The sequence below is a fragment of the Kitasatospora sp. NPDC127111 genome, assembly GCF_042677465.1.
Taxonomy (GTDB): domain Bacteria; phylum Actinomycetota; class Actinomycetes; order Streptomycetales; family Streptomycetaceae; genus Kitasatospora.
This window is the reverse complement of the sequence record NZ_JBHXTG010000062.1, coordinates 1-57,671: the sequence shown is the minus strand read 5'-3', so window position 1 is coordinate 57,671 and position 57,671 is coordinate 1. Positions and strand designations below refer to the sequence as shown.

The following is a 57,671-nucleotide window of genomic DNA, read 5'->3' as shown; positions in this document are numbered from 1 at the left end:
CTGATCGCGGGCGCGGCCTTCGTGGGGACGACGTACACCATGTCGTAGCGGGACACGTCGGTGTACGGCGCGGCGGCCTCGACGGCCTGGCGCACGTAGAGCTCGTGCTGCTCGAAGGTGATGCCGCGCTGGAATCCGTAGGAGGCGGAGTCCTGCGGCAGGTGGAGCCACCGGTTCAGCGGGGTGAGGCCGAGCCGCGTCCGGCCGTTCGAGGCCTGCCGCAACAGGTCGGCGGCCGGGGCGAGTTGGTGGTAGTAGTCGGCGAGGTCGCCGGTACCGGGGGCGTCGGGGAAGTCGACGAAGAGCATCAACACGTGCTTGGTGCCCAGTGGTTGCTGGAACTGCGCGCGGTCGGTGTCGTGGCCCTCGTCGGTCCAGCCGGTACGGCCGGGCAGCGCGCACGCGGCGGCGGGCGCTGCGGCGACGGTAGCGGGGACCGCGGGAGCGGCGGGGGCGGCCGCGGCGGGGGTGGCGGCGAGCAGGGCGGCGAAGGCCGGTGCCAGGGCGCCGGCGAGCATGCGTGGTCTCAACTCTCTCCTTCGATGGGGTGGTCAGGCCCGGCCGGAGGCCAGGTCCATCAGACGGGCCAGGACGCGGTCGCCGGAGGCGGTGACCCCGTCGTGCTCCCACTCGTCGGTGACCCAGGTGCGCAGCGAGCCGACCGCGCGGGCGGTGTGCAGGGAGAGGCCGGCGTCCACGTACATGTCGTCGTGGTAGATCGCGGCGGCCACCGGCACCGGGTTGGCGGCGAGCCGGGCGGGGTCGTAGAGGCGCGGCCAGTCGGTGCGTTCGGCGAGCAGGTCGACGGCCTCGGCGAACGGACGCAGTGCGGCGATCTCGCGGAACATCCAGGGGTAGATCATCTCGCCGGTCAGCAGCAGCGGGTCCGCGTCCTCGGCGAACCCGGCGTGGTCGGCCAGGGCGCGGGCGGCGGCCCAGCCGGTGGGGGTGCCGCCCTGGCCGTAGATGGACTCCTGGAGGACGGCGAAGAGCGGGTTGTCGGTGAAGGAGGTCAGCTGGGCCACCTGGTGCAGGAAGCCGGCCGACGGCTCGCCGTGCGCGTCGAGGGCCTCGTCCAGCAGCCAGTGCAGGCGCGCGGAGCCGTCGCCCATGCCGAGCAGCAGGCCGAGGGTGCGCAGCCGGCGGACGGTGAGCCGGTCGCCGTCGGGGAGGTGGACCGGCCGTCGGCCGAGGAGGTCGGCGATGCGGCGCAGCAGTGCGCGGTCGCCGGGGTGACGGGCGTAGTGGGCGGTGACCTTGTCGCGCACCCGGGGGTAGGTGGCGGCGTACACGTCGTCGGCGGTCGCGTCGAGGCCGGGCAGGCCGCCGGTGACGTAGCAGGCGCGCAGGCCGTCGGGGGCGGTGGAGAGGTAGCTGAGGGTGAGGAAGCCGCCGTAGCTCTGGCCGAGGGTCTCCCAGGGTTCGTCGCCGCAGAGCCGGCGTCTGATCAGTTCGGCGTCGGCGACGATGGCGTCGGCGCGGTGCAGGGCGAGGTGGTCGGCGAGCTGCCCCGGCGAGCCGAAGCGGGCCGCGGTGCGGGCCGTGACGGGGGTGGAGCGGCCGGTGCCGCGCTGGTCGAGCAGCAGGACCCGGTGGGTCCTGAGGGCGTGGCCGAGCCAGCCGCCGCCGGCGTTGAGCGGGCGCGGGGACTTCCCGCCGGGACCGCCCTGGAGGTAGAGCAGCCAGGGCAGGCCGTCCGTGGCGCGGGCGGGGTCGGCCAGTTCGCGGGCGAAGACCTCGATCGTCGGACCGCCGGGGTCGGCGTGGTCGAGCGGGACGGTGAAGGTGTGGTCGGTCACCGCGAGGCCGGGCAGTCGGTAACGGGAGCTGATCACGGGGTGGCCTCCGGGCGCTGTCGGTCGGTCCGCTCGCTCCGCTCGGGGCGGTGCCGGTCGGTCCGCTCGCTCCGCTCGGCGAAGTGGCAGGCGACCTCGTGGCCGGGGGCGAGGGTCCGCAGGGCGGGGCGCTCGGCGGCGCAGCGGTCGTCCGCCCGGGGGCAGCGGGTGCGGAAGCGGCAGCCGGTGGGCGGGTGGAGCGGGCTGGGCAGGTCGCCGCGGAGGACGATGCGCTCGCGTCCGCGTTCGGCGTCCGGGTCGGGCAACGGGACGGCCGAGAGCAGGGCGCGGGTGTAGGGGTGGGCGGGGGTGGCGAAGAGGGTGTCCCGGTCGGCGGTCTCGACGACGGCGCCGAGGTACATCACGGCGATGCGGGTGCTGATCTGCCGGACGGCGCCGAGGTCGTGCGCGATGAACAGGTAGCCGAGGCCGTACTCGTCCTGGAGGTCCTTGAGCAGGTTGAGGATCTGGGCCTGCACCGAGACGTCGAGGGCGGAGACCGGTTCGTCGCACACCACCAGCTTCGGGCGCAGGGCCAGCGCCCGGGCGATGCCGATGCGTTGGGCCTGGCCGCCGGAGAACTCGTGCGGGTACCGGTCGGCGTGCTCGGGGCGCAGGCCGACCCGCCGCAGGAGGTCCTCCACCGGCTCGTCGGGGGTCAGCCCCTGGTAGGCGAACGGCGCGGTGAGGATCCGGCGGACGGTCTGCCGGGGGTTGAGGGAGGAGAACGGGTCCTGGAAGACCATCTGGAGCTCGCGCCGGACGGGGCGCAGCGCGGTCTCGTCCAGGCCGGCGAGCTCCCGTCCGGCGAACCGGACGGTGCCGGAGGTGGGCCGCTCCAGCCGGGTGAGCAGACGGGCGACGGTGGACTTGCCGCAGCCGGATTCGCCGACCAGGCCCAGGGTCTCCCCCGGGTCGACCCGCAGCGAGACGCCGTCGACGGCGGTGACGTGGCCGGCGAGCCGCCGGGTGAGGCCGTGGCGGACGGGGAAGCGTTTGACGAGGTCGCGGGTTTCGAGCAGCGCGGTCGTGGCGTGGCCCTTGCCCGTGGCGTCGTGGCCCGCGCCGGTGCCGGGGCCGGCGCTCGTGCCGGGGCCCGCGGACGTGTCGCGGCCCTCGCCCGTGCCGGAGCCCGCGTGCGTGGCGCGGCCCGCGTGCGTGTCGTGGCGCGGTGCGCTCATGTGGTGGCCTCCAGGGTGGGGAGCCGGTGCGGAAGCGGGCCGTCGATGCGCGGGACGCAGGCGAGCAGGCCGCGGGTGTAGGGCTGTCGGGGGCGCTGGAAGACGTCGTGGACGGTGCCCCGCTCGACCGCGCGACCCCGGTGCATCACCACGACCTGGTCGGCGAGCCCGGCGACCACGCCCATGTCGTGGGTGATCAGGACGATCGCGGTGCCGGTCTCCCGGCGCAGCTCGCGCAGCAGGTCGAGGATCTGGGCCTGGACGGTGACGTCGAGCGCGGTGGTGGGCTCGTCGGCGATCAGCAGGTCGGGCTCCAGGCAGAGCGCCATCGCGATCATCACCCGCTGCCGCATCCCGCCGGAGAACTCGTGCGGGTAGGCGCGGGCCCGGCGTTCCGGCTCGGGGATGCCGACCCGGTCGAGCATCCGGACGGCCACCCGGTGGGCCTGCTTGCGGCCGGCCCGGTGGTGCGCCCGGTAGGCCTCGGCGATCTGGAAGGCGACCGGGTAGTACGGGTTGAGGCAGGACAGCGGGTCCTGGAAGACCATCGCGATCCGGTCGCCGCGCAGCCGGCGCAGCGCGCGCCCGTCGAGGGCGGTGAGCTCCCGGCCGTCGAAGCGGATGCTGCCGCCGACCGTGGCGTCCCGGAGCAGTCCGAGCACGGCCAGGCTGGTGACGGACTTGCCGCTGCCGGACTCGCCGACCACGCCGAGCACCTGCCCGGCCGCCAGGTCGAGGTCGAGCCCGTCCACGGCGCGGACGCCGGAGCGGAAGTCGACCGTCAGGTCTCGTACCGTCAGCAGGGTCATCCGAGGGCCCTCACTCTCGGGTCGAGCACGGCGTAGCCGAGGTCCACCAGGACGTTGGCGAGCACCACGAAGGCGGCGGCGAACAGCGTCACGCCGAGGATCACCGGCTGGTCGGCGCCCGCGATGGCGTCGGCGGCGAGTTTGCCGACGCCGGGCAGGCCGTACACCGACTCGGTGATCAGCGCGCCGCCGAGCAGCGCGCCCAGGTCCATGCCGAACAGGGTGACGACGGGCATGAGCGCGGGCCGCAGCGCGTGCCGGCGGACCACGGTGACCTCGGGCAGGCCCTTGGCGCGCGCGGTGCGCACGTAGTCGTGGCCGAGGCTCTCCAGCATCTCGCTGCGGGTGATCCGGGCGTACACGCCGGCGTACAGCATGGCCAGGGTGATCCAGGGCATGACCATGGACCGCGCCCAGCCGGCCGGGTCCTCGGTGAACGGGACCACCCGGGGGTAGGGCAGCACGCCGAGGCGGACGACCAGCAGGTACTGGAGCAGCAGCGCGGTGAGGTAGACCGGCAGCGAGATGCCGCCGAGCGCGGCGGTCATCGCGGCGCGGTCCCAGAAGCCGCCGCGCCGCAGGGCGGACACCACGCCCGCCGTCACGCCGACCGCGAGCCAGAGCACCGCGGCGCCCACCGCGATGGAGATGCTGACGGGCAGCCGGTCGGTCAGCAGCCGCCACACCGGCTGGTTGGTCTGGAAGCTGAAGCCCAGGCAGGGGAAGGGGCACTGGACGGCCTGCGCGCCGGTGCCGTACGTCCGGCCGGAGACGAGCCCGCCCAGGTAGTCCGTGAACTGGTCGACCGGCGAGCGGTCCAGCCCGAGGGTGGTGCGGATCTCGGCGAGCCGGGCCGGGCTGCAGGCCTTGCCGCAGGCGCCCTGGGCCGGGTCCGCCGGCATCAGGTAGAAGATCGCGAAGGTGGCGGCGGCGATCACCACCAGGACGGCCGCGGTGACGGCCAGCCTTCGCAGCAGGTAGGGGATCATCGTCGCTGGCTCCGGGGGTCGAGCGCATCGCGCACCGCGTCGCCCAGCACGTTGAAGGCGAGCACGGTGAGGAACAGGAAGGCGCCGGGGATGAGGAAGTAGGCGGGGTCGGCGGCGTACCAGGGCACGGCGGTGGCGATCATCTGGCCCCACGAGGGGGTCGGCGGCTGCACGCCCACGCCGAGGAAGGAGAGCCCGGCCTCGGTGGCGACGCAGGCCGGGATGGACGTGGTGGCCACCACCAGCACCGGGCCGGTCAGGTTCGGCAGCACCTCGCGCAGCAGCAGCGCCCACCGGGACGCGCCGAGCAGCCGGGCGGCGGCCACGAACTCGCCGCGGGCCAGCACCATCGTCTGGCCGCGGACGATCCGGCCGACGTAGGGCCAGCCGAAGAAGCCGAGCACCACGATCAGCAGGAGCCGGCGGTCCGCGCCGGGCGCGGCCGAGATCAGCGCGATCATGAAGATCAGGCTGGGGAAGGACATCAGCAGGTCCATCAGCCGGCCGATCACGGTGTCCGCCCAGCCGCCGAGGAAGCCGGCGACCAGGCCGAGGGCGGTGCCCAGGACCACCGAGAGCGCGGTGGCGAGCACCGCGATCAGCAGCGAGACCCGGGCGCCGTGGACCACCCGGGCGAGCACGTCGCGGCCGTTGACCGGCTCGACGCCGAGCCAGTGCTCGGTGCTGATCCCGCCCGCGGCGCCGCGCGGCAGGCCGCCGAGGGCCGGGTCCACCGCCTCGCCGTGGAACGCCGTCGGGGAGTTGCCGGTGAGCCAGGTGACCAGGGGGGCGGCGAGCGCGGTCAGGACCAGCAGGGCCACCACCGCCAGGGCGGCCGCGGCCGAGCGCCGGGCGGCCAGTTGCCGCAGCACGGACGGGCGGCGCGAGGCTGCCGGGCGGCGCGGGACTGCCGGGCGGCGCAGCACGGACGGGCGGCGCGGGACGGTCACCGGTGCAGCCCCAGCGAGACGAGGTCGAGCCGGCCGACGAAGGCGGTGTGCCCGTACGCGCCGGTGACGTGGGGCCCGACCAGGACGGCGGCCTTGTCCCAGAGGAAGGGCACCACCGGGGCGTCGCGCATGATGCGCTTGGCGAGTTCGCCGTACGCGCTCCGGGCGGCGGCCGGGTCGCCGGTCGCGGCGATCTCGTCCAGCCGGGCGTTCACCTCGGCCGAGTCGTACTGGGCCCGGTTGTTGTTGCCCTCGGCGGTGATCTGGCGGCCGTCGAACAGGATCGGCAGGTAGGTGGAGGCGCCCGGCCAGTCGGGGGTCCAGCCGTCGATCACCAGGTCGTGCTCGCGGTGCGGGCTGCCGACCGTGCTGTAGAACGCCGAGGAGGCGATCTCGTTGATCCGCACGGTGATGCCGGCCCGGGCCAGCGCGGCCTGGACCGCCTCCCCCTGGGCCTTGCCGCCCGCGGTGGCCGGGGTGTCGAGGGTGAGCTCCAGGCCGGAGGCGCGGCCGGCCTCGGCGAGCAGGGCCCTGGCCTTCGCGGGGTCGCCCTTGCCGTCCGGGCTCGGGTACGGGTCCTCGGCGGCGTGGCCGGGCAGCGTGGGCGGCAGCAGGGTGGTGGCCAGGTCGCCCGCGATCGGGCCGCCCCTGGTGGTGCGCAGGGCGTCCTTGTCCAGCGCGTACGCGATCGCCTGCCGCACCCGGACGTCGTCGAGCGGCTTGTGCCGGGTGTTGATCCCGAGGAACCGGGTGTTGATCGACTCGCCGGTGACCAGGCGCCGCTTCAGCTGCGGGTCGTTCACCACCCGCCCGACCGAGGCCGGTCCGATCGGCTCCAGCGCGACGGCGTCCGCGTCCTCGCCCTGACCGGCGATCAGCCGCTGGTCGACCACCGCCGGGTCGAGGTTGAGGTCGATGACGACCTGGTCGGGGAGGCCCTTGCGGACGGTGTCGGTGGCCTGGTCCCAGGAGGGGTTGCGGACCAGCACGAGCTGCTTCTTCGGCTCGAACCGGTCGATCCGGTACGGGCCGGAGGAGAACGGCCTGCTGTCGTAGCCGACGCCGGTGTCCTTGTCCTTCGGGACCGGGGCGAACATCGGCAACGACACGGCCGAGCCGAAGTCGGACACCGGCCGGTTGAGCCGGAACACGACGGTCCGCTCGTCCGGCGTCTCGATCGACGCCAGCCCCGCCGGATCGCGGTACGGGCCGTGGTAGGACTCGCCGCCGGCCAGCCAGAGCCGGGCGTACGGCGGGCCCTCGGGCAGTTCGGCGGCGAAGGTGCGCTCGACGCCGTACTTGACGTCCCGGCTGGTGACCGGGCGGCCGTCCTCGAACTTCACGCCCTCCTTGAGGGTGAAGGTCCACGTCCTGGCGCCGTCGCTGGGGCGGCCGGTGTCCGTGGCCAGGTCCGGCACGATCTGGCCGCCGGCCGGCCCCGGCGCGGGGGCGAAGGTGGTCAGCGTCCGGTAGATCAGCCGGCCCACGTCCTGGGTGGAGGTGACGTAGGCGCGGGCCGGGTCGAGGTGTTCCAGGTCGATGCTGGACAGCACGTGCAGCGTGCCGCCCCGGACCGCGGCGGCGTCCCCGGCCGCGGCGGTGCCGTCCGGCCCGGTGCAGGCGGCCGCCGACAGCAACCCCAGGGCCGCGGCCAGCGCTGCGGCCGCTCTTCGCGTGCGGCGGCGCGTGCCCGGACGCGCCGCCGCACTCGCACGCGCGGCCGTGCCCGGCTCGGTGCCGGTCCCCATCCAGGTCCCCATCCATGCCCTCCGATGCGATATGACATTTCACATGTGGGACAAGATTGGGACGTCACCGACTCTTCCGGGAGCTCTCAGCTGCCCATAACATCCCGTTATGGATCTCGAGATACGGCATCTGCGGATCATCTGTGCCATCGCCGGCACGGGCAGCCTCACCCGGGCCGCCGCCGCGCTCGGCCTCTCCCAGCCCGGGCTCAGCGCCCAGCTGCGCCGGATCGAGACCGTGCTCGGCGGTCCGCTGTTCGAGCGGACGCCCGCCGGCGCCGTACCCACCGCCTTCGGCGAGACCGTGCTCAGCCGGGCCCGTGCCGTCCTGCCGACCATCGACGAACTGCTGAGCGCCTCCGCCCTGGCCGCCGCCCAGGGCGGAGGCCCGAGCCGGCGCTTCCGGCTCGGCTCGGTCAACGCCCCGCTGCTCGGCGGGCTCATCACCGCCCTGCGGACCCACCACCCCGGCGCCCGGATCGTCTCCCGCGACCAGGGCTCGTCCGTCCCCCTCGTCGACGACATCGCGCACGGCCGGCTGGAGGCCGCCGTGGTCGGCGACAGCCCCGGCTACGAACTCCGGGCGCGGCCCGGCGTCGTCCTCCACCCCGTCGTCACCGAGCCACTCTTCGTCGCGCTGCCCGCGGGCCACCCGCTCGCGGCCCGGCCCGAGGTGACCCTGGACGAACTCGCCGACGAGGACTGGGCCTCACCGCGCCCCGACGACGACCGGCACCGCGAGTACTGGTCCACCACCTTCCTCGCGACCGGCCACCGGATGCGCACCGTCCACGAGGCGGAGGGACGGCTGCTGCTGGAACTGGTGCGCGGCGGCCACGCGGTGAGCCTCTGCCAGGCCACCTTCGAGGAGGTGCCGGGCATCGCCGTCCGCCCGATCGCCGGCACCCCGCTCTGGTACCGCCACCTGCTCGCCTGGCACCGGGACGGCCCGCTGGCCCCCCTGGGCCCGGTGCTGGTCCACCACGCCGCGCAGGCCCACCGCGCCGCCTCCACCCGCAACCCGGCCTACCGCCGCTGGTTGCGCGACCACCCCGGCGAGCCGGCGGCGTGACCGGCGCGGCCGGTCGGGCGGGCCCCGGTCAGCGGCGCGAGGCGCGGCGGGCGGGCGGCGCGGCGATGCGGACCCGCTGCTCGGCGGGCGCGCGCTCCAGGTCGTCGAGCTGGGCGAGGATCGTGCTGCGCAGGTCGTCGTCGTCCTCGAAGTGGTGGTCGTTGAACAGCGTGTAGCCCGTCCACATCAGGTTGGCGCAGACCCGGGCCGGCACCCGGCCGGTCCGGGCGCCCATGCCGACCAGCGCCACCGACCCGATGCTGCCCGGCGTCACCGTGTTCTGCCGGTGCACCGCCTGGAACGCGGCGGCGCAGGCCAGCGCCACGTTCAGCGTCGCGCTGACGTTCTGGGAGGACTGCTCCATCGTCGGCGTCGATATCAGGAACTGCGGGTTGACCGCCCCGGACGGCACGCACACCGCGCTGCCCACCGGGAGCGTGCCCGCGAACCGGTCGCGGATCGCCCGCTGGACGCGCAACTGGATGCCCGCGCCGAGGTGGCGCTTGATCACCGCGTCGAGCCCGCCGTCCATCCGGCCCCGGGAGTTGGTGGGGCTGACCCAGGCGTCGACCCGCTCGTCCAGGATCGAGCCCTGCCGGATCTCGATCCCGGGGGTGTCGGCGAACGCCGCCCGCCAGGCCTCCACCACCGCCTCGTTGAGGTCGGTCAGCACGACCCTGAGCGGCGACGGCACAAGGTTCTCGGTCAAGGTTCACTCCGATCGGGAAACGGCCCCTCTGTCGCTTCACGACGCTAGCCCCGGTCACTGACAACGCGTCGACTCCTCCGCCGCCGGCCCGGGCCCGGCCGGCGGTCTGTCAGACCCGGGCGGTACGACTGTGGTGTCGGCCGGCGAGCCGACGGATGCCCACCACCCTCCCGACCTTCCGGAGCCCTCCACCATGAGCGACGCCAAGACCCCCGCCACGCCCGACCCGAACGACCCGCTGGCCCTCACGGAACTGTTCCAGGGCGGCGGCGAGCCGTGGCTCCCGCTGCTCAAGCCGGTCATCGAGGCGCAGCCGGACGCGGCCTCGTTCATCGGCCCCGGCCGCGGTCCGGAGGTCGTCCCCGTCCGCGAACTGACCTTCCAGGCGCTCAAGCCCCACGCGCCGCACAAGTGGAAGGTCGTCGTCTTCGGCCAGAACCCGTACCCGCGGCCGGAGAGCGCCACCGGCATCGCCATGTTCGACAACACCTTCCACGACTGGGAGGACAGCCAGTTCGGCCGCGTCGTCAGCATCCGCTGCATCATCAAGGCGGCGGCGCGGTGGAAGTACGGCATACCCAAGAGGACCCCGATCGCCTCCCTCCGCACCCTGCTGGCGAAGCAGGACATCGTCCAGCCGCCCGAGTGGTTCCAGGCGATGCTCACCCAGGGCGTCCTGCTGCTGAACGCGGCCCTCACCGCCGACAGCAGCGGGGCGTCCGGCACCGACCGGCACACCGCGTTCTGGCGGCCGGTCGCCGAGCGGATCGTCGAGGAGATCCTCAAGGCCAAGCAGGACGCCGCCGAGGAGGACCGCGGGGTGGTCTTCGCCTGGTGGGGGGCGCACGCGCGCAACCTGAAGAAGGTCGTCCTCCAGTTGCAGGAGAAGTACCCCGGGGTCGAGGTCCGGCACATCGACCACGCCAACCCCGCGGCGCAGGGTGACGTCTTCTGCGACGGCGACCACTTCGCCACGGTCAACGCCGCCCTGGCCTCGCTGGGGGCCGAGGAGATCGACTGGCTGCCGAACGAGGGGTGGGACGAGCGCGCGGCGGCCGACGGCGGGGCGGACGACGACGTCGCCGACCGCATGGGCGCGTTCATCGCCTCCACCATGGAGCTGCACCAGCTCTACCTCGACCGGCTCGCCGGCGTCAAGGACGAGGGCCTCGAACTCCCGGCGATCACCGGTGTGTTCGACACCGAGCTGATGGACTTCCGGGAGGCCGTGGCCCCCGTCGCGAAGCTGCTGCGCGGGCTGGACCGGCACGTCGAGCGGTCGTACGAGTTCGGCAAGCGGCGGGCGGACGAGGCCGCCGACGGCCCGTCCGCCGACGCGATCGCCGCCCTCCACCTCTACACCTGCGAGTCCGCGTTCTACCGGGAGATCAACGCCGTGCTGCGCTCCCCGGACCGCTCCCGGCTCGTCCCGTACCTGGCCTACCTGCGGCTGCTGTTCTCGGCGGTGTCGCGGCTCCCGGCCCGCACCGAGCCGCTGTGGCGCGGGGTGTCGCTGGACCTGCGGGCGCAGTACCCGCTGGGCCGGACGGTGACCTGGTGGGGCGTGTCCTCGTGCACGTCCGAGCTCGGCGTGGCCCGGGGCTTCCTCGGCAGCCGCGGCAAGCGGACGCTGTTCGAGGTGCAGCCGGCCCGGGCCGTGGGCATCCGGGACTTCTCGGCGTTCACCGGCGAGGAGGAGTTCATCCTCCTGCCGGGGACCCAGCTCAAGGTCACGAACGTCCGGAGCGAGCGCGGCGGCCTGTGCACGGTGACGCTGACGGAGGTCGACGAGCAGACACTGGTGTCCTGAGCACGGCCCCCCGGCCACCCCCGGCCGCCCCCCGGCCGCCGTCCGCCGCCCTTCCGGAGCCGCTCGGCCCCCCGTCGGGGGGCCCGGGCGGGAACCGGGGCGGCCGGCCGGACGTCTTTCCGAGTGCCGGGGCCCGTCGGACGGGCACGGAGGTGAGTTCGGCATGAGAACCGTCGAGCGGCTGTCCGCACGGTGGCGCTCGCTCTCCCGCGCGCAGCGGGTGGTCGCCGCCCTGCTGGTCGCCCTTGCCCTGCTCCTCGCGGTGCTGCTGCCGGTGGTCGCCGGCCGCTCGCCCACCCCCTCGGGGGCCCCGCCACCGGCCGCTCCCCCGCCGGCCGCGCCCCCGTCGTCCGTTCCGCCGTCCTCCGCACCCGCGTCCCCCGGCGGCGCGGTGTCCCCGCTGACCGGGCTGCCGGGCGAGGCCGGCCGGATCCTGGCCGTCAAGATCGACAACATCGTCAACGCCCGGCCGCAGACCGGACTGGGCGCCGCCGACGTCGTCTACGCGATCGAGGTCGAGGGCGGGCTCTCCCGCTTCCTCGCCGTCTACGACGCGAACCACCTCCCACCCGGGGACAGGATCGGCCCGGTGCGCAGCGCCCGGGAGAGCGACCTGCCGATCCTCCAGCAGTACGGGAAGGTGGACTTCGCGTACTCGGGGGCGCAGACCAGGTTCCTGCCCGTGCTGGCCGGGGCGGACCTCTTCAACTGCTCCCCGGCCCAGGACGACTCCTTCTTCCGCGGCCGGTGGGACGTGCCGCCGTTCAACCAGTACGTGGTGCCCTCGGGCATCCTGCGGCACTTCCCCGACGCGGCCGCCGCCCGCGACGTCGGCTTCCGCTTCGGCCCGGCGCCGGCCGGCGGGGTGCCGGCCGACACCCTCACCGCCCGGATGCCGGCCGCCTCCTTCACCTTCACCTGGTCCCCGGGCGAGGGCCGGTACCTGGTCTCGATCGACGGCAAGCCCGCCGGGACGACGGACTCCGGGCGGCTGGGCGCACCGACCGTCGTCGTGCAGAAGGTCGCCGAGACCACCTCGCCGCTGCGACTGCGGGACTCCTCGGGCGACCTGCTGCCGTACGCGCCGACCGTGGGCGGCGGCGAGGCGGTCGTCCTGCGCGACGGCAGGGCGTACCCGGGCACCTGGTCGCGCCCCGACGCCGCGTCCGGGACGGCGTTCAGCTACGCCGGGCAGCCGATGACCTTCCACCCCGGCCAGGTGTGGATCGTCCTGGAGCCGCGGTGACCTCGCGCCCGGGGCCCGGGGCCGCCCGCCGACGGGCGGCACCGGGCCTCCGCCGGCGGACGGTTCAGGCCCCGGGGGCGGCGCTCGGGGCGGTCGGCGCGGTGCGCCGCGCGAAGGTGACGACGGCTTCGCTCTTCACCAGCCAGGCCACGCCGAACGCGAAGACGGAGACCGCCTCGCCGAGGTAGGGCAGGGTCAGCGGCGAGTCCCAGGCGAGGTGGAGCACGCCCGCCACGGCGACGACGGCGACGCACGCCACGATGACCCAGCCGCAGACCAGGTACACCCAGTCCCGGGCGGGCCGCCGCCCGCCGGTCGCCGGGGAGTCCGCGAAGAGCCGCAGGCAGAAGTACGCCAGGACGCCGAACAGCCCGGCCGCGAAGCCGAGATGGAGCATGCCGACGGTCGTCTGGAGGGTGCTCGGATGCGGGGTGACCGACGCCGGCGGCTCCATCGGGAACAGTGCCACCAGGATCGCGAGCACCCCGGCCACCGAACTCAGCCGGTCCTCCCGGCGGTCGTGCCGGTAGCAGATCAGGAAGACGCCGATGGCACAGAGGCCGCCGACGAAGACGTTGCGCATGTGGGTGTAGTACGACGCGCTCATCGAGCTGAGCAGGGCGACACGGGCGGAGGTGAGGCTGTTGCCGACCGGCAGGACGATCGGCAGCAGGAATCCCACGGCGCCGACGCCCAGCCGCAGCCGCCGCACGGTCTGCGCGTCCTGGTCCTGGTGGTCGACGGCGGGTTGGTCGGATCGATCGGACATGGCACGGCCCCCTTGACGAGCTGAGGCTGTCGATCCGCGGCCGGACCGGCCGCGTCGCCGCATCACCGGGCGGCGGTCGCACCGGAATGTACCCGCGCGACCGGGCCGGGAACCCGCGCCCCGCGCACCGGTTCGGCAACGCTGACGAACCGTCAGCCCGCCCCACCGCCAGGACGCCGGAGGGTCCGGCGCCAGGTCACGGCCAGGTCACCGCGAGGTCGCCGCCCGGCGGGAACCACGGTGTCCCGCCGCACGTCCCCCTTGGCGCACGCTCCGCAGCACGACTCGACGCGAGGAGTTGTCCTGATGATGGTCCGCCACGGCGCGACGCCGGTCGTCACCGGGCTGGTCGCCGTCCTGCTCGCGGGGGCGGGCGTCGCCGGGTGCGCCGAGCGCGAGGAGCCGGTGCGTGCCGTGATCAGTGCCGAACTGGACCGGGAGCTGGACGGGTTGCGGACGTCCGGCCCGGACGGGCTGGCCCTGGTGGCGCCGGAGGGGCTCGACTGGGACACCGTGTACGTGTTCGGCCCGGGCACCCGGGACGAGGTGATCTCGGACGTGGTCGGTGACCCGGTGCGCTGGGAGGAGCAGGACGTCAGCCGGTCGTCGTCCGAGCTGATGGTCTTCGTCGACCAGGGCGAGGCCGTCGGCGCCTACGAGATCGCCGTCGGCTTCGGCCCGGCCGACTACCGGCGTCCGCTGCACCGGGAGGTGCGGCTGGCCGCCGTCACCGGGGTGGAGGCGGCGGTTCGCGTGGTCGGCCAGTAGGAGGCGCCCGGGGGCCGGTCGGCGTCCCCGGCCCCGGGGGCTCTGGCCCGCCCCCCGGCCGGCTACGGTGGCGGGCCCGGCCGGGTCAGCGGCCGACCTCGCGGGCGCGGTGGTCCTCGACGGTCTCGCGGCGGATCAGCAGACGGATCCGCCCGTCCCGGACGGCGGCGACCGCGGGGCGGCCGACCAGGTTGTAGCCGGAGGCCATCGAGAGCTGGTAGGCGCCCGCGGCGGGGACGGCCAGCAGGTCACCCGGGCGCAGGTCGGCGGGCAGGGCGGCGCCGTGGACCAGCACGTCGCCGGCCTCGCAGTGCCGCCCGACGACGTCGAAGGTGCCGGTCGGCCCGCCGCCGGCCCGGCCGATCGCCCGGACGGTGTACGCCGAGCCGTAGAGGGCCGGGCGCGGGTTGTCGCTCATCCCGCCGTCGACGGCGGCGAAGGCCCGGCCGTCGCCGGTGTGCTTCACCGACAGCACGCGGTAGACGGCCACCCCGGCGGGCGCCGCGATCGCCCGGCCGGGCTCGACCAGCAGCCGGGGGACGGCGAGGCCGTGCTCGGCGCAGCGGGCGGCCAGGCGGGCGGTGACCGCGGCGGCGAAGGCGGCGGGGTCGAGCTCCTCGCCGTCGGGGAGGTAGCGGACGCCGTGGCCGCCGCCGAGGTCGAGTTCGGGCGGTTCGACGCCGTGCCGGTCACGGATCTCCGCCAGCAGCCCGACCAGGCGGTCGAGCGCGGCCAGGTAGGGCGCGGTCCCGGTGATCTGGGAGCCGAGGTGGCAGTGCAGGCCGGCGAGTTCGAGGCCGGGCTGGCCGAGGATCCGGCGGACCGCCTCGGCCGCGTCGCCGCCGGTGATCCGGAAGCCGAACTTCTGGCCGTCGACGCCGGTCCGCACGGCGCTGTGGTGCCCGGCCGCGACGCCGGGCACGACGCGCACCAGCACCCGCTGCGGGGTGTCGGCGACGGCGAGGGCGGCCAGCCGGGGGATCTCCGCGAGGCCGTCGACGACGATCCGGCCGACCCGGAGCCGGCGGGCGAGGCGCAGCTCCTCCGGGGTCTTGGCGTTGCCGTGCAGCAGGATCCGCGCGGGCGGGAAGCCGGCCGCGGCGGCCAGGCGGAGTTCGCCGGCCGAGCAGACGTCCAGGCCGAGTCCCTCGTCGGCGACCCAGTCCGCCATGGCGCTGCACAGGAAGGCCTTGGCGGCGTAGAAGACGTCGGCGTCCGGCAGGGCGCGGCGGAAGGCCCGGGCCCGCGCCCGCACCTCGCCCTCGTCCAGGACGTACAGCGGGGTGCCGAAGCGGTCGGCGGCCTCGGTCAGGCCGACGCCGCCGATCAGCACGTCGCCGTCGCGGCCGGGGCGGGCCGAGGCCGGCCAGGGCCCGCCGAGCGGTCGGGCGCCGGCGGGCCGCGGCGGTTCCGCGGGACGGCCGCCGGCCGGGAGGGTGGGGAGGGTGGTCATGGCAGGGGCGCTCCCAGTGAGGGCGGTGCGGGCCGGGCTTCTCGGGGTCCAGGGGTCAGTCCAGGTAGGACATCGCGTGGCGGCAGTGCGCGGCGGCGGTACGGCACTCCTGGTCGGGGGCCGGCCCGCTCCCGGCGGAGCGGGGCCCGGCGGTCGTCCCGCGCGGCAGCCGGCGGAGCGCGGCCTCGTCCAGCGGGCCCGGCGCGGTCCACGCGGCTCCGAGGTACTCGGCTCCGAGGTACCCGGCCCCGAGGCGCTCGGCTGCGGTGGTGGTGCGGAGTTGGTGGTCGGTCATGGCCTGGCGCTTCCTTCCGGTCGCGGCGGGGCCGGCGGAGTGGTCCCGCTCGCCCCTCCAGTGCAGCCCTTCCGGCCCGGAAAGCGCCGCGCCTTGACGCACCGCCTACGCGGAGCGGGTCCGCCTTGACACCACCCTGACGTCGGCCCGGTGACCGTGTTCGAGCAGCGGCCCGGACCGGCGAGGACCGGCCCCGGAGGACCGGCCCTGAAGGACGGCCCCCGGAGGACCGGCCCGGGGTCGGCCGGCTGCGCTCGGCGCTCGGCCGGTTCCGCTCGCACACCCGGCAGTCCGGCTGGGCCAGCACCGCTGCCGCCGCCGTCGAGGAGTCGTCGAACGCGCGCGAGCCCCCGGGTCCTGACGGCCGCGCCGGATCGGGCCGGTCGTACCGGTCGCATCGGGCCGCGCCGGATCGGGCCGGATCGGGCCGCGCCGATCGGGCCGGCCGCGCCGGTCGGGCCGGTGCTACGCCCCGCGGGCCACGGTCCGGCGGTCCCCGGCCCCGGGCCTCCGCACCGGCGCGGCCGGCGCCGCGCACTCCTCCTTCGGCGCGTAGCCCTGCTCGGCCGCGAGAACCGGGCGCAGCGCCCGGAGCGCGTAGTAGTTGCGGGACTTGACCGTTCCGGGCGGCACCCCGAGCCGGGCCGCGGTGTCCGCCACCGACCGGTCGTTGAGGTGCAGTTCGACCAGGACCTCGCGGTGGTGGTCCTGGAGCCGCCGGAGCGCCCGGTCGACGTCACGGGCCACCACCACCCGGTCGTACGGGTCGTCGGCGAGCGGACGGTCCTCGGACTCCTCGCCGAGCACCTCACGGGCCCGGGCGGCGGCCATCCGGTAGTGGTCGATGGCGATCCGCCGGGCGACGGTGAACAGCCAGGGCCGGCTCCGCTCCGGCCCGGCCGCCAGCGCCTCCGGGTGTTGCCAGGCGCGCAGCAGGGTCTCCTGGAGGATGTCCTCGGCCTTGCCGCGGTCACCACCGGTCGCCCGCATCAGGGCGCGGACCAGGTAGCCGCCGTGCAGGCGGTGGATCTCGGCGAGCGTGTCCGGGTCGAGGGTCGGACGGTCCGCCGACGGCTCGGCGGCGGTCCCCGGGACGGCGGCGACCCCCGCGGCGGCGGCGGTGCCCGGAGCGCCGGCGGTGTCCGGAGCGCCGGCGGTGTCCGGCAGGACGGCCCGGTCCGGCGCGGCCGCCGACGCCTCGGCGGACTGCGGGGTGACGGACTGCGGGGCGGCGGACTGCGGGGTGACGGACCGGTGCACGGCGCCGGGCCGGCACGGGACGACGGACGGACGCGGGGTGCTGGGCGGCGTGGACAAGCGCTACCTCTCAGGTCGGGCAGGGGTCAGGGCGCAGACCGACCGGACTCCCCCGGTGGCCGCGACACCAGGCTGCCGAGGGCCGCCAAGAGTCCACCAACAATCCGCCAACGCCGGCCGCGGGCCCGTCCGGCCGCGGGCCCGGAGCCCGCTCAGCCTTCGGTCGGCCGCCCACCGAGCACGGCGATCAGGTCCTGGACACCGTCCTCCCCGCGCTGCTCGATCAGCACGGCGACCCAGGCGGCCAGCCGGTCGCGGTCGGCTGCGGACCAGGCCGGGGCGGAGGGGTGCTCGTCCACGAACAGCACGGCCGCCACCCGCCGCAGCCCCGGGTCCGGGTCCGGGTCCGGGGTCAGGGCCGGGAGCCCGGACCGGTCCTGACGCCGCCGCTCCCGCGGCAGCGCGCGCAGGGCGAGCCGCCGGGCGGCGGCGATCACCGTGTCCGCCGACGCCTCGGGCACCTCCAGGGCCGGCGGCCCGGGCAGGATCTCCGCGCCCTCGCCCACCAGGGCCGCGATCACCTCGCGCGGTCCCGGTCCGTCCGCTGCCATCGTCTCTCCCCCTCCCTGTCCCGCCTCGGGACCCACGCGGATCCTCCCCGGTGCCCCCGACCGGCCGGCACCGTCGGAGCGACGCTACCGAGCGGCCGCCGGATTCAGCAGTCGTTTTCCGGGCGGCCCGTCGCACAACGGACGGCCGGTCCGACGGTCACCCGCCGGACCGGCCGCCCCGGGGCCCCGGCTAGAACGTCGTCCAGTCGTCGTTGTCGGGCGTGTTGAGCGTCCGGATCCGCTCGCCGACGCGGTCGTCGAAGGTGTCGGTCCCGATCTTGAACTTCTCCCGGTTCGGCTTCAGGCCGTAGAGCACGACCGTCTCGCGGCTCTGGCCGCTGAGCGACAGGCTGACGCAGCGCCCGGGCTCGACCACCACGGTCGCCATGTCGCCCCGCTTCGGGAACACCGCGTACGAGGGGTAGGTGCCGTGCGAGCAGAGCACGAAGTTCCCGGCCGGGATCCCGGTGTCGGTACCGGAGCCCGGCTTTCCGGGGCGGCCCGGCTGGGCGTCCCCGGCGTGCGCGGCGGTGGCACCGGTGAGGCCGACGAGGCCGGCGGCCAGCAGCAGGCCGGCCGCGCGGGCGGCGCGGGTCGTGGTGGTGCGCATGAGGTCCTCCAACTGGGTCATCGAGCGCCGAGCGCGCTCTGTCCCCTCAACGGGCCCTCCTCCGGCGGCGGTTCACCGCGCCAGGGTGCTGCCGCGGCCCGCCGCCGCGATCCACCGGCACCGGCCGCCGGATGAACCCGGAAGCCCGGGAGGCCGTACTCCTGGCTGGACGGGCCGGCACGCGGACCGGGAAGCGGGAGGACACGGGATGGCCCTCGACCACATCACCCCGGGCGCGACGGCCCACCCGGACTACACCCCGGCCGTGGCGGCCCACCCCGACTACACGCCGGCCGCGGCGGCCCACCCCGACTACACCCCGGCCGCCTGGCCCGCCCCCGTCCCCGTCACGGCCCGGCGGCCGCTGGACCCCCTGGGCACCCGGCTGATCCCGCCCGCCGAACGGCCGCTCTTCACCCGCGACTCCCCCGCGGCACCGTCGGCCGGCCCGACCGGCGAGCCCCCGCGGCCGCACGCGGTCCCGGCCCGCACGGCCCAACCGCTGGTGGCCGCGTCCCCGCGCCCAGCCGCCGACCGGCAGCAGCCGCGACCGCTCCGCACCCGAGCACTGCGGCTGCCGTTCACGCACGGCGGGGAGACGCGACGGCGCCGGCTGGTCGACCGGATCCGCACCCCGCTGCTCGGCTGCCACCGGATCACGGTCCTGGGCCGCCCCGCCGACACCCGGCGGGGCGGCGTCACGGTGGCGCTCGGCGCCCTGCTCGCCCGGCACCGCCCTGACCACGTGGTCGTCCTCGACCTGGCCGAACCGCACCCGGCTGCCCCCACCGCCCCCGGACGTCCGGCCCGCCCCGATGCGGGTGCGCGGGCGGGCCACTGGGCCGGCCCGCGGACCCCGGGCGAGCTCTTCGCGGCAGTCCCGGTACCGGAGGACCCGCCGGAGCGCCCGGCCGGGCGCCTGGACGTCCTCGCCGTACGGCCGGATCTGCCCTCCCCCGCCCTCGACGCCGACCGCTACCGGCAGGCGGTGGCGACGCTGAGCGGCGCCTACCCACTCGTCCTCACCGACGCCTCGGCGGCCCCGGTGGACGTGCAGCGCGCCGCGGCGGGGCTCGCCGACCAACTGGTGATCTGTGCCGACGCCTCGGCCGCCGGGGCCGCGGCCGTCTCCACCCTGCTGGACCGCCTGGCCGCCGAGGGGCACGGCGGGCTGGTCGCCGGTGCCGTCTCCGTCTTCACCCCGTGCCCGCCCGCCGCAACAGGTGCCGACCGCCCGGTGGCGGCCCGTCATCTGGCCGAGCACTTCGGCACCCGCTGCCGCGGCGTCATCGTCCTTCCCCCCGACGCCCCCGCCGGCCCCCGCACCCGCGCCGCCCACCTCGACCTGGCCGCGCTGATCGGCGACGCCCTGCCCGGCGGGCACCACCCCACGCCCGCCGGCCCGTGACCCCACCGCGCCGCACGGCCCTCCGGCCCCCGGCCGGCCACGCCCACACGTCGGTCGGCGCGCCATTCCCCCCGAGCCCAGCGACGCCCCGCCCGGCGGCCACCCCACGCCCACCGACCCGTGACCCCACCGCGCCGCACGGCCCTCCGGCCCCCGGCCGGCCACGCCCACAATCGATCACCCCGAGCCGCCCGAGCCGCCCGTGCCGGAACACGGGCGAGGACCGGAACGGGATACCCGCCATCGCCGTGGCAGCCATCGCCCGCTCGTGGGGAAGCCGGATCGCCCCGCCGGGGCGGCATCGGCGCGGGAGCGGCACGGTGCGAGGCAGATGCGCGTCGGGCGGACGTCCCCGGGCGCCCGGCCCGGGGACGTCCGCCAGCGGTGATCACCGGGCCGGGCCCGGGAGGTACGAGGGCGACCACCTGCCTGGCGCCGCCGAGGGCGCCTGGGGTTCAAAGTGCCGTGCGCTCGCCAGCCGCCTCCTAAGGCGTGTCTGACAAATGATCACCTGACTGGTTCACGGAGCCAGAGGATCAGGGAGGCCAGGATGATTCCAGCTCGGTAGCGGTCGGCGAGATTGTCGAAGCGGGTCGCGATCGCGCGGAACTGCTTGAGGCGGGCAAAGCATCGTTCGACCACGTTGCGGTCGCGGTAGATCTCCTTGCCGAAGGCAGGTGGACGGCCTCCCAGGCGTCCACGCCGTCGGCGGTTGGCCTCCTGGTCGCGGCGCTCGGGGATCGTGGCGGCGAGGCCCCGGCGCCGCAGCAGGTGACGGATCGCCCGGCTGGAGTAGGCCTTGTCGCCCAGCACCCGCTCCGGTGTCGTGCGCGGGCGGCCCGTGGCGGAGCGCGGGACGCGGATCCCGTCGAGGACCTGGCCGAACGCGGTGGCGTCGTTGATGTTGCCCGGGGTGAGCACGATCGACAGGGGCAGGCCACGGCCGTCGACGGCGAGGTGGACCTTGGTGGTCAGTCCGCCGCGGGACCGGCCGAGGGCCTGGCGCGCCTGCGAGCGGCCCGGATCTTCCAGTTCGTCCCCGTCTGCGGCCCCTTTTTGCGAGCGCCGGCGGCGTGCTGGTGGGCCCGGTTGATCGTGGAGTCGACCGGCGACGGCCCACTCGCCCCGGCCCACCGCGTCGTCGCGGACGACCCGGACGTGTTCCAGCAGCGTCGCCCACGTGCCGTCCGCCTCCCAGCGGGCGAACCGCTCGTAGACGGTCTGCCACGGCCCGTACCGCTCCAGGAGATCGCGCCACGGCGCCCCGGTCCGCAGCCGCCACAGCACGCCGTTGACCACCTGCCGGTGATCACGCCACGGACGGCCACGCCCGTCCACCTGCGGCAACAAGGGCTCTATCCGCTCCCACGCCGCGTCCGTCAACTCGCCTCGCTGCCACAAGATCAATTATCAGACGGACCCTGGGATCCCCGGGTCGAGCGTCCTTGTCAGTGGCCGCGCCTACGGTTCCCCCATGCGTGTTCAACGGCCGTCGCACCCGAAGGGACCTCCGATGAGCGAGGCAGGAGACGTACGGGAGGCGTGGGTCCGGGTGACCACATGGCTCGAGCGGAACAACCCCCGGGTCTTCGCCGCCCTCGGCGGTCCGGGGAGCCAGGAGGCCATCGACCGGGCCGAACTGCGCATGGACCTGGAGCTGCCGGCGCAGGTGCGGCAGTGGCTCCTGGCGAACGACGTGGATGCCGACGAGCGCACCGATCTCCAGCAGTGCCTGGTGCGGCGGGGGTGCGACGTGCCAGTTCCCGGTGGGCACCTCCTGCTCGGCCTGGGGGACATCCAGCGGGTCTACCTCCACCGGCTGGCCGTGGAGCGGATGGAACCGTCCGAAGACCCCGACTGCGTGTTCTGGCGCCAGGAGTGGCTGCCGATCGCCGCCGAGCGCGACGGCCTCTACGGGACGTTCCTGGACACGGCCGAGGGGACGATCGGAACGTGGGCCGAGGCGTGCGCACCCAACGAAGGCGTGTACGCCTCGCTGTCTGCCTTCTTCCAGCAGGCGGCGGACCTGCTGGAAGGAGTCTCCACCGGGGACTGGAGCGGCCCCGGCGCGCCCGCCCGGCCCCGTGCGCTCGATGAGCCCCGGCCGGAGGACGAGGCGGTACGACGCTGGGCCCGCGCCCACGGCATGGTCGTGAACGACCGCGGGCGGGTCCCCTCGAGCATCCGCGAGGCGTACGAGGTCTCACGGAGGTGACCACCGGATCCGGCCGAAGTCAACGGCCGTCGGCACGGCCGTGATGGCGACGGTGGCGCCCAGCCCGACGATGGCCGGGGCCCTCCCGCAAGCCCGGGGCCTCGCCGCCACGATCCCCGAGCGCCGCGACCAGGAGGCCAACCGCCGACGGCGTGGACGCCTGGGAGGCCGTCCACCTGCCTTCGGCAAGGAGATCTACCGCGACCGCAACGTGGTCGAACGATGCTTTGCCCGCCTCAAGCAGTTCCGCGCGATCGCGACCCGCTTCGACAATCTCGCCGACCGCTACCGCGCCGGAATCATCCTGGCCTCCCTGATCCTCTAGTGGTGCCCGACCGCGTGAGGACGCCGGCGCGAGGCCTGGCGTGCGCGGCCGTCAGGGGCGGGGGCTCGCCGGGGCCTCCGGGGTCCGCCTCGTGGCCGGGGTCCAGTCGCGGGCGCGGCCGCGGGAGCCGACGACGGCGGCCAGGGCGACCAGGGCGGTCACGGCGAGGGCGCCGAGGGCCACCAGGACGGCCTGCCGGGGAGCGGCCGAGACCGGGCGGGCGGCGGGCACCGCCGGGACGGACGCGGCGGTGGGCGAGGGTACGGGCCGGTCCTCGGCGAGGAGGGCGGTGACGGCGGACACCGGGTCGACGGTGCCGTGGCCGAGCTGCGGGTCCGGAACGGTGCCGACGGGGCGGTAGGCGGTGGTTTCCAGACGGTCCACCAGTTGGTTCACGGTCAGCGTGGGCCGGTAGCCGAGGACCAGGGCGGCCGTGCCCGCCACGAAGGCGGTGGCGTAGCTGGACCCGGTGGCGGTGTAGTAGCCGCCGGCGGCCGGACCGGTGCTCATCACCGCCGCCCCGGGGGCGGCCAGGTCCACCCGGCCGCCCACCGCCGTGCCGTCCTCGGGCGGCGCGCCGCCGGGGGCGAGGTCCCGGACCGCCAGGACCTCGGGGTAGGCGGCCGGGAAGACCGGCTCCGGCTTCGCCGTTCCGTCCTGGTCGGCGGGCGGCGCGTCCGGGGCGGCCGGGGCGACGACCAGGGCGCCCCGGCCACGGGCCTGGCGCACCGCGGCGGCGAGCGCGTCGCTGCCCGCGGGCAGGGTCACGCCGACGTCGATCACCCGGGCACCCCGCTCGGCCGCGGCGGTGATGCCCTGGGCGAGCAGGTCGGCGGTTGTGGCTCCGGTGTCGTCGGTGACGCCGACGGCGAGGATCCGGGCGTGCGGGGCAAGACCGGAGAACCCGGTGCCCGCGCGCCGGTCGGCGGCGATAAGACCGGTCAGGAAGGTGCCGTGCCCGACGCAGTCGCGCGCCGGGTCGCCTCCCCCGGGCAGCCTGCCGGCGTACCCGAGCCGGCCGGCCAGCAGGCCCGGCCCGTCGGTCACCCCGGACCCGAGTACCGCGACCGTGACGCCGTCGCCCTGGGTCAGCGGCCAGACCCGGTCCGGTCGCAGGAAGGTCTGCGGCCACGGGGTGAGCCGGGTGCCCCTGGCCGAGGGCGGCAGGCAGCCGGCCGGCCTCCCGGCCGGGTCGCGGCGCAGTTGGGTGACGCCCGGCAGCGCGTCCCCGGGTGTCCCCTGAGTGCCCGGCGCACCCGACGCACCCGACGCAACCGGCGCACCCGGCGCGCCCGGCACCGCGGACGCGCCCGGTGCCGCCGGCACCGCGGGCCCGGCGGCCCGTGCCGCGCCGGCCGGCAGCAGCAGCGCACCCGCCAGCAGGCCCGCCGCGACCGGCGCCGCGACCACCCGCCGCCCGGCCCGAACCGCCGTCCCCGGAGCAGGCCCCACCCCGGGCCTCGCGCCGGGCCCCACCCCGGGCCCCGCCCCGGGCCTCGCGCCGGGCCTCATACCGGGCTGCCGATCCGCTCGGCCGGGACGTCCTGCGGCAGCAGCAGGCTCAGTTCGGCCAGGTCGGCCACGTCAAGGCGGGCCAGCCGGCCCGCCTGACGGGTGATCATCGCCTCCAGGACCTGCCGGGCGAACCGCCCGTTCCCGAAGCTGCGGTCGCGCGGAACGGACCCGAAGAGGCCGCCCAGCACCGCCACGGTCTCCGGGGAGCAGCTGTAGCCGGCCGACTCGGCCTGCCGCCGGACGATGGTGACCAGTTCCTCGTCCGAGTAGTGGTCGAAGGCGATCTCCCGGGTGAAGCGGGAAGCCAGTCCGGGGTTGGAGGCCAGGAAGCCGCGCATCTCCTCCTGGTAGCCCGCGACGATCACCACCACCTCGTCGCGGTGGTCCTCCATCAGCTTCATCAGGGTGTCCACCGCCTCCTGCCCGAAGTCGCCGCCGGTGCCGTGGCGCGGCGTCAGGGTGTACGCCTCGTCGATGAAGAGCACCCCGCCGCGGGCGCGTTCGAAGGCGTCCCGGGTCAGCTGCGCGGTGTGACCGATGTACCGGCCGACCAGGTCGGCGCGGGCGGTCTCGACCAGCTGGCCGCTCGGCAGCACACCCAGTTCGGCGAGCAGTTCGCCGTAGAGCCGGGCCACCGTGGTCTTGCCGGTGCCGGGCGGCCCGGCGAACACCAGGTGGTGGCTGATGACGGCGGCGGGCAGCCCGGCCTCGACCCGGCGGCGGGTCTGCCGGGTGAGGTTGACGAGGTCCTCCACCTGCTGCTTCGCCGCGCCGAGGCCGACCATCGCCCGCAGCCGGTCGAGCAGCCCCGGCTCCTCGGCTTCCGCGCCGCCCGCGGTGGCCCGCGCCGCCGCGGCGGCGGCCTGCTCGTCCACGTCGGCGGGGACCAGCACCGCCAGGTCGGCGTTGTCGAGGTCCTCCAGCTCGGCGAGCCGGGAGGCCTGGCGGTCGACCATCTCCTCGAACACCTTGCGGGCGGCCCGACCGTTGCCGAAGTCCGCGCCCCTGGGCATCCGTTCGAAGTGCTGGGCGATCGCTGCCCGGGTGCCCTCGGCGAGCTGGTAACCGTGCCCGGCGGCCGCGTGCTCGACGATCGTGGTGAGTTCGTCGACGCTGTAGTTCGCGAACTCGACGGTCCGGCTGAACCGGGAGGCGAGGCCCGGGTTGGAGGCCAGGAAGGAACGGATCTCGCCCTCGTAGCCGGCCACGATCACCACCAGGTCGTCGCGGTGGTCCTCCATCAGCTTGACCAGGGTGTCGATCGCCTCGCGGCCGAAGTCGGGGCCGCTCCCGCCGGATCCCGCCGACAGGGTGTAGGCCTCGTCGACGAAGAGCACGCCGCCGAGCGCCTCCCGCACCACCTCGGTGGTCTTCAGCGCCGTGCCGCCGATGACCGAGGCGACCAGGTCCGCCCTGGCCACCTCGACCAGGTGACCGCTGCGCAGCACACCGAGCTCGGCCAGGATCGCGCCGTAGAGCCGGGCCACCGTGGTCTTGCCGGTGCCGGGCGGCCCGGCGAACACCAGGTGCCGGCTCATCGGCAGCGCCGGCAGCCCGGCCTGCTCGCGGCGCCGGGCCAGCTTGTTCAGGTTGACCAGGGTGGCGACCTGCTCCTTGACCCCCTCCAGGCCGACCAGCGTCCGCAGCACCGCCTGCGGGCCCTGCGACGCCGGAGCCGGCCGGGCCCCGCCTCCCTCGCCCCGTCCCGCCGCACCGGGGGCCGCGCCGGGGGCCGCGCCGGCCCCGCCCTCCGCGTCCGGGCCCGGCCCGGCGGTGGCCGTGCCGTGCGCGTCCGCCGAGCGGTTGTCGCGGCTCTCCAGGTTCTCCACCGACAGCCGTTCGGCGGGCTCGCTCTGGCGCAGGCCGGCGCCCTGGTTCTCGGCGACCACGCAGTCGGTGAGCCGGACCGGCTCGGCGGACTCCGAACGGACGCCGTCCACCGCGTTGCCGGTCAGCCGGCACCCCGTCAGGGTGGCCCGGGAGCCGGGCAGCAGGTGCAGCCCGTGGCGCCGGTTGGCGCGCAGCCGGCACCGGGTCGCGGTCAGCTCCCCGCCGCGCTCCACGCTGACGCCGTCGTACGCGTTGTCCGCGGTCTCGACCTCGCGCAGGGTGGCGACGCCCTCCGCGCCGACCGAGATCCCGCTCGCCCGGCTTCCGCGCACGGCACCGCCGCCGAGGTAGGCGTTGGCGCCGTCGGAGATCCGCACGCCCGACTTCCCCGCGTCCAGCACGGTCGCCTCCTCGAGGCGGCCGCGGCCGTCCCGGTGCACCTCGACGCCGTTCCCGGCCGCGCCGGACACGATGATCCGGCGCAGCAGCGGGTTGGCCCCGTCGCCGACGACGACGCCGTTGCCGGCCGCGTCGCGCACCTCCAGCCGGTCGAACTCGGCGACGCTCTCGGCGGTCAGCTCCACCCCGTCGGACTCGCCGTCGCGCACCACGGCCCGGAGCAGGGTCGGGCCGGACGACTCGCCGACGAAGATGCCGGCCCGGGCGGCGGAGGTGACCTCGAAGTCCTCGAAGGTGCCGCGGGAGCGGCCGGCGACGTGCAGGCCGTGGCCCTGGGTGCGGACGGCCCGGCAGCGCCGCAGCAGCGGGTCGGTGCCGTTGGCGAGGACGAACCCGTGGCCGCGCACGGCGGTGACGGTGCACTCCTCCAGCACCACCCGGGCGGTGGAGCCGAGGAAGACGCCCTGCGCGCTGTCCCGGACCTCGGTCCGCACCAGCCGGGTGGTGCTCTGCTCCTCCAGCGCCACGGCCGGCTTGTCGGTGGCGGAGATCTCGCAGTCCTCGATCACCCCGCGGGCCTCGCCGTTGGCGCAGACGCCGTTGCCGCGGGCGTCGCGCAGCACGCAGCGCCGTACGACGGGGTTGGAGCGCTCGCCGATCACCAGGGCGGAGGTGCCCAGGTGCTCGATCACGCTGTCCTCGACCACGCTGGTGCCCTCGGAGGTCTCCACCAGGCCGGCGCCGGCCGGGTTGGTCACCCGGCTGCCGCGCATCGCCAGCGACCCCTGCCGGCGGGTCAGCACGGCTGTCCACGCGTTGCCGATCACCTCGCAGTCCTGCAGCGCCAGTTGGCCCTGCGGCACGTCCACGGCGGGCAGGTCGTCGTCCTGTCCCTGGAGCACCAGACCGGTCAGCTGGACGGCCTCGGCGAGGACCTGGACCACCGAGCCGCGCCGGGGGCTGATCCGCACGCTCCCCCGGACGTCCTCGGCCGCGATGGTCACCATCTTGGTGACCACCAGGTTCTCGTCGTAGCGGCCGGGGCGCACCGAGATCACGGCTCCGCTGCGGGCGGCCTGGAGGGCGTCTCCGATCGTGCGGTAGGAGCCGGACTCCCGCTGCTCCGCGCAGACCGTCAGCACCGGGCGCGACATGCCAGGGGTTCCCTTCGTCGGGGTGGGTGGGGGGCTCGTGGGGGGGTGGGCTCGGGTAGGGCGGGGTGGCGGCCCCGGCGGGGCCGGATCAGGTCGTACAGGTGGCCTTGATCGCGCTCGCGGCGTGGTGGTCGTACGTCTTGGTGCCGCCCTTCCAGTCCAGGCCGCGGGTGTGCAACGTGACGGAGAGCGGGCCCTGGTAGGAGTACGTCGTCGCCTGGCTCACCCAGCGGCCGCGGTTGGCGGTCTGGTCGATGGAGAAGGACCAGGAGGAGCCGCCGCTCCGGACGGTGTAGAGCGTGGGGTGGCCGCCGACCCTCTTCACGTCGTCGTCGGCCGGGATGTAGACCGCCAGCGTGCAGTTCTTGACGTTGGCCGGGCTGAAGGTCCACACCACGGAGTTGCCGTCGTCCTTGTTCGCGTCGCCGGACATCGGCACCGAGGTGTACGTCCCGTTGCAACCGTCGCCGCTCCAGCCGCCGGAACTGCTCCTCCAGCCGGAGACGCCCTGGTCGAACCAGCCGTTCTGGGCGTACGACGACACGCTCTTGCTGCCCCCGCAGTACGGGCCGACGACCGCGACCACCGGGGCGGGGGCGGGTGGCGGGGAGGCCACGGGCGGCTTGGGCGCGGGCGGTTGCGGGGCGGGCTGCTGGACTGCCCCGGGGGCGGGCTGTGGCGCGGCTCCGCCCGCGGTGCCGCCGGAGGCGGTGCCTCCGGACGCGCTGCCGCCCGCTCCGCCCCCGGAGGCGGCGCTCCCGGGCGCGGGGGCCGCGGCACCGGCCGTGGGGTTGGCGGCCCCGCCGGAACGGGGAGCGCCGCCGGCGGACCGGCCCGTGCCGCCCTCGCCCGTACCGCCCTCGCCCGTGCCGGCCGCGGGTGCGGCGGGCGGTTGCCCGTCCGGACCGGGAGCGGGCGAACCGGATTCGCCCGCCGCGGGGGCGCCGGGGGTCGGCTCGGCCGGCGCCGGGGTGCCGGCGGTGCCGCCGTGCTGGTCGAAACCGGGGACGAAGCCGTTGCCGCCGTCGCCGCCCTCCGGGCCGTACCCGGGCGGAGCGTCCGCCTGGGCCGGTCCGTGCTTCGGCTCGGACCCGCCGAGCCGGGTGGCCACCACCGATCCACCGACCAGGACCAGCCCGACGGCGACCGCGGCCGCGACCATCGGCCGGGACACCCGGCCCGGGCGCGGACCCGCCGTCCCGGCCTCCCCGTCCGGACCGGGGTCGGCCGGGGCACTGCCGGCCACCGCCCCGGCCGGAACGGCCGCCCCGGCCACCGGCGGCTCGGCCCCGGCAGCGGTCGTGGTGGTGGGCGGCGCGGGTACGACGGTCGCGGCACCCCCGGTGACACCGGCGGCCTCGCCGTTCGCCACCCCGCTCACGGCTCCGGCCGCGGCCGCCGGACTCCCCGGTGCGGGAACGGAGTTCTCCGCCTCCGGCTCGGCCGCCACCGCCCAGTTCACCGCGGGGAGCCGGAACCCGGGTGTCCCCCGCTCCCCCGCACCGCGCTTCTGCTCGCCCACCGTCATCCCCTGCGCTCGGCTCGACAACACTCCTGTGGGGAGGTACGGACGGTGCGGCCACCGGGGTTCAGCCGCCCGCTGACGAGCCGACCGTCCAGACCGGGGCCTCCGCCGTCCGCGGCGGGGTGAGGATGAACCGCACCGCCCGCTCCAGCACTTCGGCGTCCGGCGGGGTCGGCGGGGCGTCCAGCCGGGAGCGGACATGACCGAGCAGACCGGGCTCCGGGGCCAGGCCGTACTCGTCGAGGTAGTACGTGACGGTGTCGGTCCAGATCCACCGCCCGTCGGTCCGGAACCCCATCGGCACCGAGGCGCGGCGCGCCGGGTCCACCACGTCGTCCATCAGCATGGGGGTCAGCAGCACGGGCGCCCCCGCGCGCAGGTAGCGGGCGACGGCCTCGCGTTCGGCGCCCGCCGCGATCCGCGGACGGTCCGGCGCGAACGCCGGCCCCGACACCGGATCCACGACGTCGAACACCGCCGCCAGCTCGAAGCCGTCCCCAACGGTCTCGGTCATGCCTGTACTCCTCACAGCTCACCGGCCTTCGCTTCCTCCCACGGGCCGCCGGCGGCCGCGGGTTCACCGGCCGGCCCGTCGGGTGCGTCTGACGGCCCGTCCGGGAGTGCCCCCAGGTCGATCCGGAAGCGGGCGGGATCGGCCGGACGGGTCCGGTCGGCCGGCGCCACCGCGTCCCGTCGGCCGAGCCAGGCGCGCAGGCGTTCCGGGGCCGGGCGGACGGCGCCGACCTCGTGCAGCAGCACCCGGGCCGGTCGCCCGGCGTCCGCGTCCCCCGGTTCCACGCCCACCACCTCGAAGCTGCTCCCCGGGGCGAACACCACGGTCGGCTGCTCGCCGGCGCCGCCGAACGCCGAGGTGCGGCGCCCGCCGACGGACCAGATCGCGAACTCGATCCCGACGTCCTCCCCGAAGTCGGCTCCCACCGCGGCGACACCGTTCACCGGGGCCGGTTCGGTGAGCACCGTGCCGGGCTCGTAACGGGCCGGGTCCGACCGGCCCGCCGGGGCGGCGACCAGCACCCCGCCGTAGTGGCTGGGCAGCCGGCGGAGCCCGGCGGCGAGGCAGCGCAGGTACGCGGCGGGCGCGCCCGGCAGGCCGGCGCGGGCCGCCGCGGTGAGCTCGGCCCGCCCGAACGGGAGGCCGGCGTCGGCGTGGTACAGCAGCACGGCGACCAGTTCCGGCCGCGGGTCGTCGCCCTCCGCGACCGAACGCAGGCCGGGCAGCCGGGTGACCGCGTCGTCGGCGCGACTGGCCCATCGCTGGTACGCCGGGCCGAGCAGGGCCGGCAGCGCCGCCCGGTCCTCGGCCGGGGTGGCGGGTGCGGCCCCGTCCGGCAGGGGCGCGGGGGCTTCGGGAAGAGGCCCGGGGCCGGGGCCCGTCGCCCGGTCCGCCGTCGGTCCGGGGGCGGGGAGGGCCGCGACCGCAACGGTCCCGACGGGCTCGGGCGGCCCGGCCGCGGCCGTCGGCTCCGGCTCCGGCTCGGGCTCGGCGGCCCGCTCGGGCTCGGCGGCCCGCTCGGGCTCGGGGGCCGGCTCGGGCTCAGGGGCCTCGGCGGGCAGCCCGCCAGGCTGCGGGTGAGCGGCCCCGACGGGCAGCGCGGCCGGATCCGGTCCGGCCGGATCGGCCCGGCGGACGCCTTCCGGCGCCGGCGCCGTACCCGCGGCCGGGCTGTCGGTGCCGGACCCCGACGGTCCGGTGCCCGGCGGCACCGGCGTCGGCACGGTGGCCACCGACGGTGCGGCAGCCGTCGTGGCGGCACCGCCCGTCGTGGCCACCGCGGCCGGCCCGGGAGCGACGGCAGCCGGGGCGAGCGGCCGCCCCGGCTCCGGCCGGAGGGGCGGGAGGGCCGGCGCGTCCCCGGCCCTGGCGGACGGCTCGGGCATCCGCTCGGCCACCGGCCCCGGCACGAACCGCGGACCGGCCACGGCAGCCGGCACCACGGCTCCGGGAACGAACCCCGGCACCACGGCTCCGGGAACGAACCCCGGCACCACGGCTCCGGGAACGAACCCCGGCACCACGGGTCCGGGAACGGGCCCCGGCGCAGCCGGCGCGGGCCCGACCGCCCCCTCCGGGCCCAGCCAGTCGAGGCCGTGGATCCGCGCGCAGAACCGCCCGACCGCGTCCGACGCGACGTCCGGCGCCCCCGCCCTCACCAGCCCGAGTCCGGCCGGTACGACGGGCGCCGTGCCCGGCGGCACCGGGCCGAGCGGCACCGGGCCGAGCGGGGGGAGACCGGCGAGCACGCCGCCGAGCTGTGCCCAGACGTCCTCGGTCACCGTCCGGCCGGCGGCGCCGACCACCAGGACGGGCTGCCGGGGGTCGGGGCGGCGCAGCCGGGGGCCCCGGTCCGCCGTGCCCTCCGGGTGCAGCCAGAGGCCGGCCGCGACGGGCTCCAGCTCCCAGCCGGGGAAGGCCGGGTAGCGCACCGGGCCGTCGCCCTCCGGGGCGCCCGGCCGGGTGCGCCGGCCGATGGCGGTCACCGTCCGGCCGACCGGGCAGGCGGACAGTTCGGTGAGGTACGGCTCCCAGCCCGGCGCGCCGTCCGCGGTCACGTGCACGGTGCGGTGGCCGGAGCCGTCGGCGATCGGGAGGCCGACGGCCGCCCGCACCTCGCGGCCGAGCGAGGACGCCAGCACCGCGGCGAGTTCGATCAGGTCGACCGGCGCTCCCCAGGGGAGGCTGAGCAACGGCCGGGCGTCACCGACCGTGTCCAGCAGCAGGGCGGCGGCGTTCGCCAGTTGGACGGCGGTGGGCAGCCGCCCGTCGGGCTCGCCGAGCACGAGCAGCAGGGTGGTGCCGGGGGCAGCGGCCCGGTCGAGGAGGGCCGGCCGGGTGGGCGGGGCGGCGGCGGTCACCCAGAAAGCGCCGCCGGGCAGCGGCGTGATCGTCGCGGCGGCCGGCCACCGTTCGCCGAGTGCCTCGGCCGGCCCGGCGGCGGGCCGGCACCGCCACCAGCAGCCGCCCGGGGCGGCGAGGGTGCCGTCCTCCTCGACGGAGACCACCGAATCCGGCGCGACGACCGTCAGTCCGGTGCGCCGGGCGAGCTGTTCGGCGGGGCGGCGGCCGTCCGGGCCGGTGGCGGCCAGGCCCGAGGCGGCCAGCACCAGGGTGTCGGCGCCGCGGCCGGCCGCGCTCCGGACCAGCTCGTCCAGCGAGCCGAGCAGGACGGGGGCGGCGTCGGCCGCCGCGGCGAGCAGCAGCAGGGTGCCGGGCTCGGCCCGTACCGGGTCGAGGGCCGCCGCCAGTCCGGCCGCCTCCGCGCCGGGCGGGGCGATGACGAGGTGCGGGCCCACCGTGCGGAGCGTGGACCGCTCGGCGGTGGCGATTGCCGGCGGGTTCATGGGCCGGCCTCCCTTCTGGTGGTTGCGGCTGGCCGGCCGCTCGCGGGCGGATCGGGGCGAGCGCGACCGGGCCCCGGCGGACGGACGGGAAGGCGGACGGACCGGAAGGCGGACGGACCGGAAGCACCGGCCGACCCCCGGAGAGCACGCCTACCGGGACTACGGGCGGGACGGGCCCGCCGGTTCGGCCAGCCGTCCCGTCTGCACCTGCACGGTGCGCCGGCGGGTGATGTAGAGGCCTCGGCCGGCCGGGAGTTCCCGGGGCTTGAGGTTGCCGAACAGGTAACCCTCCGAGGGCGGGCAGGAGAGCAGCAGCGAGGGCGAGTTGACCTCCTGGAGCTTGCGCAGCAGCGGGTCGCCGAGGCCGCGCCCGATCCCGTTGGCGCCGCGGGCGACCACCAGGTGCAAGCCGATCTCGGCGCCCTGGGCGAGGTCCTCCAGCAGCGCGGCGAAGGGGTGGGCGCCCGAACCGGTGCCGACCAGGTCGTAGTCGTCGACCAGGATGAAGAGTTCGGGCCCCTCCCACCAGTCGCGTTGCCTGAGCCGCGCGGGCGTGATGTCGGCGGGCGGGATGCGGTTCTTCATCGCGCGCGAGGCGCCGTCCACGATCTGGCGGAGCATGTCGACCGCGACGGCGTAGCCGAGCCGGTACTCCTCCGGCACCGAGTCGTACAGGCCGCGCCGGTAGTCGACCAGCATGATCCGGGCCTCGGCGGGCGTGTACGCGGTGGTGATGGCGTCGATCACGAGCCGGAGCAGGTTGGTCTTGCCGGACTCGCTGTCGCCGACCACCAGCAGGTGCGGGCTCTCCTCGAAGTCGTGCCAGAGCGGAGCGAGTTCGGTGTCCTCCAGGCCGATCGGGACCCGCAGGCGGCCCGCGGGGGCGGGCAGCAGGCCGGCGTCCAGGCTGAGCGGCAGCATCCGCACCTCGGGGGCGCGCGGGCCGGTCCAGTGCGCGGCGACGGCGTCCACCAGGTCCGCGACGCCCTCACCGAGGTCGTCGGCGCTGCCGGAGCCGTCGATCCTGGGCAGCGCGGTGAGGAAGTGCAGCTGCTCGTCGGTGAGGCCGCGGCCGGGCACCTTGGGGACCTTCGCCGCCGCGCGCATGTTGATGACCGAGTCGACGGAGTCGCCGAGTCGCAGCTCGAACCGGGTCTGCAGCTGGTCGCGCAGACCGCCGGCGATCTCGCCCCAGCGGGTGGTCGCCACCACCAGGTGGACGCCGTAGTTGATGCCGCGCTGGGAGATCAGGGTGAGCGGCTGGACGAGGTCGCCGAACTCCTGGCGCAGCGTGTTCCACCCGTCGATCACCAGGAAGACGTCCCCGTGCGGGTCGTCGGGCAGTTCGCCGGCGGCCTTGCGGCGGCGGAAGGAGGCGACCGAGTCGATGCCGAGCTCGGCGAAGTACTTCTCCCGCCGGGTGATGATGCCGTTGATCTCGGCGACGGTGCGCAGCACCCGCTCACCGTCGTGCCGGCCGGTCACCCCGCCGACGTGCGGCAGGCCGCGCAGCGCGGAGAGCGTGCCGCCGCCGAAGTCGAGGCAGTAGAACTGCGCCTCTCGCGGGGTGTGGGTGAGGGCGAGCCCGGTGATCAGGGTCCGCAGCAGGGTGCTCTTGCCGCTCTGCGGGGCGCCGGCGATGCCGACGTGACCGCCGGCGCCGGCGAGGTCGGCGGTCAGCAGGTCGCGCAGTTGATGGAACGGGCGGTCGATCACGCCGACGGGGGTGCCGAGCGCGCCGTGCATCCGCGGGTCCGCGGTGGTCAGGCCGCGTCCGGGGTGCGGGACGAACGGCGGGAGCAGTTCGTCCAGGGTGGGCGGCACGTCGAGCGGCGGCAGCCAGACCCGGTGGGCGGGCGGGCCGGCGTCGCGCAGCCGGTCGGCGGCGACCTCCAGCAGGGTGCCGGCGGCCGCCTCCTCCCCCGGCTCCGCGACCGGTGCCGGCGGCCGGCGCGGCGTCAGGTACTCGGTGCCGTAGCCGACCACCTGGCCGGCCAGCGCGGCCTGCCGCGCGGCGCGGCGCTTGGGCCGGTACGGGCCGGAGACGTACGCGGCCTTGAACCGGCTGAGGGTGGAGATGTCGCTGCGCAGGAAGCCGTTGCCCGGCTGGGAGGGCAGCTGGTAGGCGTCGGGCACGCCGAGGACGCCGCGGCTCTCCATCGCGGAGAAGGTGCGCAGGCCGATCCGGTAGGACAGGTGGGACTCCAGCGCGCTCATCCGGCCCTCGTCCAGCCGCTGCGAGGCCAGCAGCAGGTGCACGCCGAGCGAGCGGCCGAGCCGGCCGATCATCACGAACAGCTCGATGAAGTCCCGGTGGGCGCTGAGCAGTTCGCTGAACTCGTCGACCACCAGGAAGAGGGTCGGCAGCGGTCGCAGCGGCGTCCCGGCGGCCCGCGCGGTCTCGTACTCCAGCAGCGAGGCGTGGCCGGACTCGCGCAGCACCTCCTGGCGGCGCACGAGTTCGCCGTGCAGGGCGTCGCGCATCCGGTCCACCAGCGCCGCCTCGTCGGCGAGGTTGGTGATCACGGCCGAGGTGTGCGGCAGGGTGTCCAGGCCGAGGAAGGTCGCGCCGCCCTTGAAGTCGACCAGCACGAAGTTCAGCACCTCGGAGGAGTGCGTCATGGCCAGGGCCAGCACCAGCGTCCGCAGCAGCTCGGACTTGCCGGAGCCGGTCGCACCGATCAGCATGCCGTGTGGCCCCATGCCGCCCTGCGCGGACTCCTTGAGGTCGAGGTCCACCGGCCGCCCGTCCGGGCCGAGGCCGAGCGGCACCCGCAGCCGCTTCGGGATGCCGCGCTGCGCCCAGAGCGCCTCCACGTCCAGGGCGTGCAGGTCGGGGATGCCGAGCAGAGCGGTCAGGTCGAAGTCGGTGGCGAGCGGCTCGGCGACGTCCACGGTGTCGGCGATCCGGTAGCGGGCCAGCCGGGCGGCGAGCCTGGTCGCGCCGGGCACGGCCAGCGCGTCGGGGCGGCCGAGGTCGGTGTCGACGTCCTTGCGGTTGCGGTCCGCGCCGACCATGGCCAGCCGGCCGCCGTCGATCCGCAGGCGCAGGGTGGTCCGGGCCGGGCGCCACTCCAGGTCGCCGGTGAGGTCGATCAGCACGGTGTTGCGGTAGCCGGCGAGCGCGGCGCGGCTCCCGGAGTGGGCGCCCGGGCCGTCGAGCACCAGGACGGTGAACGGTTCGTCGCGGCTGGGCGCGGCGTCCGGCTCGTAGCCGGGGCGGCCGGTGAACTCCTCGCCGAGCAGCTGCTCCACCTCGACCAGGCTGCCCGCCACCAGCCGGACCGGGCCGGCCCCGTCGGTGTCGGTGGGGTGGAGCGCGTGCGGCAGCCACTTCGCCCACTCCCACTGGGCCCGCCGCCGCGGCTCGGCGACGATCGCGATCCGCAGCTCGTCCGGCCCGTGCACCACGGCCAGTTGGGCGAGCAGCGCCCGCACGAGGGCCCGTGCGGCGTCCGGGTCGTCGGCGCGCAGCAGTAGCCGGGCGAAGCCGCGCAGGTGGATCGCCATCGGCTGGTCGGCGAGCGTCCCGTAGGCGTGGATGAAGCGCCGCAGCGCGTGCGCGCAGAGCGGTTCCAGGTCCTCGACCGGTTTGGTGGCCAGCGGGGCGAGCGGCGTGGCGAGGCGCTGCGCGCCGAGACCGATCCGGACGTCGCTGAAGTCCGGGTGGGCGGAGCGTCGTTCCCAGAGCCGGGTGGTGCCCACCAGCGACCAGAGTTCGTCGGGCGCCGGGTGCCGCCAGGCGAGGGCCTGCCGCTGCGCGTCGACCGAACGCCGCACCTGCCGTCGCACCTGCGACAGGTAGCGCAGGTAGTCGCGCCGCTCGGCCCGCAGTTGCCGCTTGCGGTCGCTGGAGCCGCGGATCAGCTGGGTGACCAGCATGCCGACCGCCGACAGCGCCATCATGCCGACCGCCACGTAGCCGAGCGCACCGCCGCCCTCGGTGCCGCCCGGGTGCAGGAACATGAAGACCATGGACAGCGAGCCGAGCGCCATCGGCATCATGCTGATGACGCTCGCCATCCCGCTCTGCTTCTCCGGCAGGCTCGGCGGCTCCTGCAACTGCACCTCGCCGTCGGGCATCTCGGGCCCCGGGCGCCGAGGTGTCCGGTTGATCAGCACCACACTCACGTCGGGGCTCTCCTCACTGCCGCTGCCGTCCCCCCTGGTTGACGGACCGCGCACCGCCGCGGGTTCAGCGGGCCGCTGAACGCCCGGCACCGCACCGCCCGTTCGACAGGACGAGAGGCATCGCGAACGGACCGCGGACCGGAGGAGTGGCGTGAGCAGCAGTGTGGTGGCAGGACTGTGCCGATTGAGGTTCCACGTGCCGGGGGCGGTCCTCGACCTCGCCGTCCCGGCCGACGTACCGCTCGCCGACCTGCTGCCGGCCGTCCTCGGCCACGCGGGCGCCGGCCTGGCCGAGGAGGGCCTGGAGCACGGCGGCTGGGTGCTCCAGCGGCTCGGCGAGGAGCCGCTGGACGAGGAGCGGAGCGCCGAGGCGCTGGAGCTGCGGGACGGCGACGCGCTCCACCTGCGGCCACGCCACGAGGCCCTGCCGCCGGTGCACTTCGACGACCTGGTGGACGGCGTCGCCACCGGCATGAACGAGCGCGGCGACGGCTGGCGCCCCGACCTCACCCGCCGGCTCGCCCTGGCGGTCGCCCTGCTGGCGCTCGCCGGCGGCTGGCTGCTGCTCGCCCTCCCCGGCCCCGCCGGGCCGCGGATGGCGGCCTCCGCCGCCACCACCGTCCTGCTGCTGCTCGGCGCCCTCAGCGCCTCCCGGGCCATGGCCGACGCCGGGGCCGGCGCCGCCCTCGGCGCCGCCGCCGTCCCCTACCTGGGCCTGGCCGCGCTGCTGCTGCCCGGTGGTCCCGACGGTCCCGAGCTGCTCGGCGCCCGGATCCTGGCCGCCTCCTCGGCGGCGGCCGGCGCGGCGGTGCTGGCCCTGGCCGCGGTCGGCGCCGCCGCGCCGCTGTTCCTCGGGCTGCTGCTCGTCGGCGCGTTCGGCGTGCTGGCCGGTGTCCTGGTGCTGGCCGGGATGACGCCCGACCAGCTGGTCGCGGTGGTCGCCGTGGTCGCGGTGCTGGTCGGCTCGTTCGTCCCGTCGTTCGCCTTCCGCCTCTCCGGTCTGCGGCTTCCCGTGCTGCCGCGCAACGCGGAGGAGCTCCAGGAGAACATCGACCCCTTCCCGGCCGCCGCCGTGCTGCCGCGCAGCCTCGTCGCGGACGACTACCTGATGGCCCTCTACACCGCGATCGGCGCGATCTGCGCCGCCTGCCTGGCCGTGCTGGCCGCCGCCCCCGGCTGGGCGGGCCCGGCCCAGGCCGGCGCGCTCGGCCTGCTGCTGCTCCTGCACGGACGCTCCATCGGCAGCATCCGCCAGCGTCTCAGCCTGCTGCTGCCCGGCATCCTCGGCGCCGCCGCCCTGCTCGTCCGCCTCGCCGCCGGCGCGTCACCGACCGAGCGGCTCGCGGCCCTGCTGACCGGGCTGCTGGCCCTGGCGGTGGCCCTGCTGGTGGTCGCCTGGACCGTTCCGGGCCGCCGCCTGCTCCCCTACTGGGGTCGCCTCGCCGACATCCTCCACACCCTGAGCGCGCTCACCCTGCTGCCCCTCGCCCTCCAGGTCTGCGGCGTCTACCACACCCTCCGAGGCCTCGCGGGCTGAGCGCCCCGCCTCCCTCCGGGCCCCGGCCGCCGAAGCGGCCGGGGCCTCCTGCTGTTCGGGGGGATCAGACGCCGTCGCGGTAGTACCGGTACAACGTCAGGTAGACCTGCCACACCTGCTCGTCGGGCAGGGCGTCGATCATGTCCCGGTTCGCGCTGTTCAGTCTGCGGAGCTCCGCACGGATCTTCCCGAGGGCGGGGGTCAAGTCGGTCGTCTGGTCCGCTCCGTCCACCAGGCGCGTCCATTCGTTGTCGCTCAGCCAGGTGACCGCGGGTACCTCCAGGTCGCCCGGCCCGGCGTCGCGCAGCTGCACCACCACCTCCTGCCGGCAGCGTTCGCCGGCCCTCGTCCGGAGGTCGGCGCTGCGCCCGACCGCCTGGGCGTGCAGTTCCTCCAACCGTTTCAGGGCTGCCTGTACCTCGGCCTCCGCGCCCGTGATCTTGAATTTCAGTTCGTTGAGCTCGTTCAGGTAGGGCAGGGTCCAGCGGCCGAGTTCGATGCCGGTCATGCCGTCGATGCCGGTCAGCTGGTCCAGGCCTTCCAGGACCTTGCCGGCGTTGAGCGGATGGGACGCGTCCCTCGCGCCGGAGCTCGTGGCGCCCTCGCCGAGGTAGAGGTCGATGCCGCGACGGATCGCCTCGCGGTCCCTGGTGGTGAATTCCCCCTGGAAGTCCCTCGCTCTCCTGTCCGTGTCGTCGGTCCGCGGGTCGGTGATGAACACGCGCCCGTAGTGGTGGCCGAGATCGTCCTCGAACTTGAGGCCGCGCGTCCATCCCTTCGAAGGCTTGATGTTCGGCAGCGTCCGCTCCGACCCGACCTCGGTACGGTGCGGGCTGATGTCGATCGAGACGATCCTGATGCCGGCGAAGGCGATCTGGTCCATCACACCGCTGCGCATGCCGACCGCACCGAGGACGTTGTAGGTGTCGGAGAGGTACTTCAGGAGTGAGAGTTCCTTCCGGCGGTTGCCGACCGAAGGCCAGTTCCAGTAGCTGAGCAGGTTCGCCCCCCGGTGCCCGGCCGCTTCCGTGCCCATGGTCACCACCTCGGCCTTCCGGCCGTGCGCAACCGTCAGTTCGCCCGCCTGCTCGATGAGGGTTCTCATCCCGGTCACGCCGGTGTCGAGCGCCGGTGCGTTCGCCCCGGCGCGGGTGCTGTGCCCACTGTCGCGGTGCACGACGATGACGTAGGCCTTTTCCGGCTGGAAGCCACCCAGCTCCACCAGGTCCTTCCGGAAGGCCGCGGCTTCCTCGGGGGTGTAGTGCCCGTAGGCCCGCGCGAACTCCTTGACGAGAGCGGTCTTCACGGTCAACAGGCCACCGCCGTCGTACTCCCTGAGGCGGCTGCTCAGAATGCCCACCCCCCTGGTGAGGGCGGCTATGGGATCCTTCAGCTGCTCCCTGGCCACCCTCGGGTCGGGCGCCTGGCGCAGCACACCTCCCAACAGGTTCTGGTGAGCCGCTCCGGGGTTCCTCCTGAAGTGTCCGGCGATGTCCTCCGACGCCTTCGTCTCGTTCCGGCCTGGGGGCGGGACCGGGTCCGTCGTGTACCGCACCGTACGCCCGCTCCTGATCAGGTCGTCGTGCAGATTGACGATCATCTCGGCCTGCTTCTTGGTGCTCTCGCTGACGTTCCAGATCAGCAGTTCGGAGTCGGGGTTGGCCACCATGGCCGCCCGCATGTGGTACATGTCGCCCGAGTTCTCCGCGCGGATCACGTAGGTCTTGTCGCCCCCCGTGGCCCGGAACACGTGGTCGCCGGTGGTGACCGCCCAGACGTGGGTGTCGTCCCAGTGCCGACCGGTCGCCACCCAGGCCTCGTCCCGGCCCGCGTGCCGCCATTCGAGGGAGCCGTTCGAGCGCGTCACCGCCACCACGTCCGCCTCCCCGTGCGGGCGGGTGAACACGACCGTGGCGATGCGCCCCTCCCCCGGGGTGTTGTCCAGCCGTGACCTCAGAGCCTCGAACGCGCCCTCGCCGGTGCCGTGGTCGTACAGCAGTGGATCGATCGTCCGCTCCGGAGTCTGGACGCGAACGTCCCCCGTGCGCGCGTCCGTCCAGTAGTCCGCCGGCCGGACGATCTTCGGCACGTGTTCCGCGACCAGCGCCCACGCGCGCTCGCGCTGCGCCGACCACAGCGGGCCGGTGGACCGCGGGGTCAGGACCTGGTCGATCATGTCGGCGACGGAGCCGGCGCCGGACGAGCCCTCCCCGGCCGGGTCCTGGGGGAACTCGGGGGAGGTCTCCTCGTCCTCAAGCGCCAGGACGACCATCCGGTCATCGGTGATCGGGTCCTGCTCGGTGGCACGCGGGACCGGTGCCTCGTCGGGGCGGAGGAGTTCCTGCGCCCGCGGGGCGGAGCGGACGGTGCCGTCCTCGGTGACCGTCAGGTGGTGCCAGTCGCCGGGCCGCTCGATCAGCGGACGGCCGTCGGCCGAGTAGCCGGCCCGCGCGGCGGTCACCGCCCGGGGCTGCTCCCCGCCCGTGAGGTAGAGCAGCTCCCCGGGGGCGAAGGCCTCCGGCCGGCCGAGCCGGGCCAGGGCCGGGCTGAGCTGCCCGCCGTCGGCCTGCCGGAGGGCGAGCGCCTCGTGCAGCGCCGTCAGGGTCCGGGCGGCGAAGGACCGCGCCTCGTTCCGGCCGGAGTAGCAGGAGAGGAAGCGCAGCGGCTCGCCGCGCCACTGGCCGCCCTCGGCGAGCCGCAGCAGTGTGTCGGCCAGCTGCTCGGGCGACAGCCGCTCGCCGAGCCAGGTCGGCGCGCCGTCGTCGGCACCGTGGTAGGCGATGGTGAAGTAGCGGTCGTCGTCCGGGAGTCGGCGCAGTGCCTCCAGCACCGGCAGCGATGCCGTGGAGCCGCGCGCGGCCGGGTCGGCGAGCCAGTGCGCCCCGTTCGGGGTGCCGGCCACGGTGGTGGAGAGCGCCCGGGCGACGGCGTCGGGGACGGAGCGGACGACCACGGACTCCTCGTGGACGGCCACCGGTCCCTCGGGGACGGCGTTCCGTTCCTCGTGGCCGGCGTGCCGTTCCCCGGCGTCCTGGTGCCGCGTCGCGTCGTGCGCCGGCGCCTCGGCCACCGGATCGTGCTCCGAAGGTGCCCGCTGCGGCACCTCCCCGCGGTTCGTGGTGCCGTCACCGAACGACATCGCGCCGTCGAGCGTCCGGTCGCGGTCCAGCTGGTCGCGCTCCGCCGCCACGTACCCGTCGGGCAGGAGCCGGTGCTCCTCGCCGTGCCCCGGGAGGTAGGCCCCACGGCGCTCCGGAGGCGGCGCGGGCTCCTCGCCTTCCGGCCGTCGGAACTCCAGCCAGTGGCCGCCCTCGACCACCGCGGGCCTGCCGTCCAGGGTGTAGCCCACCTCGGAGGCGACCACGAGGTGGCCTCGCCCCTGGCCGCCGCCGGACGGCGGCACGAAGTACACCGTCCCCGTCGCGGCCATCGCGGAGGTGCCGAGGTCGCCGCGGCCGAGCTGTCTCATCACCTCGGTGACGTAGTCGTGGTCCACGGTGCCGCCCAGCCCGCAGGCGACGAACCGGAGCTGGTCGGTGCCGTTCCAGGCACCGCCCTCGTGCAGCCCGGCGAGGATGCCGACCATGTCGTCCGCGGTGATCGCGGCACCGCCCCGGACCGGCATCCCGCTCGTCGGGTCCGTGTGCACGGCGATCGTGAACACGCCCGCCTGGGACGGGAACCGCGACAGGGTCCCGGCCGGTGCCGGCCCGGACCGCTCCGAGTCCCCCAGCCACCAACCGCGCTCGGAGCCACCGAACGCGGTGAACGGCTCGCCGACCTCGCCCATGCGCGGGACCGGGTCCGTCGAGAACCACTCGAAGGGGACGCTGAGCGCCTCGTAGCTGGGGTGTTCACCCAACGTGTCGCCACGGAGGTAGTCGCTCACCGTGTGGAGGTCGGCGGACGTGTAGCGGGCCGTCTCCGGCACCCGGCCGTCGGCCTCGTCCTCGCTGTTGACGCGGTGCACCGACACCGACCCGTCGTCCTCCAGCCTGACCGTGATCGTCAGGTGCTGACCGGCCAGCTTGGGGTGGAGTGCCCGGATCTCGACGGTCTTCTCCCGTCCGTCCTCCGACATCCGCTCGGTGATCCGGCGGTCGTAGGGGAGGTCGTACGGGTGCGCGGCCCGCAGGGAGTCCGCGCTGAAGTGCCTCAGGAAGCCTTCGAACGCCTCCTCCGTGGTCATGTCGCTCGACCAGTCGTGCACCAAGGTGGTGATGCCGGCGACGTCCAGGGGCTCCGCGGTCACCCGGACGACGTCGAGGCCCGCCACCGTCTCCGGCCCGCCGATCACCCGCAGCCGGCTCGGGCCGAGGGTCACCTCGTGCTGTCCGGGGTTCACCTCGGCCGGGCCGCCCGGAAGCGGGGTGTGGCCGGGTGGGAACGACAGCGCCAGCATGGGGTGGGAGACCGGCACCTCGATCTCGAAGAGCACGTAGTTCGCGCTCCCGCCCCCGTTCGTCGTCCACTGCTCGTGGAAGGCCGGGTTGAAGGAGGTCGAGGACGGCAGCAGCTCCAGGAACTCCGTGGCGGCCCGCGCCTGAGCGCTCATCTTCACCGCGCGGTAGAGCAGCAGCGTCTCGCCCGCCCCGGTCGCGTCCGGCGGCCGGACGGTCTCCGCGTGGGCGAAGAACCGCTCCACCTGGAGCATCAGGTTGTCGAACCGCTCCCCCGTACGGTGGATGAGCATCCCGCCGGCGCCGCGCTTGCCGGTGAAGGTACCGGCTTTGATCCCGCCCATGAACTCGCGGAGCCGATGGTCGGTCATGGCTGCGGTGAGGTGCCGCTGTGCCAGGTCGACCCCCGCGGCCACCTGTGCGGCGGTCGGCGGGTCGCCGAAGACGACGGCCTCCGGCAGCTCCTCCATCTGGTCCCCGGTCCTCGCGGCCGCGTAGTGGTCGGGGGCCGACGGCTGCTCCGGATCCGGCCGCAGGTACCACGGCGGCTCGCTCTCCTCCCGGAGCCTCGTCTGCTCGTCGGAGAGCGGACGGCGGTACTCGTGCCACTCCCCGCCACCCTCGATCACCGGCCGGCCGTCGGCGTCGAGACCGACCCGGGTGGCCACCACCAGGTGACCGGGGCCGTCCTGGATGCCGCCGTGTTCGGGACGGGAGAACGAGGGCACCAGCCACACCGGGCCGTCGGCGGCCCTGGCCCGGGCGTCGGGGAGGCTCTTCCAGAGTTCCGTCATGACCTCGTGGACGTAACCGGAGTCGAGGGACCGGCCGGCGCCGCACGCGACGAACTCGACGGTCTGGCTGAACGGGTCCCACTCCCCCGACGCCTCCAGGTCCCGCAGCGTCCGGGCCATCTCCTCCGGCCCCAGCGTGCGGCCGTCGATCCTCGGCGCCCCGCCCTCGCCGATGTGGACGGCCACGGTGTACCTGGTCTCGTCGACCGGCATGCGCTTGAGCGCGTCCTCGATCCGCGTCTGCCGCTCCCGCGGCAGGTCCGGGTCGGCGATCCACCGGCCCTGCTGGGTGCTGCCGAACTCGCTCAGGCGCCTGCCGTGGGCGGGCGTCTCCTCGTGGTCGTCCCCCGCGCGGTGGTCGATCGGCAGGTGGTCGAGACCGGCGTCACGGCCGGGGCCGTCGTCGGGGCCGTCGTCGGGGCGCCGGCCGTCCGTGAGATCACGGTCCGTGCGCTCGTGGTCCGTGCCCCCGTGCGGTGCGGGCCCGCGGTCCGGCCGGTGATCGGCGCCGGACTCGGTCGGCACGGGCACCGGCGGCAACGGCTTGTCGACATGACCCGGCGTCGGCACCGGCGGCAACGGCCCGTCGACGTGACCCGGCGTCGGCATCCGCGGCAACGGCTTGTCGCCAGGGCCCGGCCCGGTGACCGGTCCGGTCGTGCCGGGGGTGTTGCCGGTGGTCCGGACAGGAGCGGGGGCGCCGGCCGTCCCGGTGGCGGTGGGCGTCGGCGGCAGTTCCTCGTCCGCCCCGGGCTTCGACGTGTCGTGGGTGTCGGTGCCGCCGTCCGACACCACCTTCGTCGAGCCGCGCGTGGGCCCGTCCGTCGACGAACGGGAGTGCTCCCGCGCACCGCCGGCCGACCGGCCGGAGGATCCGGCCGAGTCCGAGGACGTCGAGGGGCGGGAGGAGCCCGCGCCCTCCGGGGCCTTCGCGGCGGGGGCGGAGCCGGACGACTCCGTCCCGACGGGCACCGGCGCGTCGAGGCCCAGCTCCGCACGGGCCTTGGGGCCCATCGGCCGGGGGATCAGCAGGGAGGTCGGGTTGCCGCTCAGGTTCGAGGCCAGGGCCAGCAGGGTGCGGGGGTGGAAGGGCCCGTAGTACTTGGAGTCGCTGGTCTCGGCCGACTCGGCGTCCCACCGCTTCACCTGCTGCTGGAACTTCTCCTGGAGCGGCGCGGTCGCCAGGTGCCCCAGGTGGGTGAGCACCCCCATCGAGACACCGCCGACGAAGGTCTCCCAGGTGACGGTGAACTCGTGGTCCTCGCCGAAGACCAGGTTGAAGGTGCCCTCGGTGAGGATGTTCTGCACGCCCCCCTTGAGGTACATGCCGAGACCCTCGCCGAACTTGTACAGCATCTGGAGGCCCGTCTGGGGGCGCAGGCCGCCGGCGAGCCCCATGGTGCGCTCCGCCAGGTCCCTGACCACCTGCTGCTCCTCCTTCGACAGGCCGGTCAGGACGGTGTCGAGGAGCTTCCGGACGGTCCGCTGGTCGACGGCGTAGCGAGCCCCGTTGGAGGCCAGCGTCCTGGCGAAGTTCTGGCCGGCCCGGTTCGCGACCTCCTTGCCGATGCCGAGCTTCGTGAGGTTCTCCTCGAAGGCCGTGCCCATGTCCTTGGTGAACTTGTCGACCTTGGACACCTTGGCGGCGGCGCCGTCGGCCGCGCCCTTGGCCGTGTTGCCGGCGGCCTTGCCCGCGGTCTCCTTGGCCGCGTTGCCGCCCGCGGTCTTCCCCGCCGAGCCGCCGACGGTCCTGATCTCGTTCTTGAGCCCGGCCCCCGCCGCGTTCTTGAGCTCGTTGGCGGTGAGGTTCTCGGCCTCGTTGCGGGCCAGGTTCCTCATCTCGGTGGTGGTGAGGTTCTTCGCCAGGTTCCTGACCTCGCCGCCCGCCAGGTTCTTGATCTCACCGCCGGCCAGGCCCTTGAGGTCCCCCGCCAGGGTCTGGCCGATGCCCTTGCCGAACATCCTCCCGAAGAGCTTGCCGAAGCCGAAGCCGACCAGTTCCAGCGGCCCGGCGAGCAGGCCGTTGATCGCCGCGAACTGCAGCGTCTGCAGGGTCGCCGCGTCGTCCCACTCCTTGCGGTGGCCCGTGCCGATCTGGATGGTCTGGATGATGACGTCCATCATCAGGCCGGTGGTGATGCTCAGGAACTCGTGCAGCAGGATCTGCCGGAGCAGCCAGAGGAACACCTGCTTGATGACCGCCGCCGCCGCCTGCTCGGCGGCGAAGATCGTCGCGAGTGACGCGCCGAAGGTGAGCGGGACGTTGGCGATCGCCCAGGCGATCTGGGCGGCCAGCTGGATGAGCTGGCCGATGATCATCCACTTCATGTACTCGACCTGGTTCGCCACCTTGTGGGCGAAGTCGCCGAGTTCCTTCGCCGAGTCCCCGGCCGCGGAGAGGTAGTCCGTGCCGCCGGTCTCCCCGACCAGCCGCCGCATCTTCTCGACGAAGGCGTCGGCCGCGTCCCCCTCGATCTCGTCCAGGCAGCGCCTGACCAGGGCGAGGACGTAGTCCTTGAGATCCGGGATGTCCTTGGCTATCGCCAGGTAGTCGTCGCCGGCGGTGCGGAGCCGGTCCTCGTCGGCCTCGGGCCACTTCATGCCGCTCACGATCGAGAAGAACTTCGCGAGCCCCGCGGGCAGCGTGATCGACATGGTGGCTGTACTCCTGGTGTTCCGTCGGATCCCGCCGCGTCCCGTCGGGTCGTCGTCGGCGGGGGCCGCTTCGGGTCAGACCGAGTCCTTGGCGTCCTGGTCCGCGTTGTTCAGCAGGTTCGAGGTGTGCTTTCCGCCCTTGCGTGCGGAGTCGAGCGTCTTGCGGACCTCGTTGAGCAGGTCGGTCAGGTTCTCCGTCGGCTTGTCCACCTTGGCGTGGTAGTTCTTGCCGATGTCGTCGCGACCGGCGGACTCCGTGTTGAACTCGTTGATCTCCTTGACCCTGAGCTTGATGCCGTCCATCAGTTCCGTGATGTCGTCGAACTGCCCGAAGGATTCGAGGTCGGAGAGGGCGGTGAGCTTCTTAGCCACGGAACTCCTCCTGCCGGTTGCGGCGGCGCTTCTCCGCCTCGGCCTCCTCGGCGTGGCCGGGCCGCATCGAGCGCAACGGCTCCAGCAGGTCGTCCAGTCCGGCCCCGCCGGTCATCGAGCCGGCCAGGGCCTCGCCGAGCCCGCTGAACTGGCTCATCGACGCGGCGACCCGCTCGCCGATCTCCGCCCGCGCCTCGTTCAGGACGTCGGTGAGGACGCGGCCCAGCTGGGCCGGGGCCATGTCGCGGTAGGCCGTGCTGTGGAAGGTCAGCGAGACCACCTGGCCCTGCGCTCCGACCTTCGCGGTGACCAGGCGGTCCTTGGTGGTCACCGTGGCGGTGGCCGCCTCCAGCTCCTTGGCCACGGCCGCCATCCTGGTCTGCTGCTCGTCCAACGCGGCCAGGGCCTGGTCGATCTGCTCGGCGAACGACGCCATCGCCGACACCTCCGTCGTCTCGTCGTACGACGTGTCCCGGACCCCACGGGGGAAGGGCCCGGAACACGTCTGCTTCTGGGTTGTCCGATCCGTTCTACGGACGGACGGGGCCCGGCGGTTCGGCCGGTGCGCGGCGGTGCCGGCTCAGCGGCCGATGACCCCGGTGACGCCACCGCCGTCGGTGCCCCAGACCTCCTCGTCCTCGGCCAGCCAGGTGGTGCGCTGCCGGTCCTTCTCGCCCTGCCCGGCCCCGCCGGCGGCGCCGCCCATCGGCGGCATCATCGGCCCGCCCGTCCCGCCCGTGGTGGAGACCCTGCGGCCCATCAGCTCGGCCTCCTCCGCGGCGGTGGCGGCCGCCGACCGCTCGGCGGCGAGGCGGCGGGCCTCGGTGGCCTCCCGGGTCGCCAGCTCGGCCGCCGACCGGACGGCGGGGTTGGACGCCAGCCGGCCGCCGATTCCGACGGACGGCGGGCCGAGGGTGGTACCGCCCGGGCGCGCTGCGCCGCCGAGACCGCCGATCCCCCCGAGGCCGGAGGAGGCGCCGAACCCGTCGTCGCCGAAGATGCCGGCGCCCGAGCCGGTGGAGCGGCTCCCCGAGCCGAGCCCGCCGAGCCCGCCCAGCCCTCCGAGGCCGCCCAGCCCGCCCAGCCCGCCCAGTGACGAGCCACCGGAGGAGCCGCCCACGCCACCGAGGCCGCCGCCGACCGCGCCGAGCCGGGTGGCCAGGGCCTGCTCCTCGTCGGTCAGCAGCTGGTCCTGCTGGGTGACGGGTTTGCCGTTGGCGTCCTTGACCTCGCCGTCCTTGGTGATGGTGTGCCCCTTGCCCAGCACGACCGGGTTCCCGTTGGCATCGCGCAGGAGCCGGCCGTCGGGGCCGGTCACCGTGCCGTCGGGGTTGAGCGTGGAGCCGGCCGGGACCCGGAACGGACCGGTGGTGGGCGGCTTCCCGATGACGGTCCCGGCCGGCACCGTCCGGGGCTTCCCGTCGGCGCCCAGCAGCGGCTTGCCGTCCGGGCCGATCAGCTCGCCCTTGCCGTTGACCGTGGTGCCGGCCGGGACGAGCAACGGCTTGCCGTCCTGGCCGAGCAGCGGCTTGCCGTCCTTGTCGAGCAGCGGGGCCTGCCCGGTGCCGGAGCCGCCGCCGAGCCCGCCTCCCAGGCCGCCGCCACCGCCACCCAGGCCGCCTCCGGTCCCCGTCTTGGGCGGTCCCGGCGGCGGGGTGGTCTTGATGGTCGGTGGTGGGACGGTCGGGCCGTCCTTGTTCCCGTCCGTCCCCGGCGGCTTCTTGTCCCCGGTGCCCCCGGTGCCGTCCCCGCCCGGTTCCGGGGCGGGGGGCGTCGGCAGGCTGAAGACGGGCGCGGTGAAGACGAGCAGACTGCGCAGCTTCGAGTAGACGGTGCTCAGGTCCCGCATGACCTCGGCCGCGGGCCCGTCGAGCGTCTTCGCGGCGAAGTCCGACCAGAGGGTCTTGGCGTTCTGGTCCACCGCGGTCCAGAAGGCGGGATCCTTCGGAACCGGTCCGCTGGGGTTGGTCAGATTGCCGAGGGTGTCGCAGTGGATGGTCTGCACGGCGTCGAAGAACGCCTTCTGGCAGCAGAGGGCCGGCCAGTTGTGGCCGTAGTCCGCGTAGTTGAAGGTCCAGTCGCTGCTGCCGTTGGCGGTCCTGCCCTCGTCCCACCAGGCGCTGAACGCCGTGCGGAGCTTGGTGAGCCCCACCCGGAGGTGGCCGTCCGCCAGCAGCAGGCCGTTCGGGAGGTCGACGTTGCCGAAGCTGCCGAAGGGCCCCGGCGACAGCACCATGTCCCGGGTCGTCTCCAACGGGATCAGAGTCTGGTGGAGTTCGCCCCGGAAGGCGAGCAGGACCTGCTTGAACCGGCCGGCGGTGGTGCCCTGGAGGTCGCTGTCCGGAACGTCCAGGTCACTGACCCAGGTGTCCACCAGCTTGATCTGGTCGCCGAGCCAGGTCTTCACGTTGGTGATCGTGGTCGCCGCGGCCTCGAAGCTGGCCGTGCTGACGGTGTCGCTCTCGTAGGGCGCACCGACGAGCGGGTCCAGGATCTCGGTCGGGGCGTGGGTGAACTTCTCCAGGGGGGTACGGCTCTTCGACCCCTCCGGCGAGGTCCACTGGCCCCAGTCGAGGATGGCGTTGATCCGCGCCGTCGGATTGTCGGCGTCACCCCAGTAGGCGTAGAGGTCGATGGTCTTCTGCTGATCCGCGTTGGGGGAGGTGAGCGTGTTCTCGAGGCGGATCCACGGCTTTCCCGAGACCACGTCGACCCGGTTCCCCACGGAGTCGCCCTGCTGCGACGATGCGAAGGCCTTCAGCGCCCCCTCCCAGGCGAACGCGTTCTGGGGTGTGGGACTCGTCATCTCGGCTCCTGGTTGGTGTGGTGCGGGGCGCCGGGAGGACACCCGCGGGGCGAGGTGCCTGCCGGACCGGCCGGTCCGGTCCTCGGGACGCCGTGCGGCGGCAGCGGACGGCAGCGGGGCCGGTCTCCGGACTCCCGGCCGGTGGACGGGAGTCCGGAGACCGGGCTCAGGGTTTTCCGCCGGCGCCGCCACTACCGCCGGTGCCGCCGGTGCCGCCGCCCAGCGCCGTCGACAGGAGCGTCGTGAACTGGGCCGTGGTCAGCGCCTCGTCCTCGCCGTTCTGCAGGATGTCGTGGGCGGCCCGCAGCCTTTCCCGCATGGTCACCACCCTGGTCTGCATCGTGGTGATCGAGGTGGACACGCCGGTGCAGAACGCGGTGAAGTCCTGCTGCAGGAGCAGCCCCATCTCGAACGAGTCGCCGCCCCCGGGCAGGATCCCGTTGTACGGCGGACCGAGCTTCGGCTTGCCGCCGTTCTTGGCCATCACGCCGAGGTGGCTGATGTCCTGATTCTCCGTGGCGGCGTCGATGAAGGCGTTGAACCGCTTGGCGAACTCCGCGAAGCCGGCGTCCGTGGCCTTGAACTTCTCGCCCATTCCCGTCCTCCTCCCGGTCTCCCGAGACCGTTCAGAAGGCCTTCGACGCGGTCGCGTCGGCGTGCTTCATGGTGGCGTGCATCTGGCCGAGCAGCGAGGCCGCGGTGCGGATGTCCGTGCGCATGTCGGCCTCGTTCTGGTTCACCACCCGGAAGAACTCCTGGAAGGCGGTGGCCGCCGCGCCCGCGAAGTGGCCGCCGTCGATCACGCCCTTCAGCGTCCCGACCAGTTGGTCCATGTTGCTCTCCATGGTGGAGCCGGCCTGCTGGAGGTCGCTCACGGCCTGGTCGATCGACTCGTGCCGCAGCTCAATGTCCGCCATCGCGATGTTCCTCTCGGTCCGATTTCCCGTTCACGCCGTCACTTGCCGCCGAGGCCCTGGTAGATGCCGTCCGAGGCACCCCAGTTGCCACCGATCACGTGCGCGTCCTCCTCGGCGTTGTTGAGGATCTGGTTCGCGCCCTGGGTGCTCTCGGTGAACCGCTCGAAGGCCTGCATGATCTGCTTGTAGCGCGCGACCCAGTCGTTGACCTTCTCCTGGAAGGCCCGGCTGGCACCGGAGACGTAGCCGGCGGCGATCTCCTCGTTGATCCGCTCGACCGTCTGGCCGGAGGTGATCATCGCCGCGATCTGGTGCTCCAGGCCGGCCAGGGCCTGTTGGATCGCCGCGTCTTCCTTGTTCAGCACGGGTGACGTCACCGGTGTGCTCCTTCCCTCGGTCCGCCCGGGCCGAGAACTCGGCCCGTACACGCGTCAACTGGCTCAACGGCCGCTTCGGGCCCTCGGGTTCACCCGCACGCCGGCGGGTTCACCGGGGCCGGCGGTGCCACCACCGCGGCGGCCCCCAGGGCGGCCGGGTCGAGGCTCGGCCCGGTGGGCAGCAGGCCCAGCACCGCGGCCGGGACGGCGACCGTCGCGTTCTCCGGGTAGCCGAGCTGCTTGACGGCGGCGGCCGGCAGCCCGTACTTCACCCCGGTCTCGGTGACCAGGTACCCGGTGTTGCCGCCACCCGCGCCGGAGAGCGCCCGGACGAGGGCGCCGCCGCCCGGCCGGACGGCGATCCGGTCCGCGACCGGGCAGCCCGCCGTCACCCCGGGCTGGGCGGCGGGCGGGCGGCCGGCCGCCGCGTCGGCACCGGCCAGGACGGTGACCGTGCCGACGGGTGCGGCGGCCCCGGTGTGCAGGTCCGCGCAGACGCCCTCGCCGCGGGCCGGCGCGACCAGGCCGGGCGGCGCCTCGGGCAGCCCGGCGGCGGCCGGACCGGCCGACGCGGACGGCGCGCTGTGCGCGGCGAGGTCGTCCGCGCCGATCGGCGCGGTGACGGGGGCGTCCTTGCCGTACGCCTCGCGCTGGGTGCGCGGGTCGCCGCGCAGCAGCTCGTACCTGGTCCGGCTGAGCGGGACCAGGCCTTCCTGGGTGAGCAGGTAGTGGAGGCCGCCGGGCGCCTCGAAGAGCTGCCCGATCCGGGTGGGCCGCCCGGCGAGGTCGGGCCCGGCACTGCCGCGGCCGGGCACCGCCGGGGCGGCCAGGTCGGGGCCGGCGGGCAGCGCGTTCACCAGTCCGGCGGGCACCGGGAACGGCGCGGTGCCGTCGTACCCGAGTGCCTGGAGAGCCGAGTTGGTGGTGTCGACGCGAAGCCGCTGCCCCTGCCACAGCAGGTGGACCGCGCCGTCCGGGGTGCTGACCAGCACGCCCTGCCCGGCGGCCGGCGCCCTGCCCTCGCGGGGCGGGTCCACCAGCAGGGCGAGCCGCGGGACGGGCGGACTGCCGGGGCCGTTCGGACCGGGCTCGGTGGTGCCGCAGACCAGCCAGGTGGTACCGGCCAGTCCGTCGGCCGCCGGCAGGCCGTCGGGCGCACCGACGATGCCGACCGGCCCGCCGCGCGGGACGGCGGCGACGGAGTCCCGGGCGACCTGTTTGACCACCATCCTGTCGCCCGCCACGAGCTTGGCGCTGGTGTCGTTGAGCACCGGGTGCAGCTGTCCGCCCAGGTAGAGGTAGCGGGCGCCGTTCTCCTCGACGACCACCAGGGTGCCGGGTTCGGACCAGTCGGTGCTGCCGCCGGGCTTGACCGCTCCGTAGACGGCGACCCCGAGGCCGATCAGCACCGCCACCGCGAGGCCGGTCAGCGCCCCACGCGTGGTGCGGCCGGTGGGGGTGTCGGGCGCGTCGGGCTCGGCCCGCAGCATGCCGGAGGCGAGCCTGTTCATCACGAACAGGTGTGCCTGCACCTGGTCGCGTCGGGACTGCATCCAGTTCCTCCCTGGGCTCTCCGGGCCGGGGCCGGGCGGGGCGCGGATCGCGCCCCGCCCGCGGGACGCCGGAGCACGCCCCCACCCCGCTGTACGGCCTCGGCGGGCCGGGGAGTTCACGCCGGCTCCGGCATCCGCCCGGCGGGTGCCCCCACCCGCCGGACGGCGGGGTGCCACCGGGGTGTTACTCGCGGGTAGGATGCGCTACCCGGCAGGACGGGCCGGACCGGCGACACGGGCAGGACGGGAACCCATGGAGATACGGCTGCTCGGTCCGGTCGAGCTGCGGCGCACGGACGGCTCGGCCGCCGCCGTCGGCGGGCCCCAGCGGCGGGCGGTGCTCGCGCTGCTGGCCCTGGAGCTCGGGCGGACGGTGCCGGTGGAGCGGTTCTGCGAGCTGCTGTGGGAGGACCGGCCGCCGACGCATGCCAGGGCAGCGCTGCAGGGGCACGTCGCGGCGCTGCGCAAGGCGCTGGCCGGCTCCGGGTTCACCCTGCACACCCTGGCGCCCGGCTACCGGCTGACGGGGGATCCCGAAGCGGTGGACGCGCTCGCCGCCCGGGCGCTGGCCGCGCGGGCGGCCGGGACGGCCGACGCCGACGCCGCCGCGCTGCTCGGCCGGGTGCTGGAGCTGTGGCGCGGTGCGGCACTCGCCGGCCTCCCGGCCACGCCGTCGTGCGCCGGGCTGGCCGGCCGACTGGACGCGGAGCGGACGGCGGCGCTGATCGCGTGGGCGCAGCGCCAGCTGCGGCTCGGGCGGGGCGGGGAGGCCGTCCCGGCGCTGGAGCAGTGCGTCCGCGCGGACGGGCTCCACGAACCCGCCGTGGCCCTGCTGATGCGCTGTCTGCACCAGGGCGGCCACGCGCCGAGGGCGCTGCGGGCCTATCACCGGGCGCGGGCGCAGCTGGCCGAGGAGCTCGGCATCACGCCGGGGCCCGCGCTGCAGCAGGCGCTCGCCGACGTCCTGGCGGGCGCCGACCGGGCCGAGGACACCGCCGCCGCGACCGACCCGCCCGGCCGCCCACCCGGCCCCGACGCCGGCCGGCCGGACACGCCCTCCGCCGGCACCGCCCCTCCCCACGCCACGCTCCACGCCCTGGACGCCCCGGGACCGCCCCGGGGGTTCGTCGGCCGCGAGGCCGAACAGCGCTGGCTGGACGCCCAGTGCGGGCCGGAACGGACCGGTGACGGTCTCGCCGTGGTGACCGGACCGGCCGGGGTGGGCAAGACGGCGACCGTGCTGCGCTGGGCGCACCGGGCGGCCGCCGGCTTCCCGGACGGCCTGCTCTTCGCGGACCTGCGGGGCTTCGAGGCGGCCGGGCCGGCGGACCTGTCGGCGGTCCTGGCCCGCTTCCTGCGGGCACTCGGCCTGCCCGAGGCCGTGATCCCCGGTGACCGGGCCGGCCGGGCGGCACTGTTCCACGGGCAGACCCGGCAGCGCCGGCTGCTGGTCGTCCTGGACAACGCCCGCTCCGCCACCGACGTCGCCGGCCTGCTGCCGGCCGGTGCCGGCTGCGCGACCGTGGTGACCAGCCGGAACAGCCTGGAGGACCTGGCGGTCACCGAGGGCGCGGCCCTGCTGCAGGTCCCCGCGTTGCCGGCCGCCGACGCGTACCGGCTGCTGGAGCGGCACCTGACGGCGCAGCGGGTGGCGGCCGAGCCGGAGGAGGCCGGGCGGCTGGCCGGGCTGTGCGACCGGCTGCCGCTGGCGCTGCGGATCGTGGCCGCCCGGCTCGCGGCACGGCCGGGCCGGCGGCTCGCCGACCAGGTCGCGGAGCTGGCCGACGAACGCACCCGGCTGGCCGCGCTCGGGACGGCCGGGACGGTCAGCGTGCGGTCGGCACTCTCCTTGACGTACCAGCACCTCCCCCACGACGCCCGCGAGCTGCTCGCGCTGCTGACCGTCCACCCGGGCACCGCGGCGGACCCGGCCGCGGCCGCCGCGCTGCTCGACACGGACGCCGCGGGCGCCCGGCGGGCGCTCGGCCAGCTCGCCGCGCACCACCTGGTCACGGAGCACGCACCGGGCCGGTTCGGCCGGCACGACCTGGTCCGGCTGTACGGCGCCGAGCTGTTCGCCGGGTTCGGGGCGGAGGAGCAGCGGCGGGCGTTCGGGCGGCTCGCCGACTACGCGCTGGTCGCCGCCGGGCTGGCGGTGCAGCGGTTCAGCCCGTACCACCGGCCCTACCGGCCGCCGGGCCCGGAGCCGCGGGCGCTGCCCCGGCTCGCCGACGTCCCGGCCACGCTGGCGTGGTGCCACGCCGAGGAACCGCTGCTCCGCGCACTGGTGACGGCCGCCGCCGAGCGCGCCGACCACGAACGCGCCTGGCGGCTGGCCAGGGTGACGGCGGCGCTGTACTACGGCGCCGGGCGGGTCACCGACCGGCTCGACTGCCTCCGGGTCGGGCTGGAGGCCGCCCGGCTGCACGGCGGCCGGGAGGGGCTGGCCGCCATGGAAGCGGCCACCGCGTGCGCGCTCGGTTCCAGCGGGCGCGTCGCGGAGGCGCTGCCGATGGCCCGCCGGGCGGTCGGCCGCACCGCCCCGGAGGACGGCGAGCTGCACATCCACGCGCTGTCGGTCCGCGCCTCGATGACCGCGCTGGCCGGCGATCCGGTGGAGGCCGACCGGCTCGCGCGGGCCGCCATCGCGCTGATCCGGGCGACCGGACTGCGCGAGCACGCGGCCACGGTGCTCAGCAACACGGCGGCGCTCAAGGTCATGCTGGGCGAGCCCGCCGCGGCGCTGGAGCACGCCCGGGAGACCCGGGCGCTGCTGGCCGACCACCCGACGGCCAACGCCCACCTCTGGGCGATGGTCAGCGAGGCGCTCGCCCTCGGGTCGCTGGGCGAGCGGGCGGCGGCCGAGCAGGTCTGGCGGGAGGCGCTGCACCGGTGCCGGTCGACCGGGAACGTCCGGCTGCACGCGATGACCGAGCGCTACTTCGCCGAGTTCCTGACCGCGACCGGCCGGGCCGCGGAGGCGGGCGAGCACCTGCGGGCGGCGGACGAGCTGTACACCGAGCACGGCGACGTCCGGCTGGCCGAGGGCCTGGACCGGCGGCTCGCCCCGTCCGCCGGCGCCGGGCCGCGGCCGGGCGCCGCCAGCACGCGGATCGCGTAGGGTCCCCCCACCACCACCGTAGTTCCGGAGGCGACATGACCGTCCATCACCTCGACTGCGCCACGATGTGCCCGCTCGGCGGCCGGCGCCTGATCGGCAGCGGCGGGCCGCTGGTCGGGCGGCTGTCGGCGCACTGCCTGCTGGTCGAGGGCGACCGGGGGCTGCTCCTGGTCGACACCGGGTTCGGGACCGGCGACCTCGCCGACCCCCGGCGGCTCGGGCGGACGCTGCGCTGGGCCGCCCGGCCGCGGCTCGACGCGGCGGCCACCGCGGTGCGGCGGATCCGCGCGCTCGGCCACGACCCGCGCGACGTCCGGCACATCGTGCTCACCCACCTCGACCCCGACCACGCCGGCGGCATCGGCGACTTCCCGCACGCCCGGATCCACGTCCTCGCCGACGAACTCCGGGCCGCGCTCGCCCCCGCGAACCGGGCCGAGCGGGACCGCTACCGCAGCGCCCAGTGGGCCCACGGCCCGCACTGGGCCGAGCACCGGCCGGACGCCGCCGACGAGAGCTGGTACGGCTTCCGGGCCCTCCCCGTGCTGCCCGGCGACGCGCCCGACTTCCTGCTGGTCCCGCTGCCCGGCCACACCCGCGGCCACTGCGGCGTCGCCGTCCGGGACGCGGACCGCTGGCTGCTGCACTGCGGCGACGCCTACTTCTCGCACGCCGACGTCGACCCGGCCGGCCTCCGCCGCCCGCCCGGCCTGACCGCCTTCCAGCGCCTGGTGGCCGCCGACAACCCCACCCGCCTGGCCAACCTCTCCCGCCTGCGCGAGCTGCGCCGCAACCACGACGCCGAGGTCCGCCTGATCTGCGCCCACGACCCCGCCGAACTCGACTAGCCCGATCTTCGAGCAACGACCTCGAACGGGCCGCCGACCCCCAGTCCGCGCACGGCTATTGACTCTTTTTCCAACAGTGGCGATTCTCGTCACACCGAGTGCGCGGTCATGACAGCCGGCCCGGACGGGCCGGTCCGCGCGTCCCGGACGGTGCCCGGTGCCGGCCGCGCCACCCCCCTCACCTCGGACACGGGTGGTGACCATGCACCAACTCCCCCATCGCAGGCGCGGATTCGCCACACTTCTGGCCGCACTCCTCACTCTGGCCGCCATGGTGTTCGCCGCTCCGGCGCCCGCGGCACCGGGCGACCCGGGCTGGTGGAACCCCACCGCGCGGCCCGCGCCCGACTCGCAGGTCAACGTCACGGGCGAGCCCTTCCGCGGGACCGACGCCCAGGGGCGGGTCCGGGGCTTCGTGGACGCGCACGACCACATCATGGCCAACGAGGGCTTCGGCGGCCGGCTCATCTGCGGCAAGGCCTTCTCCCCGGACGGGGTGGCCGACGCGCTGAAGGACTGTCCCGAGCACTACCCCGACGGCTCGCTCGCCATCTTCGACTTCATCACCAAGGGCGGCGACGGCAAGCACGACCCGGTCGGCTGGCCGACCTTCGCGGACTGGCCGGCCCACGACTCGCTCACCCACCAGCAGAACTACTACGCCTGGATCGAACGGGCCTGGCGCGGCGGCCAGCGGGTGCTGGTCAACGACCTGGTCACCAACGGGGTGATCTGCTCGGTCTACTTCTTCAAGGACCGCAGCTGCGACGAGATGACCTCCATCCGCCTCCAGGCGCAGAAGACCTACGAGCTGCAGGCGTACATCGACACCATGTACGGCGGGCCGGGCAAGGGCTGGTTCCGGATCGTCACCGACAGCGCGCAGGCCCGCGAGGTGGTCGCGCAGGGCAAGCTGGCCGTCGTCCTCGGCGTGGAGACCTCCGAGCCGTTCGGCTGCAAGCAGATCCTGGACGTCGCCCAGTGCAGCCGGGCCGACATCGACCGCGGCCTGGACGAGCTGTACGGACTGGGCGTGCGCAGCATGTTCCTCTGCCACAAGTTCGACAACGCGCTGTGCGGGGTGCGCTTCGACGAGGGCGCGCTCGGCACGGCGATCAACGTCGGCCAGTTCCTCTCCACCGGCACCTTCTGGAAGACCGAGAAGTGCGCCGGGCCGCAGCACGACAACCCGATCGGCCTCGTCCCGGCGCCCGAGGCGCAGAAGCAGCTTCCGGCGGGGGTGGCGGTGCCGGCCTACGCCGGCGACGCGCAGTGCAACAGCCGCGGGCTGACCGAGCTCGGCGAGTACGCGGTGCGCGGGCTCATGAAGCGCAAGATGATGCTCGAGGTCGACCACATGAGCGTCAAGGCGGCCGGGCGCTCGTTCGACATCCTGGAGTCCGAGTCCTACCCGGGCGTGATCTCCTCGCACAGCTGGATGGACCTCGACTGGACCGAGCGGGTCTACAAGCTCGGCGGTTTCGTCGCCCAGTACATGCACGGCGCCGAGGGGTTCAGCGCGGAGGCCAAGCGCACCGACGCGCTGCGCGACAAGTACCACGTGGGGTACGGCTACGGCACCGACATGAACGGCGTCGGCGGCTGGCCGGGCCCGCGCGGGGCGGACACCGCCAACCCGGTGCGCTACCCGTTCCGCAGCGTGGACGGCGGCTCGCTCATCGACCGGCAGACCACCGGCGCGCGCACCTGGGACCTCAACACGGACGGCGCCGCGCACTACGGTCTGGTGCCGGACTGGCTGGAGGACATCCGGCTGGTCGGCGGCCAGGACGTGGTGGACGACCTCTTCCGCGGCGCCGAGTCCTACCTCTCCACCTGGGGGGCGTCGGAGCGGCACCGGGCCACGGTGAACGTGGCCGCGGGCCGCCCGGCCGCGGCCAGCACCACCGAGTGGTGGAACCCGTTCGTCAGCTTCGCACCCGGCCGGGCGGTGGACGGCGACCCCGGTACCCGCTGGGCCAGCGAGTGGAGCGACGACCAGTGGTTCCAGGTCGACCTCGGCTCCACCAACCTGGTGGGGCGCGTCACGCTGGACTGGGAACGCGCCTACGGGCGGGCGTACCGGATCGAGGTCTCCACCGACGGCGGCGGTTGGCAGTCGGTGTGGTCCACCACCACCGGGGACGGCGGCCTCGACACCGTGCGGTTCACCGGCGTCCCGGCCCGCTACGTCCGCGTCCACGGCGTGCAGCGCGGCACCCAGTGGGGCTACTCGCTCCACGAGGTCGGCGTCTACAGCGGCTAGGACGCGTCCGACGGCCGGTTCGGGCCGGGGCCGCGCGGCCCCGGCCCGAAC

General features: G+C 75.3%; 39 protein-coding genes and 1 pseudogene (1 of these 40 running past the window's edge). 11 read left to right on the top strand and 29 right to left on the bottom strand.

The genetic code is table 11. From position 1 onward, the window contains the following. The 7 genes in view from ACFVHB_RS30075 to ACFVHB_RS30045 are tightly spaced (at most 21 nt apart) and all read right to left on the bottom strand, a layout consistent with a single transcriptional unit that may run on beyond the window. Positions 1 to 530, bottom strand: the 5' portion of a protein-coding gene (locus ACFVHB_RS30075) for a peptidase M6 (RefSeq protein ID WP_380328498.1). The gene continues 667 nt to the left of window position 1, outside the view; 530 of the gene's 1,197 nt are visible here — the first part of the coding sequence; the start codon lies at positions 528 to 530; its stop codon lies off the left edge, out of view. A 21-nt stretch (positions 531 to 551) separates the two neighbouring features. Continuing rightward, positions 552 to 1,835 (bottom strand): alpha/beta fold hydrolase, encoded by a 1,284-nt coding sequence (locus ACFVHB_RS30070; protein ID WP_380328496.1) that lies wholly within the window; start codon positions 1,833 to 1,835, stop codon positions 552 to 554. Further along, a complete protein-coding gene (locus tag ACFVHB_RS30065) occupies positions 1,832 to 3,016 on the bottom strand; it encodes an ABC transporter ATP-binding protein (RefSeq protein ID WP_380328494.1) in 1,185 nt (394 codons plus the stop codon). The genes ACFVHB_RS30070 and ACFVHB_RS30065 overlap by 4 nt, the downstream gene beginning before the upstream one ends. Beyond that, positions 3,013 to 3,825 carry an ABC transporter ATP-binding protein gene (locus ACFVHB_RS30060; protein WP_380328492.1) on the bottom strand — a complete coding sequence of 271 codons (813 nt, stop codon included), beginning with the start codon at positions 3,823 to 3,825 and terminating at the stop codon, positions 3,013 to 3,015. Before ACFVHB_RS30060 ends, ACFVHB_RS30065 begins: the two co-directional genes overlap by 4 nt. Further along, positions 3,822 to 4,814: an ABC transporter permease gene (locus tag ACFVHB_RS30055; protein WP_380328490.1), complete on the bottom strand. Its 993-nt coding sequence runs from the start codon at positions 4,812 to 4,814 to the stop codon at positions 3,822 to 3,824. Before ACFVHB_RS30055 ends, ACFVHB_RS30060 begins: the two co-directional genes overlap by 4 nt. Continuing rightward, positions 4,811 to 5,764 (bottom strand): ABC transporter permease, encoded by a 954-nt coding sequence (locus tag ACFVHB_RS30050; RefSeq protein ID WP_380328488.1) that lies wholly within the window; start codon positions 5,762 to 5,764, stop codon positions 4,811 to 4,813. Before ACFVHB_RS30050 ends, ACFVHB_RS30055 begins: the two co-directional genes overlap by 4 nt. Beyond that, a complete protein-coding gene (locus ACFVHB_RS30045; protein WP_380328486.1) occupies positions 5,761 to 7,524 on the bottom strand; it encodes an ABC transporter substrate-binding protein in 1,764 nt (587 codons plus the stop codon). Before ACFVHB_RS30045 ends, ACFVHB_RS30050 begins: the two co-directional genes overlap by 4 nt. Before the next feature lie 97 nt (positions 7,525 to 7,621). On the opposite strand from ACFVHB_RS30045, the gene ACFVHB_RS30040 reads away from it, so the two are divergent. After that, complete coding sequence (locus tag ACFVHB_RS30040; protein WP_380328484.1) at positions 7,622 to 8,584, top strand: LysR family transcriptional regulator; 963 nt, start codon at positions 7,622 to 7,624, stop codon at positions 8,582 to 8,584. Between the two features lie 28 nt (positions 8,585 to 8,612). Here the strand turns inward: ACFVHB_RS30040 and ACFVHB_RS30035 are convergent, their stop codons facing one another. Continuing rightward, entirely contained in the window at positions 8,613 to 9,293 is a 681-nt protein-coding gene (locus ACFVHB_RS30035; protein WP_380328482.1) for a macro domain-containing protein, read from the bottom strand. 193 nt (positions 9,294 to 9,486) lie between these two features. Between ACFVHB_RS30035 and ACFVHB_RS30030 the strand changes: the two genes are divergently transcribed. Both ACFVHB_RS30030 and ACFVHB_RS30025 read left to right on the top strand, forming a co-directional pair. Then, entirely contained in the window at positions 9,487 to 11,103 is a 1,617-nt protein-coding gene (locus tag ACFVHB_RS30030; RefSeq protein WP_380328480.1) for an ADP-ribosyltransferase domain-containing protein, read from the top strand. Positions 11,104 to 11,266: 163 nt separating this feature from the next. Next, complete coding sequence (locus tag ACFVHB_RS30025; protein ID WP_380328478.1) at positions 11,267 to 12,349, top strand: DUF3048 domain-containing protein; 1,083 nt, start codon at positions 11,267 to 11,269, stop codon at positions 12,347 to 12,349. A 64-nt stretch (positions 12,350 to 12,413) separates the two neighbouring features. On the opposite strand, the gene ACFVHB_RS30020 is transcribed toward ACFVHB_RS30025, so the two are convergent. Further along, on the bottom strand, positions 12,414 to 13,118 hold the full coding sequence (locus tag ACFVHB_RS30020; protein WP_380328476.1) for a DUF998 domain-containing protein: 705 nt from the start codon (positions 13,116 to 13,118) through the stop codon (positions 12,414 to 12,416). A 306-nt stretch (positions 13,119 to 13,424) separates the two neighbouring features. Here ACFVHB_RS30020 and ACFVHB_RS30015 point away from each other — a divergent pair, with 306 nt between their 5' ends. After that, complete coding sequence (locus ACFVHB_RS30015; protein WP_380328474.1) at positions 13,425 to 13,886, top strand: hypothetical protein; 462 nt, start codon at positions 13,425 to 13,427, stop codon at positions 13,884 to 13,886. Between the two features lie 85 nt (positions 13,887 to 13,971). Here the strand turns inward: ACFVHB_RS30015 and lysA are convergent, their stop codons facing one another. From lysA to ACFVHB_RS29990, 5 genes are all read right to left on the bottom strand, one after another. Next, complete coding sequence (lysA, locus tag ACFVHB_RS30010) at positions 13,972 to 15,339, bottom strand: diaminopimelate decarboxylase (RefSeq protein WP_380328472.1); 1,368 nt, start codon at positions 15,337 to 15,339, stop codon at positions 13,972 to 13,974. 55 nt (positions 15,340 to 15,394) lie between these two features. Beyond that, positions 15,395 to 15,634 carry a hypothetical protein gene (locus tag ACFVHB_RS30005; protein WP_380328470.1) on the bottom strand — a complete coding sequence of 80 codons (240 nt, stop codon included), beginning with the start codon at positions 15,632 to 15,634 and terminating at the stop codon, positions 15,395 to 15,397. A 465-nt stretch (positions 15,635 to 16,099) separates the two neighbouring features. After that, positions 16,100 to 16,663 carry a sigma-70 family RNA polymerase sigma factor gene (locus ACFVHB_RS30000; RefSeq protein ID WP_380328502.1) on the bottom strand — a complete coding sequence of 188 codons (564 nt, stop codon included), beginning with the start codon at positions 16,661 to 16,663 and terminating at the stop codon, positions 16,100 to 16,102. Positions 16,664 to 17,103: 440 nt separating this feature from the next. Continuing rightward, positions 17,104 to 17,502 carry a hypothetical protein gene (locus ACFVHB_RS29995; protein ID WP_380328468.1) on the bottom strand — a complete coding sequence of 133 codons (399 nt, stop codon included), beginning with the start codon at positions 17,500 to 17,502 and terminating at the stop codon, positions 17,104 to 17,106. Between the two features lie 190 nt (positions 17,503 to 17,692). Further along, positions 17,693 to 18,112 carry a hypothetical protein gene (locus tag ACFVHB_RS29990; protein ID WP_380328466.1) on the bottom strand — a complete coding sequence of 140 codons (420 nt, stop codon included), beginning with the start codon at positions 18,110 to 18,112 and terminating at the stop codon, positions 17,693 to 17,695. A gap of 208 nt (positions 18,113 to 18,320) precedes the next feature. On the opposite strand from ACFVHB_RS29990, the gene ACFVHB_RS29985 reads away from it, so the two are divergent. Next, entirely contained in the window at positions 18,321 to 19,520 is a 1,200-nt protein-coding gene (locus ACFVHB_RS29985) for a hypothetical protein (RefSeq protein ID WP_380328464.1), read from the top strand. A 507-nt stretch (positions 19,521 to 20,027) separates the two neighbouring features. Here ACFVHB_RS29985 and ACFVHB_RS29980 read toward each other — a convergent pair. Next, positions 20,028 to 20,858 carry an IS5 family transposase gene (locus ACFVHB_RS29980; protein ID WP_380328500.1) on the bottom strand — a complete coding sequence of 277 codons (831 nt, stop codon included), beginning with the start codon at positions 20,856 to 20,858 and terminating at the stop codon, positions 20,028 to 20,030. A gap of 136 nt (positions 20,859 to 20,994) precedes the next feature. Here ACFVHB_RS29980 and ACFVHB_RS29975 point away from each other — a divergent pair, with 136 nt between their 5' ends. Continuing rightward, positions 20,995 to 21,735, top strand: coding sequence for a histone-like nucleoid-structuring protein Lsr2 (locus ACFVHB_RS29975; protein WP_380328462.1), 741 nt, complete (start codon positions 20,995 to 20,997; stop codon positions 21,733 to 21,735). Then, positions 21,710 to 22,060, top strand: a pseudogene (locus ACFVHB_RS29970) (transposase); the annotation flags it as partial. The gene ACFVHB_RS29975 and the pseudogene ACFVHB_RS29970, both read left to right, overlap by 26 nt. Before the next feature lie 51 nt (positions 22,061 to 22,111). Here the strand turns inward: ACFVHB_RS29970 and ACFVHB_RS29965 are convergent. From ACFVHB_RS29965 to eccCa, 6 genes are all read right to left on the bottom strand, one after another. Further along, positions 22,112 to 23,470 carry a S8 family serine peptidase gene (locus ACFVHB_RS29965; protein WP_380328460.1) on the bottom strand — a complete coding sequence of 453 codons (1,359 nt, stop codon included), beginning with the start codon at positions 23,468 to 23,470 and terminating at the stop codon, positions 22,112 to 22,114. 98 nt (positions 23,471 to 23,568) lie between these two features. Then, on the bottom strand, positions 23,569 to 26,958 hold the full coding sequence (locus ACFVHB_RS29960) for a right-handed parallel beta-helix repeat-containing protein (RefSeq protein ID WP_380328458.1): 3,390 nt from the start codon (positions 26,956 to 26,958) through the stop codon (positions 23,569 to 23,571). Positions 26,959 to 27,046: 88 nt separating this feature from the next. Continuing rightward, positions 27,047 to 28,507 (bottom strand): hypothetical protein, encoded by a 1,461-nt coding sequence (locus ACFVHB_RS29955; RefSeq protein WP_380328456.1) that lies wholly within the window; start codon positions 28,505 to 28,507, stop codon positions 27,047 to 27,049. A gap of 40 nt (positions 28,508 to 28,547) precedes the next feature. Then, positions 28,548 to 28,997: a hypothetical protein gene (locus tag ACFVHB_RS29950; RefSeq protein ID WP_380328454.1), complete on the bottom strand. Its 450-nt coding sequence runs from the start codon at positions 28,995 to 28,997 to the stop codon at positions 28,548 to 28,550. Positions 28,998 to 29,008: 11 nt separating this feature from the next. Further along, positions 29,009 to 31,843: a hypothetical protein gene (locus ACFVHB_RS29945; RefSeq protein WP_380328452.1), complete on the bottom strand. Its 2,835-nt coding sequence runs from the start codon at positions 31,841 to 31,843 to the stop codon at positions 29,009 to 29,011. A gap of 159 nt (positions 31,844 to 32,002) precedes the next feature. After that, positions 32,003 to 35,974 (bottom strand): type VII secretion protein EccCa, encoded by a 3,972-nt coding sequence (gene eccCa / locus ACFVHB_RS29940; protein ID WP_380328450.1) that lies wholly within the window; start codon positions 35,972 to 35,974, stop codon positions 32,003 to 32,005. A gap of 151 nt (positions 35,975 to 36,125) precedes the next feature. Between eccCa and eccD the strand changes: the two genes are divergently transcribed. Beyond that, a complete protein-coding gene (eccD, locus tag ACFVHB_RS29935) occupies positions 36,126 to 37,511 on the top strand; it encodes a type VII secretion integral membrane protein EccD (RefSeq protein WP_380328448.1) in 1,386 nt (461 codons plus the stop codon). 64 nt (positions 37,512 to 37,575) lie between these two features. On the opposite strand, the gene ACFVHB_RS29930 is transcribed toward eccD, so the two are convergent. The 8 genes from ACFVHB_RS29930 to eccB all read right to left on the bottom strand — a co-directional run bounded on the left by ACFVHB_RS29930 (position 37,576) and on the right by eccB (position 51,385). Continuing rightward, positions 37,576 to 45,360 (bottom strand): hypothetical protein, encoded by a 7,785-nt coding sequence (locus ACFVHB_RS29930; RefSeq protein WP_380328446.1) that lies wholly within the window; start codon positions 45,358 to 45,360, stop codon positions 37,576 to 37,578. Positions 45,361 to 45,435: 75 nt separating this feature from the next. After that, positions 45,436 to 45,732 (bottom strand): hypothetical protein, encoded by a 297-nt coding sequence (locus ACFVHB_RS29925; protein ID WP_380328444.1) that lies wholly within the window; start codon positions 45,730 to 45,732, stop codon positions 45,436 to 45,438. Next, positions 45,725 to 46,168 (bottom strand): YbaB/EbfC family nucleoid-associated protein, encoded by a 444-nt coding sequence (locus ACFVHB_RS29920; RefSeq protein WP_380328442.1) that lies wholly within the window; start codon positions 46,166 to 46,168, stop codon positions 45,725 to 45,727. The genes ACFVHB_RS29925 and ACFVHB_RS29920 overlap by 8 nt, the downstream gene beginning before the upstream one ends. 144 nt (positions 46,169 to 46,312) lie before the next feature. Further along, positions 46,313 to 48,538, bottom strand: coding sequence for a hypothetical protein (locus tag ACFVHB_RS29915; protein WP_380328440.1), 2,226 nt, complete (start codon positions 48,536 to 48,538; stop codon positions 46,313 to 46,315). Between the two features lie 166 nt (positions 48,539 to 48,704). Beyond that, the gene (locus ACFVHB_RS29910; RefSeq protein WP_380328438.1) at positions 48,705 to 49,133 is read right to left on the bottom strand and encodes a hypothetical protein; all 429 of its coding nucleotides are present in this window, start codon (positions 49,131 to 49,133) and stop codon (positions 48,705 to 48,707) included. Positions 49,134 to 49,164: 31 nt separating this feature from the next. Further along, positions 49,165 to 49,455 (bottom strand): WXG100 family type VII secretion target, encoded by a 291-nt coding sequence (locus ACFVHB_RS29905; protein ID WP_380328436.1) that lies wholly within the window; start codon positions 49,453 to 49,455, stop codon positions 49,165 to 49,167. Positions 49,456 to 49,493: 38 nt separating this feature from the next. Further along, positions 49,494 to 49,832 carry a hypothetical protein gene (locus ACFVHB_RS29900; RefSeq protein ID WP_380328434.1) on the bottom strand — a complete coding sequence of 113 codons (339 nt, stop codon included), beginning with the start codon at positions 49,830 to 49,832 and terminating at the stop codon, positions 49,494 to 49,496. Between the two features lie 89 nt (positions 49,833 to 49,921). After that, complete coding sequence (gene eccB, locus ACFVHB_RS29895) at positions 49,922 to 51,385, bottom strand: type VII secretion protein EccB (RefSeq protein ID WP_380328432.1); 1,464 nt, start codon at positions 51,383 to 51,385, stop codon at positions 49,922 to 49,924. Between the two features lie 253 nt (positions 51,386 to 51,638). Between eccB and ACFVHB_RS29890 the strand changes: the two genes are divergently transcribed. The 3 genes from ACFVHB_RS29890 to ACFVHB_RS29880 all read left to right on the top strand — a co-directional run bounded on the left by ACFVHB_RS29890 (position 51,639) and on the right by ACFVHB_RS29880 (position 57,620). Further along, entirely contained in the window at positions 51,639 to 54,506 is a 2,868-nt protein-coding gene (locus tag ACFVHB_RS29890; RefSeq protein WP_380328430.1) for a BTAD domain-containing putative transcriptional regulator, read from the top strand. Positions 54,507 to 54,541: 35 nt separating this feature from the next. Beyond that, on the top strand, positions 54,542 to 55,354 hold the full coding sequence (locus tag ACFVHB_RS29885; protein WP_380328428.1) for an MBL fold metallo-hydrolase: 813 nt from the start codon (positions 54,542 to 54,544) through the stop codon (positions 55,352 to 55,354). 271 nt (positions 55,355 to 55,625) lie between these two features. Continuing rightward, positions 55,626 to 57,620, top strand: coding sequence for a discoidin domain-containing protein (locus ACFVHB_RS29880; RefSeq protein WP_380328426.1), 1,995 nt, complete (start codon positions 55,626 to 55,628; stop codon positions 57,618 to 57,620). The last annotated feature ends 51 nt before the right edge of the window (positions 57,621 to 57,671 follow it).

What these genes read in the sequence shown, in the direction of transcription:
- ACFVHB_RS30065 (WP_380328494.1), bottom strand. Translation starts at nt 3,016, where the DNA reads ATGAGCGCACCGCGCCACGACACGCACGCGGGCCGCGCCACGCACGCG.
- ACFVHB_RS30060 (WP_380328492.1), bottom strand. Translation starts at nt 3,825, where the DNA reads ATGACCCTGCTGACGGTACGAGACCTGACGGTCGACTTCCGCTCCGGC.
- ACFVHB_RS30055 (WP_380328490.1), bottom strand. Translation starts at nt 4,814, where the DNA reads ATGATCCCCTACCTGCTGCGAAGGCTGGCCGTCACCGCGGCCGTCCTG.
- ACFVHB_RS30045 (WP_380328486.1), bottom strand. Translation starts at nt 7,524, where the DNA reads ATGGGGACCTGGATGGGGACCGGCACCGAGCCGGGCACGGCCGCGCGT.
- ACFVHB_RS30040 (WP_380328484.1), top strand. Translation starts at nt 7,622, where the DNA reads ATGGATCTCGAGATACGGCATCTGCGGATCATCTGTGCCATCGCCGGC.
- ACFVHB_RS30030 (WP_380328480.1), top strand. Translation starts at nt 9,487, where the DNA reads ATGAGCGACGCCAAGACCCCCGCCACGCCCGACCCGAACGACCCGCTG.
- ACFVHB_RS30025 (WP_380328478.1), top strand. Translation starts at nt 11,267, where the DNA reads ATGAGAACCGTCGAGCGGCTGTCCGCACGGTGGCGCTCGCTCTCCCGC.
- ACFVHB_RS30020 (WP_380328476.1), bottom strand. Translation starts at nt 13,118, where the DNA reads ATGTCCGATCGATCCGACCAACCCGCCGTCGACCACCAGGACCAGGAC.
- ACFVHB_RS30015 (WP_380328474.1), top strand. Translation starts at nt 13,425, where the DNA reads ATGATGGTCCGCCACGGCGCGACGCCGGTCGTCACCGGGCTGGTCGCC.
- lysA (WP_380328472.1), bottom strand. Translation starts at nt 15,339, where the DNA reads ATGACCACCCTCCCCACCCTCCCGGCCGGCGGCCGTCCCGCGGAACCG.
- ACFVHB_RS30005 (WP_380328470.1), bottom strand. Translation starts at nt 15,634, where the DNA reads ATGACCGACCACCAACTCCGCACCACCACCGCAGCCGAGCGCCTCGGG.
- ACFVHB_RS29995 (WP_380328468.1), bottom strand. Translation starts at nt 17,502, where the DNA reads ATGGCAGCGGACGGACCGGGACCGCGCGAGGTGATCGCGGCCCTGGTG.
- ACFVHB_RS29990 (WP_380328466.1), bottom strand. Translation starts at nt 18,112, where the DNA reads ATGCGCACCACCACGACCCGCGCCGCCCGCGCGGCCGGCCTGCTGCTG.
- ACFVHB_RS29985 (WP_380328464.1), top strand. Translation starts at nt 18,321, where the DNA reads ATGGCCCTCGACCACATCACCCCGGGCGCGACGGCCCACCCGGACTAC.
- ACFVHB_RS29975 (WP_380328462.1), top strand. Translation starts at nt 20,995, where the DNA reads ATGCGTGTTCAACGGCCGTCGCACCCGAAGGGACCTCCGATGAGCGAG.
- ACFVHB_RS29960 (WP_380328458.1), bottom strand. Translation starts at nt 26,958, where the DNA reads ATGTCGCGCCCGGTGCTGACGGTCTGCGCGGAGCAGCGGGAGTCCGGC.
- ACFVHB_RS29950 (WP_380328454.1), bottom strand. Translation starts at nt 28,997, where the DNA reads ATGACCGAGACCGTTGGGGACGGCTTCGAGCTGGCGGCGGTGTTCGAC.
- ACFVHB_RS29945 (WP_380328452.1), bottom strand. Translation starts at nt 31,843, where the DNA reads ATGAACCCGCCGGCAATCGCCACCGCCGAGCGGTCCACGCTCCGCACG.
- ACFVHB_RS29930 (WP_380328446.1), bottom strand. Translation starts at nt 45,360, where the DNA reads ATGTCGATCACGCTGCCCGCGGGGCTCGCGAAGTTCTTCTCGATCGTG.
- ACFVHB_RS29920 (WP_380328442.1), bottom strand. Translation starts at nt 46,168, where the DNA reads ATGGCGTCGTTCGCCGAGCAGATCGACCAGGCCCTGGCCGCGTTGGAC.
- ACFVHB_RS29915 (WP_380328440.1), bottom strand. Translation starts at nt 48,538, where the DNA reads ATGACGAGTCCCACACCCCAGAACGCGTTCGCCTGGGAGGGGGCGCTG.
- ACFVHB_RS29910 (WP_380328438.1), bottom strand. Translation starts at nt 49,133, where the DNA reads ATGGGCGAGAAGTTCAAGGCCACGGACGCCGGCTTCGCGGAGTTCGCC.
- ACFVHB_RS29905 (WP_380328436.1), bottom strand. Translation starts at nt 49,455, where the DNA reads ATGGCGGACATTGAGCTGCGGCACGAGTCGATCGACCAGGCCGTGAGC.
- eccB (WP_380328432.1), bottom strand. Translation starts at nt 51,385, where the DNA reads ATGCAGTCCCGACGCGACCAGGTGCAGGCACACCTGTTCGTGATGAAC.
- ACFVHB_RS29890 (WP_380328430.1), top strand. Translation starts at nt 51,639, where the DNA reads ATGGAGATACGGCTGCTCGGTCCGGTCGAGCTGCGGCGCACGGACGGC.
- ACFVHB_RS29885 (WP_380328428.1), top strand. Translation starts at nt 54,542, where the DNA reads ATGACCGTCCATCACCTCGACTGCGCCACGATGTGCCCGCTCGGCGGC.
- ACFVHB_RS29880 (WP_380328426.1), top strand. Translation starts at nt 55,626, where the DNA reads ATGGTGTTCGCCGCTCCGGCGCCCGCGGCACCGGGCGACCCGGGCTGG.